The sequence below is a fragment of the Acidaminobacter sp. JC074 genome (genome assembly GCF_022496765.1).
In the GTDB taxonomy this organism is placed as follows: Bacteria; Bacillota; Clostridia; order Peptostreptococcales; family Acidaminobacteraceae; genus JABXKX01.
The window spans coordinates 1-57,671 of record NZ_VANV01000012.1; the positions used below are offsets into that span (position 1 = coordinate 1).

The 57,671-nt window shown below is 36.8% G+C and carries 63 protein-coding genes (1 of these 63 running past the window's edge); all 63 read left to right on the plus strand.

The annotated features are described in order from the left end of the window. The first annotated feature begins 167 nt into the window (after nucleotides 1-167). A complete protein-coding gene (iscB, locus tag EZV73_RS14105; protein ID WP_240840985.1) occupies nucleotides 168-1,556 on the plus strand; it encodes an RNA-guided endonuclease IscB in 1,389 nt (462 codons plus the stop codon). A 13-nt stretch (nucleotides 1,557-1,569) separates the two neighbouring features. Then, nucleotides 1,570-1,980 (plus strand): MATE family efflux transporter, encoded by a 411-nt coding sequence (locus EZV73_RS28675; RefSeq protein ID WP_330637137.1) that lies wholly within the window; start codon nucleotides 1,570-1,572, stop codon nucleotides 1,978-1,980. A gap of 65 nt (nucleotides 1,981-2,045) precedes the next feature. Then, the gene (locus EZV73_RS14115; protein WP_240840987.1) at nucleotides 2,046-3,761 is read left to right on the plus strand and encodes a hypothetical protein; all 1,716 of its coding nucleotides are present in this window, start codon (nucleotides 2,046-2,048) and stop codon (nucleotides 3,759-3,761) included. Nucleotides 3,762-3,804: 43 nt separating this feature from the next. Further along, complete coding sequence (locus tag EZV73_RS14120; RefSeq protein WP_240840988.1) at nucleotides 3,805-5,517, plus strand: HD-GYP domain-containing protein; 1,713 nt, start codon at nucleotides 3,805-3,807, stop codon at nucleotides 5,515-5,517. 14 nt (nucleotides 5,518-5,531) lie between these two features. Then, nucleotides 5,532-6,017 (plus strand): ribosome maturation factor RimM, encoded by a 486-nt coding sequence (gene rimM, locus EZV73_RS14125; RefSeq protein WP_240840989.1) that lies wholly within the window; start codon nucleotides 5,532-5,534, stop codon nucleotides 6,015-6,017. Further along, entirely contained in the window at nucleotides 6,017-6,736 is a 720-nt protein-coding gene (trmD, locus tag EZV73_RS14130; RefSeq protein ID WP_240840990.1) for a tRNA (guanosine(37)-N1)-methyltransferase TrmD, read from the plus strand. The genes rimM and trmD overlap by 1 nt, the downstream gene beginning before the upstream one ends. A 114-nt stretch (nucleotides 6,737-6,850) precedes the next feature. Continuing rightward, nucleotides 6,851-7,201 (plus strand): 50S ribosomal protein L19, encoded by a 351-nt coding sequence (gene rplS, locus EZV73_RS14135; RefSeq protein ID WP_240840991.1) that lies wholly within the window; start codon nucleotides 6,851-6,853, stop codon nucleotides 7,199-7,201. 90 nt (nucleotides 7,202-7,291) lie between these two features. Further along, on the plus strand, nucleotides 7,292-8,173 hold the full coding sequence (gene ylqF / locus EZV73_RS14140; protein ID WP_240840992.1) for a ribosome biogenesis GTPase YlqF: 882 nt from the start codon (nucleotides 7,292-7,294) through the stop codon (nucleotides 8,171-8,173). Further along, nucleotides 8,160-8,915 (plus strand): ribonuclease HII, encoded by a 756-nt coding sequence (locus EZV73_RS14145; RefSeq protein ID WP_255813414.1) that lies wholly within the window; start codon nucleotides 8,160-8,162, stop codon nucleotides 8,913-8,915. Before ylqF ends, EZV73_RS14145 begins: the two co-directional genes overlap by 14 nt. Next, nucleotides 8,912-10,327 carry a hypothetical protein gene (locus EZV73_RS14150; protein WP_240840994.1) on the plus strand — a complete coding sequence of 472 codons (1,416 nt, stop codon included), beginning with the start codon at nucleotides 8,912-8,914 and terminating at the stop codon, nucleotides 10,325-10,327. Before EZV73_RS14145 ends, EZV73_RS14150 begins: the two co-directional genes overlap by 4 nt. Nucleotides 10,328-10,329: 2 nt before the next feature. Next, nucleotides 10,330-10,602: an EscU/YscU/HrcU family type III secretion system export apparatus switch protein gene (locus tag EZV73_RS14155; protein WP_240840995.1), complete on the plus strand. Its 273-nt coding sequence runs from the start codon at nucleotides 10,330-10,332 to the stop codon at nucleotides 10,600-10,602. An 85-nt stretch (nucleotides 10,603-10,687) separates the two neighbouring features. After that, complete coding sequence (locus tag EZV73_RS14160; protein ID WP_240840996.1) at nucleotides 10,688-11,110, plus strand: hypothetical protein; 423 nt, start codon at nucleotides 10,688-10,690, stop codon at nucleotides 11,108-11,110. Between the two features lie 71 nt (nucleotides 11,111-11,181). Then, the gene (dprA, locus tag EZV73_RS14165; RefSeq protein WP_240840997.1) at nucleotides 11,182-11,949 is read left to right on the plus strand and encodes a DNA-processing protein DprA; all 768 of its coding nucleotides are present in this window, start codon (nucleotides 11,182-11,184) and stop codon (nucleotides 11,947-11,949) included. A gap of 216 nt (nucleotides 11,950-12,165) precedes the next feature. Further along, complete coding sequence (topA, locus tag EZV73_RS14170; RefSeq protein WP_240840998.1) at nucleotides 12,166-14,232, plus strand: type I DNA topoisomerase; 2,067 nt, start codon at nucleotides 12,166-12,168, stop codon at nucleotides 14,230-14,232. A gap of 9 nt (nucleotides 14,233-14,241) precedes the next feature. Then, the gene (gene codY, locus EZV73_RS14175; protein ID WP_240840999.1) at nucleotides 14,242-15,027 is read left to right on the plus strand and encodes a GTP-sensing pleiotropic transcriptional regulator CodY; all 786 of its coding nucleotides are present in this window, start codon (nucleotides 14,242-14,244) and stop codon (nucleotides 15,025-15,027) included. A 187-nt stretch (nucleotides 15,028-15,214) separates the two neighbouring features. Beyond that, nucleotides 15,215-15,607 carry a flagellar basal body rod protein FlgB gene (gene flgB / locus EZV73_RS14180; protein ID WP_240841000.1) on the plus strand — a complete coding sequence of 131 codons (393 nt, stop codon included), beginning with the start codon at nucleotides 15,215-15,217 and terminating at the stop codon, nucleotides 15,605-15,607. A 7-nt stretch (nucleotides 15,608-15,614) separates the two neighbouring features. Further along, a complete protein-coding gene (flgC, locus tag EZV73_RS14185) occupies nucleotides 15,615-16,058 on the plus strand; it encodes a flagellar basal body rod protein FlgC (RefSeq protein WP_240841001.1) in 444 nt (147 codons plus the stop codon). 11 nt (nucleotides 16,059-16,069) lie between these two features. Then, nucleotides 16,070-16,360 (plus strand): flagellar hook-basal body complex protein FliE, encoded by a 291-nt coding sequence (gene fliE, locus EZV73_RS14190; RefSeq protein WP_240841002.1) that lies wholly within the window; start codon nucleotides 16,070-16,072, stop codon nucleotides 16,358-16,360. Between the two features lie 18 nt (nucleotides 16,361-16,378). Then, nucleotides 16,379-17,935 carry a flagellar basal-body MS-ring/collar protein FliF gene (gene fliF / locus EZV73_RS14195; RefSeq protein WP_240841003.1) on the plus strand — a complete coding sequence of 519 codons (1,557 nt, stop codon included), beginning with the start codon at nucleotides 16,379-16,381 and terminating at the stop codon, nucleotides 17,933-17,935. Between the two features lie 7 nt (nucleotides 17,936-17,942). Next, entirely contained in the window at nucleotides 17,943-18,953 is a 1,011-nt protein-coding gene (gene fliG / locus EZV73_RS14200) for a flagellar motor switch protein FliG (protein WP_240841004.1), read from the plus strand. Next, nucleotides 18,946-19,722, plus strand: a complete 777-nt coding sequence (locus tag EZV73_RS14205; RefSeq protein WP_240841005.1) for a FliH/SctL family protein — start codon at nucleotides 18,946-18,948, stop codon at nucleotides 19,720-19,722. Before fliG ends, EZV73_RS14205 begins: the two co-directional genes overlap by 8 nt. 5 nt (nucleotides 19,723-19,727) lie before the next feature. Next, nucleotides 19,728-21,038 carry a flagellar protein export ATPase FliI gene (fliI, locus tag EZV73_RS14210; protein WP_240841006.1) on the plus strand — a complete coding sequence of 437 codons (1,311 nt, stop codon included), beginning with the start codon at nucleotides 19,728-19,730 and terminating at the stop codon, nucleotides 21,036-21,038. Between the two features lie 4 nt (nucleotides 21,039-21,042). Next, nucleotides 21,043-21,492 carry a flagellar export protein FliJ gene (gene fliJ, locus EZV73_RS14215; protein ID WP_240841007.1) on the plus strand — a complete coding sequence of 150 codons (450 nt, stop codon included), beginning with the start codon at nucleotides 21,043-21,045 and terminating at the stop codon, nucleotides 21,490-21,492. Nucleotides 21,493-21,494: 2 nt separating this feature from the next. After that, nucleotides 21,495-22,736, plus strand: coding sequence for a hypothetical protein (locus EZV73_RS14220; protein WP_240841008.1), 1,242 nt, complete (start codon nucleotides 21,495-21,497; stop codon nucleotides 22,734-22,736). An 11-nt stretch (nucleotides 22,737-22,747) separates the two neighbouring features. Continuing rightward, on the plus strand, nucleotides 22,748-24,169 hold the full coding sequence (locus tag EZV73_RS14225) for a flagellar hook-length control protein FliK (protein WP_240841009.1): 1,422 nt from the start codon (nucleotides 22,748-22,750) through the stop codon (nucleotides 24,167-24,169). A gap of 11 nt (nucleotides 24,170-24,180) precedes the next feature. Then, nucleotides 24,181-24,621, plus strand: coding sequence for a flagellar hook assembly protein FlgD (locus EZV73_RS14230; protein ID WP_240841010.1), 441 nt, complete (start codon nucleotides 24,181-24,183; stop codon nucleotides 24,619-24,621). Between the two features lie 9 nt (nucleotides 24,622-24,630). After that, nucleotides 24,631-25,017, plus strand: coding sequence for a TIGR02530 family flagellar biosynthesis protein (locus tag EZV73_RS14235; RefSeq protein ID WP_240841011.1), 387 nt, complete (start codon nucleotides 24,631-24,633; stop codon nucleotides 25,015-25,017). 76 nt (nucleotides 25,018-25,093) lie between these two features. Continuing rightward, nucleotides 25,094-26,482: a flagellar hook protein FlgE gene (locus EZV73_RS14240; protein ID WP_240841012.1), complete on the plus strand. Its 1,389-nt coding sequence runs from the start codon at nucleotides 25,094-25,096 to the stop codon at nucleotides 26,480-26,482. A 137-nt stretch (nucleotides 26,483-26,619) separates the two neighbouring features. Next, nucleotides 26,620-26,832, plus strand: a complete 213-nt coding sequence (locus tag EZV73_RS14245; RefSeq protein ID WP_240841013.1) for a flagellar FlbD family protein — start codon at nucleotides 26,620-26,622, stop codon at nucleotides 26,830-26,832. A gap of 2 nt (nucleotides 26,833-26,834) precedes the next feature. Further along, nucleotides 26,835-27,620 carry a motility protein A gene (locus EZV73_RS14250; protein ID WP_240841014.1) on the plus strand — a complete coding sequence of 262 codons (786 nt, stop codon included), beginning with the start codon at nucleotides 26,835-26,837 and terminating at the stop codon, nucleotides 27,618-27,620. After that, the gene (locus EZV73_RS14255; RefSeq protein WP_240841015.1) at nucleotides 27,620-28,408 is read left to right on the plus strand and encodes a flagellar motor protein MotB; all 789 of its coding nucleotides are present in this window, start codon (nucleotides 27,620-27,622) and stop codon (nucleotides 28,406-28,408) included. The genes EZV73_RS14250 and EZV73_RS14255 overlap by 1 nt, the downstream gene beginning before the upstream one ends. Nucleotides 28,409-28,410: 2 nt before the next feature. Continuing rightward, nucleotides 28,411-28,836, plus strand: a complete 426-nt coding sequence (fliL, locus tag EZV73_RS14260) for a flagellar basal body-associated protein FliL (RefSeq protein WP_240841016.1) — start codon at nucleotides 28,411-28,413, stop codon at nucleotides 28,834-28,836. 32 nt (nucleotides 28,837-28,868) lie between these two features. Then, nucleotides 28,869-29,870, plus strand: coding sequence for a flagellar motor switch protein FliM (gene fliM, locus EZV73_RS14265; RefSeq protein ID WP_240841017.1), 1,002 nt, complete (start codon nucleotides 28,869-28,871; stop codon nucleotides 29,868-29,870). Beyond that, nucleotides 29,863-31,062 (plus strand): flagellar motor switch phosphatase FliY, encoded by a 1,200-nt coding sequence (gene fliY / locus EZV73_RS14270; protein ID WP_240841018.1) that lies wholly within the window; start codon nucleotides 29,863-29,865, stop codon nucleotides 31,060-31,062. The genes fliM and fliY overlap by 8 nt, the downstream gene beginning before the upstream one ends. 18 nt (nucleotides 31,063-31,080) lie before the next feature. Then, the gene (locus EZV73_RS14275; RefSeq protein ID WP_240841019.1) at nucleotides 31,081-31,443 is read left to right on the plus strand and encodes a response regulator; all 363 of its coding nucleotides are present in this window, start codon (nucleotides 31,081-31,083) and stop codon (nucleotides 31,441-31,443) included. A gap of 8 nt (nucleotides 31,444-31,451) precedes the next feature. Beyond that, entirely contained in the window at nucleotides 31,452-31,805 is a 354-nt protein-coding gene (locus EZV73_RS14280; protein ID WP_240841020.1) for a flagellar biosynthetic protein FliO, read from the plus strand. Nucleotide 31,806: 1 nt separating this feature from the next. Continuing rightward, on the plus strand, nucleotides 31,807-32,577 hold the full coding sequence (gene fliP, locus EZV73_RS14285; protein ID WP_240841021.1) for a flagellar type III secretion system pore protein FliP: 771 nt from the start codon (nucleotides 31,807-31,809) through the stop codon (nucleotides 32,575-32,577). Between the two features lie 9 nt (nucleotides 32,578-32,586). Continuing rightward, a complete protein-coding gene (fliQ, locus tag EZV73_RS14290; RefSeq protein WP_240841022.1) occupies nucleotides 32,587-32,856 on the plus strand; it encodes a flagellar biosynthesis protein FliQ in 270 nt (89 codons plus the stop codon). Between the two features lie 7 nt (nucleotides 32,857-32,863). Next, a complete protein-coding gene (fliR, locus tag EZV73_RS14295) occupies nucleotides 32,864-33,628 on the plus strand; it encodes a flagellar biosynthetic protein FliR (protein WP_240841023.1) in 765 nt (254 codons plus the stop codon). After that, nucleotides 33,628-34,710 (plus strand): flagellar biosynthesis protein FlhB, encoded by a 1,083-nt coding sequence (flhB, locus tag EZV73_RS14300; protein WP_240841024.1) that lies wholly within the window; start codon nucleotides 33,628-33,630, stop codon nucleotides 34,708-34,710. The genes fliR and flhB overlap by 1 nt, the downstream gene beginning before the upstream one ends. Before the next feature lie 12 nt (nucleotides 34,711-34,722). Next, nucleotides 34,723-36,756, plus strand: coding sequence for a flagellar biosynthesis protein FlhA (gene flhA, locus EZV73_RS14305; RefSeq protein ID WP_240841025.1), 2,034 nt, complete (start codon nucleotides 34,723-34,725; stop codon nucleotides 36,754-36,756). Further along, a complete protein-coding gene (flhF, locus tag EZV73_RS14310; protein ID WP_240841026.1) occupies nucleotides 36,756-37,943 on the plus strand; it encodes a flagellar biosynthesis protein FlhF in 1,188 nt (395 codons plus the stop codon). Before flhA ends, flhF begins: the two co-directional genes overlap by 1 nt. Then, complete coding sequence (locus EZV73_RS14315) at nucleotides 37,943-38,803, plus strand: MinD/ParA family protein (protein WP_240841027.1); 861 nt, start codon at nucleotides 37,943-37,945, stop codon at nucleotides 38,801-38,803. Before flhF ends, EZV73_RS14315 begins: the two co-directional genes overlap by 1 nt. Before the next feature lie 15 nt (nucleotides 38,804-38,818). Then, a complete protein-coding gene (locus EZV73_RS14320; RefSeq protein WP_240841028.1) occupies nucleotides 38,819-39,532 on the plus strand; it encodes a flagellar brake protein in 714 nt (237 codons plus the stop codon). After that, a complete protein-coding gene (locus tag EZV73_RS14325; RefSeq protein WP_240841029.1) occupies nucleotides 39,532-40,584 on the plus strand; it encodes a chemotaxis response regulator protein-glutamate methylesterase in 1,053 nt (350 codons plus the stop codon). The genes EZV73_RS14320 and EZV73_RS14325 overlap by 1 nt, the downstream gene beginning before the upstream one ends. Nucleotides 40,585-40,587: 3 nt before the next feature. Then, nucleotides 40,588-42,636 (plus strand): chemotaxis protein CheA, encoded by a 2,049-nt coding sequence (locus tag EZV73_RS14330; protein ID WP_240841030.1) that lies wholly within the window; start codon nucleotides 40,588-40,590, stop codon nucleotides 42,634-42,636. 11 nt (nucleotides 42,637-42,647) lie between these two features. Then, nucleotides 42,648-43,085 carry a chemotaxis protein CheW gene (locus tag EZV73_RS14335; protein WP_240841031.1) on the plus strand — a complete coding sequence of 146 codons (438 nt, stop codon included), beginning with the start codon at nucleotides 42,648-42,650 and terminating at the stop codon, nucleotides 43,083-43,085. A gap of 9 nt (nucleotides 43,086-43,094) precedes the next feature. Continuing rightward, nucleotides 43,095-43,715 (plus strand): chemotaxis protein CheC, encoded by a 621-nt coding sequence (locus tag EZV73_RS14340; protein ID WP_240841032.1) that lies wholly within the window; start codon nucleotides 43,095-43,097, stop codon nucleotides 43,713-43,715. Beyond that, nucleotides 43,712-44,197 (plus strand): chemotaxis protein CheD, encoded by a 486-nt coding sequence (locus tag EZV73_RS14345; RefSeq protein WP_240841033.1) that lies wholly within the window; start codon nucleotides 43,712-43,714, stop codon nucleotides 44,195-44,197. The genes EZV73_RS14340 and EZV73_RS14345 overlap by 4 nt, the downstream gene beginning before the upstream one ends. Nucleotides 44,198-44,211: 14 nt before the next feature. Then, nucleotides 44,212-44,949, plus strand: coding sequence for a sigma-70 family RNA polymerase sigma factor (locus tag EZV73_RS14350; RefSeq protein ID WP_240841034.1), 738 nt, complete (start codon nucleotides 44,212-44,214; stop codon nucleotides 44,947-44,949). A gap of 4 nt (nucleotides 44,950-44,953) precedes the next feature. Then, complete coding sequence (locus EZV73_RS14355; RefSeq protein ID WP_240841035.1) at nucleotides 44,954-46,336, plus strand: DUF342 domain-containing protein; 1,383 nt, start codon at nucleotides 44,954-44,956, stop codon at nucleotides 46,334-46,336. A 15-nt stretch (nucleotides 46,337-46,351) separates the two neighbouring features. Further along, nucleotides 46,352-46,669 carry a hypothetical protein gene (locus EZV73_RS14360; RefSeq protein ID WP_240841036.1) on the plus strand — a complete coding sequence of 106 codons (318 nt, stop codon included), beginning with the start codon at nucleotides 46,352-46,354 and terminating at the stop codon, nucleotides 46,667-46,669. Between the two features lie 8 nt (nucleotides 46,670-46,677). Then, the gene (locus EZV73_RS14365; RefSeq protein WP_240841037.1) at nucleotides 46,678-47,229 is read left to right on the plus strand and encodes a hypothetical protein; all 552 of its coding nucleotides are present in this window, start codon (nucleotides 46,678-46,680) and stop codon (nucleotides 47,227-47,229) included. A 142-nt stretch (nucleotides 47,230-47,371) separates the two neighbouring features. After that, entirely contained in the window at nucleotides 47,372-48,091 is a 720-nt protein-coding gene (gene rpsB / locus EZV73_RS14370; RefSeq protein WP_240841038.1) for a 30S ribosomal protein S2, read from the plus strand. A 20-nt stretch (nucleotides 48,092-48,111) separates the two neighbouring features. Next, nucleotides 48,112-49,011, plus strand: a complete 900-nt coding sequence (gene tsf, locus EZV73_RS14375) for a translation elongation factor Ts (RefSeq protein ID WP_240841039.1) — start codon at nucleotides 48,112-48,114, stop codon at nucleotides 49,009-49,011. 115 nt (nucleotides 49,012-49,126) lie between these two features. Beyond that, nucleotides 49,127-49,837: a UMP kinase gene (gene pyrH, locus EZV73_RS14380; RefSeq protein WP_240841226.1), complete on the plus strand. Its 711-nt coding sequence runs from the start codon at nucleotides 49,127-49,129 to the stop codon at nucleotides 49,835-49,837. 9 nt (nucleotides 49,838-49,846) lie between these two features. After that, nucleotides 49,847-50,404: a ribosome recycling factor gene (gene frr / locus EZV73_RS14385; RefSeq protein WP_240841040.1), complete on the plus strand. Its 558-nt coding sequence runs from the start codon at nucleotides 49,847-49,849 to the stop codon at nucleotides 50,402-50,404. Nucleotides 50,405-50,459: 55 nt separating this feature from the next. Further along, on the plus strand, nucleotides 50,460-51,203 hold the full coding sequence (locus EZV73_RS14390; RefSeq protein ID WP_240841041.1) for an isoprenyl transferase: 744 nt from the start codon (nucleotides 50,460-50,462) through the stop codon (nucleotides 51,201-51,203). Between the two features lie 8 nt (nucleotides 51,204-51,211). Further along, nucleotides 51,212-51,994 (plus strand): phosphatidate cytidylyltransferase, encoded by a 783-nt coding sequence (locus EZV73_RS14395; RefSeq protein WP_240841042.1) that lies wholly within the window; start codon nucleotides 51,212-51,214, stop codon nucleotides 51,992-51,994. Nucleotides 51,995-52,084: 90 nt separating this feature from the next. Then, nucleotides 52,085-53,233, plus strand: a complete 1,149-nt coding sequence (locus EZV73_RS14400) for a 1-deoxy-D-xylulose-5-phosphate reductoisomerase (RefSeq protein ID WP_255813425.1) — start codon at nucleotides 52,085-52,087, stop codon at nucleotides 53,231-53,233. Then, on the plus strand, nucleotides 53,230-54,237 hold the full coding sequence (gene rseP, locus EZV73_RS14405) for an RIP metalloprotease RseP (RefSeq protein ID WP_240841043.1): 1,008 nt from the start codon (nucleotides 53,230-53,232) through the stop codon (nucleotides 54,235-54,237). The genes EZV73_RS14400 and rseP overlap by 4 nt, the downstream gene beginning before the upstream one ends. Then, complete coding sequence (ispG, locus tag EZV73_RS14410) at nucleotides 54,237-55,283, plus strand: flavodoxin-dependent (E)-4-hydroxy-3-methylbut-2-enyl-diphosphate synthase (RefSeq protein WP_240841044.1); 1,047 nt, start codon at nucleotides 54,237-54,239, stop codon at nucleotides 55,281-55,283. The genes rseP and ispG overlap by 1 nt, the downstream gene beginning before the upstream one ends. Before the next feature lie 12 nt (nucleotides 55,284-55,295). Continuing rightward, nucleotides 55,296-57,671: the 5' portion of a PolC-type DNA polymerase III gene (locus tag EZV73_RS14415; protein ID WP_240841045.1), read on the plus strand. 1,950 nt of this gene lie beyond the right edge of the window; only the first 2,376 of its 4,326 coding nucleotides appear in the window; its start codon is at nucleotides 55,296-55,298; its stop codon lies off the right edge, out of view.

The window sequence follows — 57,671 nt, forward strand, 5'->3', positions numbered from 1 at the left end:
GCTACCTGCAGGTGCTCTGCCAGCTTGCAGCTCTAGCGTTACATTTTAAACAGTTTGTAGGGGTGCGGACGGTGAGTGTAGCTTAACAAGTGTAGATAACATTGGCGAGGCAGGCGAGTTTACTCGCGATACCTTAGAGCTTGCTCTAAGAGAAAGGAAATTACTTTATGGTTTTTGTATTAAACAAGAACAAAACACCGCTTAACCCTTGTCATCCTGCAAAAGCAAGATGGTTATTGAATAAGGGTTATGCGGTAGTACACAAAAGAGAGCCTTTTACGATTAGGCTAAAACAATTAATCGTTGATCCTGAAACAAAGGATTATATCCTTAAGTTTGACCCAGGTGCAAAAACAACAGGTATTGCTATTGTTGAAGATACCAAAGCAGAAGCAAAAGTTGTTTTTCTTGGAGAACTCAATCATCGATCAGAAGTTATTAAATCAAACCTAGATGATCGTAGGAGTTTAAGAAGAAACAGAAGGAATCGTAAGACTCGGTATAGAAAACCGAGGTTCCTAAATAGGACTAGAAAAGAAGGTTGGTTACCACCTTCTGTACAATCCAATGTAGACAACATAGAAACCATGACAGATCGCTTACATAAGTTATGTCCTATTAAGGCTATTAGTATGGAGACAGTTCGTTTTGATACTCAGTTAATGGACAATCCTGATATTTCAGGAATAGAATATCAACAAGGAACCTTATTTGGGCATGAGGTCAGAGAATATTTACTTTATACTTCTAGTCATACTTGTCAGTATTGTAATGGTGCAAGTCAAGATCCCATCTTAGAAGTAGAACATATGGTATCAAGAAATAATGGTGGTACGAATAGAGTGTCTAATCTGACAATTGCTTGTAGGACGTGTAATCAAGAAAAAACTTCATGGAATCTAGAAGAGTGGTTTCAAAGGTTGAAAATCAGTCATAAGAAAATTGATCAAATCAGAGTTAAGCATATAGAAAAGATTCTATCAAAAGGAAGACAGGTATCCTATAGAGATGCTGCTAGAATGAATACATCTAGGAAAACGACCTATCAAATGCTTAGCAGAAAAACTGAGCACTTAGAAGTGTCAAGTGGTGGTAGAACCAAGTTTAACAGAAGTATGATGGGTCTTGAAAAGACACATTATAATGATGCTTTATGTGTTGGTGAGATACCTGAGTCTTTTGATATACCTAAGGATTTGAAGGTCCTAAAAATAAGTGCATGTGGTAGAGGTTCTCATTCTAGGACACTACTCGATAAGTATGGTTTTCCAAGAGCTTACAAACCGAGACAGAAATATCATCATGGATACAAGACTGGCGACTTAGTCAAAGCGAATGTACCAAAAGGTAAGAAAAAGGGCACTCATTATGGTACTGTGTCTTGTAGAACAAGTGGTTATTTCAATATCAAAACAAAACACGGAACAGTGCAAGGCATCAATCATAAGTATTGTGAGTTGGTCCAGAAGGCAGATGGCTATAATTACTCAAGTTTCTCACCAATAACCTCCTTTCCTCTCACGACTGAATGTCACGAGTATCCAGGAGGTTGCTGATGAAGCAAAAGGGATTGTAAAAGAAGGGATCATCTACTCCTTTATCAATTTACTTGTTTTTTCGATTTCCTACCTTGTTTTTACAGAAAATCTTTTCAATATCTTCAATCCAAATCCCTTGGTTCTTTCCTACGGTGTCAGCTACATAAGAATCGTCTTCATAGGCTTTATTGTACTTGGACATGTCTTTATTTATAGGGGAGCTTTTGCAGGAGCTGGAGATACTTATCCACCTATGGTGGCTGCTCTTGTGGCAAATGTCATTGTTAAATTGTCGGCTTCGTTGCTTTTAACATCTGTCTTTAAGATGGGTATTGTCGGTGTATGGATTGCTATCACCTTATCAATATTTGTAGAAAGTTTCATCATATCATTGTTCTACAGAACAGGCAGACTCTATACAAAAGTAATAGGAAATCATTAAATCAGAGTTTGTCTCTGATTTTTTCTTTTGTTTCTGGGTAAATGTAGATTAGGGAGACTATGTGTATGAATCAAATATTTTTAGAACAGATGGCAGAAGTAAATGAAAAAATCTTAAAAGGACATCTTGATGAGTCTTTAAGACTCTTGTTAAAGGCCCTTGATTATTATGAGGACAATGATTTAGTATGTGAAATTCCTAATGTGTTTTATAAGGCCTCAAATGTCATAGAAGGCTTTAGCAGAAGGATTCTACTTTTAGATACTATGAAAAGAATCATTTCTTTAAGTCGTGACCGTGAAAACAAACTGACTTACGTGAAGTACTATGCCTTGGCCCATGGCCTTTATGGTGCGCCTGAAAAGGCTTTAGAGATCATAGATAAATACAGTGATGATACTTTAGATGGTTTATATATAGAACTTCAAAACGTCAAAGGCATTGTTCTTTCTAAGTTAGATAGGCATGATGAAACATTGAAGATCTATTTGGACAATTACGAGCTTACCAAGTCTATTCATTATAAACCCGGTTTAAGACTTGTTCATAATATTGGTTCTGCTTATGCAAGGCTTCATGATTATGATAATGCCATTAAGTTTATCAAAGAAGGTATTGAGTTTGATTTTGAAAATACCTATATTACCAATGGTGTGATGGCCATGATTGAACTCGCTGATGTTTATGTTTCTACTTATCAGTTTGACCTGGCCAAAAGGACCTTAAAAAAGGTCATGAATTATGATGTGGTGACTGAAAATCAAAATATGTATTTGCAGTTTTGTATGACCATGTACAAGTACAACAAGGCCGTTGGTAAGTACGAGGATGCCCTCTTTTATCATGAAATCCTTAAAGACTTGGAAATACAGCAGAACATGGAATATTATTCAGGTCTCTTAACCAGTGAAATCAGAAGAGATGATGATGACATGGGCATGATTGACCATGAAATCATGGCAGATAAACTGAGAAACACCAATACATTTTTAAAAAAGACAATTGCTAAGTCTCATGAAGTCCAGCAGGAGTTGATGGCAAAAAACCAAGAGTTAGAAGCGACCATGGAATCTTTAAACTCAACACAGGAAAAGCTTTTGGTGGCTGAAAAGAGAAATGTCTTAGATTCTATGTTTATAAACATTGCCAATCATATGAACACACCTTTAGGTGTTATGAATACTTCAACCAGTCATTTGAAAAATGTCAATGACAAAACAAAGAAAAAGTTTGAAGAGGGCAAGCTGACCAAAAATGACTTTATCAATCATATGACTGAAATTAAGAAATCCTTGTCTCTTTATGAAGAAAGCATGAACAAGGTAATTGGCTTTGTAGATACTTTAAAACTTTATAGGACCAATGACAGTGAGGAAGTCAAGCATGTGGATGTCAAGACTTATCTAGAAGAAATCAAAGCATCTTATAAGCGTTATAAAGGCATTGAAGATATAGGCATCATCTGTCATGCAGAAACAACACTTTATATCAACACCTCTTTATTTGAAAAGTGCATTGATCTTGTCAGTAAGAAGCTTCTTATCAATGCAGAGAGAAATGGCTTTGACATGGAAGTGTCTACTGAATCCAATATTGTGACCATTGGTGTTGGAGACTTTAAAACAACAACGGAAACAGAATCTTCATCCGATAGTCTTGTAGACTCCTACGATCTTTATATCATACAGACCATTGTAGAAAACTTGCTAGGTGGTCGTTTTATAAAATTTAAGGATAGGGGAAGAGACTACTATCAATTTATTTTTAATCTTGAAAGCTAGAGGAATCTAGCTTTTTTTAGTATAATATCTCTTAGGGGGATGTATGTATAAAATCGAGTTTGTAATTTTGTTGAGTGTGATGACTTTTGCTTTAGGTCTTACAGGCCTACTGGGCTTTTATCTGAAAAAAGAGTATGTGATGAAGTTTAAGTATTCTATTCTTTCAGTCTTGATCTACAATATGGTCTTGTTAAGCCAGGGGTTTTTTAGTAGGGAAATGATTGTTATAGCCTTTGAAAATCTAGTGCCTGTTGTAGGTCTCTTTATTTGGAGAAATATTTTTGTTGAATTTCATCGTTCCATTAACAGAGATGAGAAAAATGCACCTATATCTATATTTGTACGAGTGGTGCCTTACATCTATTTGTTTATGATGGCTTTAAGTTTGCTTCAGCATCTAACAGGAGGCGGCTACGAGGATGAAATCATTGGCGCTTTTCATTATTCCGTTGTAATAGGTGTTTTGGTTTATCAGTTGGTCTTAGTTTTAGAAATGTTTATCATCAATCAGAAATTAAGGTTGTCATGCGACCAAAAGTACCAGCATGTTTTTAGAACCAATCTTCTAGCCTTGGTGGTCTATGTGATTGTTGTCTTTTCTAATGTGATTTTGGGCACCTTGATAGAGAATATGATTATGTCTGGTGTCATGTACACCATTATGGTTGGTTTTTTCTTTGTCAACTATGTACCAGATGACTTTTTATATGAAGCCAAGCTGTTTCAGAACAATGTTACTAAGTTGGTGGATAGTGAGGAAAAACCAAATCTGACCTTTGCATATGACGCCTTAACTGGTATGTATACCAGGGAATACTTTATCCGTCATATAAAGACATTTGATGAAGATGATGAAACCATGTCTGTTGTTGTTATGGTTATATCGGGTCTTAAACAGATCAACAATTCATTTGGTTATGAGTATGGAGATGAGATTTTACAGGAAGTGACTTTGATCATTGATGAAGTCTTTAAGAATTCTACAATCGCAAGAATGGATGGTAGTCAGTTTGCTGTCATGCAAGTCGGCCTGATTGAGTCTGAACTTAAAGACCGTATCAATACCGTCATGGACATCTGTAGAGAAAGAGATGGTTTTTTAGTAGACATCCACTTTGGTTATGCCTTAAGAGGTGATTCTAGATCTCTTTTATATGAAATTTATAAAAAGGCTGAGGAAGATTTATATGCCAAGCGTTTAAAATATAACTTAAGTTCTCAAGACGCCATCACCAATGTCTTGTATTCTAACTTCTGTATGCAGATGCCGGCAGTTGCCGAACATGGTTTAAGATGTGCAAAAATGGCTGAAGCTTATGCAAGGTTTATGGACTATCCTGAAAAAATGGTTAGAAATATTTACAATGCGGCACTTTTACACGATATAGCTTTGACGGCCATGCCGAATATGGAGGCTTATGAGCTTAGTTTTGATACAGACTTAGAAAAGCGCATGTATGAAAATCATACGGCCAAGGGTTACGAAATAGCCGTAGAACTTGGTGTGCATGTGGATACTGCCAAAGGTATCTTGTATCACCATGAAGCTTATGATGGTTCTGGATTTCCATATGGACTTAAACATGAAGAGATCCCTGAGATTGCCCAAATCGTGGCTATAGTAGATGAAATAGACTTACTTTCTTTATACCATTCTGACCAATCTCTAGATAAGTGGCTGAAATCTAAGATTCGTGTGGCTTTTCCTGAGAAATTGGTTTATAATATGATAGATTTTTTAAATGCAGGACAATGATGTAAGGAGTAAGAATGGACTTAATAAGAATTGGTAAAATAGTCAATACACAAGGCTTGAAGGGTGATGTTAGAATTTATCCAGACACAGATTATGTAGAACGTTTTGAAGAACTCGACTATGTTTATGTGGAAGGATTAGATGAAAAGTTCATCATTGAAAAGGTTAGATACAAGAAAAACTTAGCTATTGTGAAGTTTAAAGGCTATGACCATATTAATGATATAGAGAAATATAAAAATAGAATTGTCTATACAGAAAAGTTAGAACTTGAGGACAGAGTTTATGTTGAAGACATCATCGGCTTAAAGATCGTGGACCATAAAAAGGGTGAGATTGGTATACTAGAAGATGTTCTTCAAAATCCAGCTCATGACTTGTATTTGGTGAAGACAAATGAAGGCAAGGAAGTCTTGATTCCTGTTGTGGATGATTTTGTAGAAGAAATTGATCTAGAAGAGGGCATCATTCATGTGACTTTAATTGAGGGTCTTTTGTAATGAAATTTCATGTATTGACACTTTTTCCTGAAATGTTTGAAACTATGAATCACAGCATCATGAAACGTGCTCAAGACCAGTCTTTGATTTCACTTAACGTCATCAATATTAGAGATTTCTCAACCAATAAACACAAGAAAGTGGACGACTATCCTTATGGGGGCGGCGCTGGCATGGTTATGCAGGTTCAACCCATAGCAGATGCTTTAGAGACGACTTCAGGCAGGGTCATCTATATGACGCCTAAAGGCCGTGTTTTTGACCAAGTTTTTGCCAAAGAGTTGGCTTTAGAAGAAGAAATCGTATTTTTATGTGGTCACTATGAAGGCGTTGACCAACGTGTCATTGATAAGTATGTAACCGATGAGGTTTCTATTGGTGATTTTGTTTTAACAGGTGGTGAACTGCCAGCCATGGTTATGATGGATGCAGTAGCTAGATTAAAAGATGGTGTTCTAGGACAAAATGTATCTTATGAGGATGAAAGCCACTACAATGGTCTTTTAGAGTATCCTCATTATACAAGACCTGCTGACTATGAAGGTATGAAGGTGCCGGATGTTTTACTTTCTGGCAACCATCAGAAGATTGAAGACTTCAGGTTAGAGGAATCCATCAAGCTGACGGCTTCAAGAAGACCAGATATGATTAAAAAGTATGCAAAGAGAGATTTATCTAAAAAAGAGATGAAAATCTTAAAAAAATATCTAGACAAATGAATAAGATGATTGTATAATTATATGAGTGTGTCGCTAGATACACTTTTATAACGTGCGTTCCTCTGGGGGAAAAGGTTCCTTAAGAACGTAACGAGTATTAGGGAGGAAATTCCAATGAACAATATTATTAAGAGTATTGAGCAAGCTCAGCTTAATACAGAAAGACCACATTTCCAAGTTGGTGATACTGTAAAGGTTCACTTAAGAATCATCGAGGGTAAGAGAGAAAGAATTCAGATCTTCGAAGGTATCGTAATGAAGAGACAAGGTGGCGGTGCTAGAGAAACTTTCACAGTAAGAAAGATTTCTTCTGGTGTAGGTGTTGAAAAAACATTACCACTTCATTCTCCAAAAGTTGAGAAAATTGAAGTTGTTAGACTTGGTAAAGTTAGAAGAGCTAAGATCAACTACTTAAGAGACAGAGTTGGTAAAGCTGCTAAAGTTAAGCCAAGAAGAGCAAAATAATGATTTAAGGAGCGATGAGATTCATCGCTCTTTCATTTTATTAAGGATTTAATTATAATTGAAGTAGAATATATATAGAAGAGGTGTGAAATGCATATTAACTGGTATCCTGGTCATATGAAAAAGACCAAGGAATTGATACAGAAAAATTTAAAACTTGTGGATGTTGTTGTTGAGTTATTGGACGCAAGAATTCCAATTTCATCAAGAAATCCGCAAATTGATGAGTTGGTAGGTCATAAGCCTAGGGTTGTCCTATTAAATAAGTATGATTTATGTGATCAAAGAATTTTAAAGGACTGGATTGCTTACTATAAGGCCAAAGGTATTGTTGCCATTCCTATCAACTCAATCACAGGTGATGGGGTTAAGGATTTATTAAAGCAGATTAAAATCGAAACAAAGCCACTCGTAGACAAGATGAAAGCACAGGGTAGAGTTCCTAGAGCCATTAGAATGATGATTGTAGGTATTCCTAATGTAGGTAAGTCGTCTCTAATCAATAAGCTGGTTGGTAAAAAGGCGGCTAAAACGGGTAATAAGCCTGGCGTAACAAAAGGTAAGCAGTGGGTTAGAGTGCGTGATGATATAGAGTTGTTTGATACCCCAGGTATTTTATGGCCTAAAATTGACGACCAGGAATCTGGCCTTAATTTAGCCTTTACAGGTGCCATTAACGATGAGACTTTAATCATTGAGGATGTAGGTTACCATCTTGTAGGTCGAATGATGCTTAAGTATCCGGATACTATTAAGAAGAGATATCAACTAGACATGGACTTTGATCAAGTGGATACCATCGAAGTTGTAGATGCCATTGCTGATTTTAAGAACTTCTATGACCGATCTAAGGATGTAGACTACAACAGGGTTGCCAAGCTTGTGATCAATGACTTTAGAGCGGGTAGACTAGGGCATATCACACTTGAAACACCTGATGAATTAGAGGCACGTGGTTATGAAGAAAATTAGTGAATACAAAGAAGCCCTGAGCCTTCTGTCAATAGAAGACCAAGTGGCTTATGTTTCTGAGATAAAGGACGACAGAAAGGGTGTTTTAAAGCTTATTGAATCCGTTCATAAAAAAGCCTTAAAACACCAAAAAGAACTTGACCGTGTTAAGGGGATGATGGTTTATGAAGAGGAACTCTTATCAAGAGGACCTTGTATCATTGCAGGTCTAGATGAAGTTGGCAGGGGTCCACTAGCAGGTCCTGTGGTCACATGTGCGGTTGTACTGAATGACTTGTTTTATGAAGGCATCAACGACTCTAAGAAGGTCAGCCTAAAAAATCGAGAAAGGCTCTTTGATGAGATCACTGAGTCTGCTGTAGAAGTATCATACGGTATAGCTACAAATGAAGAAATAGATGAACTGAATATTTTAAACGCAACGAAGCTTGCTATGAAGCGTGCTATTGAAGGTCTTAAAAGAAAACCGGATCATTTACTAATTGATGCCGTTAAACTTGACGATATAGATATAGACCAGACTTCTATTATAAAGGGAGATGAAAAATCAGTCTCTATTGCCGCTGCTTCTATACTGGCAAAAGTGACAAGAGATAGGATGATGATAGGCTATGATAAAACCTATCCTCACTATGATTTTGCATCTAATAAAGGTTATGGTACAAGAGCCCATTATGATGGCTTAAATGCCGTTGGTATTTCGCCTATTCATAGAAAGACATTTGTAAAGGATTTTGTATGAGAATAACACCTCAACAATTGCAGATTCAGCTGAAAGACCTTGCGACAAGGGGCAAGGATCAGGTGAACTTAAAAGCAGGGACCAATGTACTTGGAAAGGTGCTGGCGGTCCAAACTGAAGCTATCTTGATTCAACTTCAAGACGGCTCTAGTTTGCGTGCAATTGTTGACCAGCCTGAAAGGTTTAATGAAGGAGACGTGCTTGATTTTAAGGTTTTAGATACACCTGAAGGGGAACTTCCTAAACTGGCTATTATGACAGGTGAGGAAGTGTCCAAGCAAATCAAAAGTGTCCTTTCTCAGGTAGATATTAGACCAAGTGAAGAATCTGTAAAGGCCTATGAAGTCTTGAAGGCACTTGACTTGAACATCACCAAGGATTCCATCAAAACATTGACGGACAATTTTAAGTTTCTATCGACCTTTAACAAGTCTGTTGACCACTTGGTTAAAGAACCTGTGAGGATGGAACAGATCATCCAGCCGGAGTTAAAGGAACAAGTATTAGAAAAGTTTTCTAAGACCCTTGGTTTTGAGTCTGTTAAAGAATTTAAGGAAGCTACTTTTAAAGAAGTGGTCATTAAGTCTTTGGACTTGCCTGGTCAACAAGAACTTCCTGAAAAAAATGTGCCTAAGGAGATTGTAAAAAATCTTTTCGGTCTGATACGTGATGATGTGGACCAGGTGGTAGTAGAGGACACCATGGAAAAATTGGGTCAGCTTATGAAACTTGACAAACCCCTTACTTTTAAGCAGATGACGAGTTTAGATAAGCTTAGCTTTGATGCGACCAAGATAGGTGAGCAGGTTAAAGAAGTGATTGAAGACCTGGTAAAAACATCAGATATAAAAGAACCTGAAAAACTCTTAGCCCTTCTCAAGGGATTTGATTTAAATAAACTGTCAGATAAGGCCCTTGTTAAAGAGTATTTTAACGAGTTGAATGCGGAACTTTCTAAATTGGTAGAAGAGATGCCAAAATCTAGATTAAAGGCCTCATCAGAAAACTTGCTTGAATCCATTCAATTTCTTGAATCGGACCAAGACAATCTTGCCTGGATTCAAATACCCATGCAGATGAATCAGAACCTTCAAAGTGTGGATATCTATTTTAAACAGGACAAGCAATCAGGTAAGGCCATGACAAAAGACAATGCCAAGATTTTAATAGCCTTAAATACTGATTATTTGGACTTGGTTCAGGCCCTTGTTGAAGTGAAGGGGAAAAACCTGGATATCGGATTTAAAGTTAGCCATGACTCTGTAAAAGACCTTATAGAGAGTCAAATGTCTCTTTTGGTGGACTACTTTGATATGTATCAGGTTCATGTTCATGTGGAAAATCGTGAAAAAATCTCTTTAACAGAGTTTGTGGGAGAAGAGAGCAGTCACTTTATTAATGTGAAGGTGTGATTATGGATAAGAAAAAAATTGCGACGGCTTTAAAGTATGACTCGGAAAAGCAAATTGCACCAGAACTTGTTGCAAAGGGGAAGGGTGTTGTTGCTGAAAACATCATTAAAGTTGCTGAAGAAGCGGGTGTTAAAACATATGAAGACGAGCTTCTGAGCCAGCAGCTCTATAATCTTTCGATAGGAGATACCATTCCAGAGGAACTTTACCATGTGGTGGCAAAGGTCTTAACTTTTATTGCCCAGATGGATCAAAAAGAGCATGCTTATAAATAAATTTAAAAAAACAATGATTTTTATTAAATAGAACTGTATTTTTATCTTCCTTTTCATTAGAATAGTCATAAGGGGGATTTTTTTTATGTACAAGTATTCAAAAAGAACAATTATCTTCAACTTCATATTTGCCGGTTTGCTCCTGATTCTTGGTTTTTATATCGCGACAGAAACTTGGTATATGATTGTTGTTGGTCTGATAGCGCTTTTAATTTTAAAGGATGCTGTATCAGAGTTGCGTGCAACATTTGAACTTGCTGGTGACCGTATGATTGTTCGTAATAAGGACAAGGTTGTTAAGGAAATCAAGTACAGAGACATCAAGTACATGACAATCACAAGAAGAAACAAGAAGTGGATTGTGCTAGCAGATGACAATGGCATCTTATTTACCATCAAGCCAAGAATTGAAAATTATGAGCAAATGGCAGCGGATTTGATTCGTTTAAATCAGTCTAACAAGAAACTTGAAGTTCATGATTATATCAAGAAAACTTATAAGAAATAGTTAATTAAGGCCTTTTATATTGAAAGGTCTTTTTATTTTGGTTATACTAATGGTAAAAATTAGGAGGTTGTATGACTGAAAAAGAAAAATTTATGCTTTTATCCAACTCCACTATGACGGGTATGACCACTTGCAAAATCATGGCAGGAGAAAGGCTCTTAACAGACAAGTTGAATAAATCTGATTTAAATGGCTATAAGGATATAATGAAGGAACATGGTTTAAGACTCATAGAACCGGGATTGGATATCTTTAGGTCACCTAAATATTTATGGGCGAGAGGTGATGGCACTTTATCTAATAATGCTGTTTCTATAATAGGTGCAAGAAAGTGTACACCATATGGCAGAAAAATCGCCTATGAGCTTGCCTACCATTTAGCCAAGAAAGATATTCAGATAATAAGTGGTTTGGCCTATGGGGTGGATATTGAAGCACACAGAGGTGCGCTTGACGCAGGAGGTTCTACTGTTGCTGTTCTTGGTTCGGGTATCTTAAACTGTTATCCCAAAGCTCATCAGCCTGAGTACGATCGTATTTTAGAAAAAGGTTTGATTCTGTCGGAATACGGTTTTTATCAGAAACCCTTAAAGCATCAGTTTCCATTTAGAAACAGATTGATCTCTGCTTTGTGTGACGTGCTTATTGTTGTAGAAGCTAAGAAGAAGAGTGGGACCATGATTACAGTTAATTATGGACTTGACCAAGGCAAGACCATAATGGCTGTCCCAGGACCGATAGATTCCAAACTTTCTGAAGGGACAAATATGTTAATTGGCCAGGGTGCAAGACTCCTTTCTTCTATAGAAGATGTCTTCGATGAACTTGGAATTGTCTAAATATTTAAAAATATTAATAAAAAAATCCTAAATTGTCTATAAAAGTTCTTGCAAAGAAAAGATTTGTCGCTATAATAGTAGAAGTGTGCTAATTATCATAATAAAAAACTTTTTTCTGATAATTCTGAAAAAACATTTGACATTTAGAGCATAATCAGATTTACTATAAAAGTAATGTTTTAATAATTACATTACAAATTTCAACGGAGGGTATTCATGTCAAAATACTTAGTGATTGTGGAATCGCCTGCTAAGGCTAAAACAATAGAAAAATTTTTAGGCAAGAATTATACGGTACTAGCTTCTGTCGGTCATGTTAGAGATTTACCGAAAAGTAAAATGGGTATTGATATAGAAAATGAGTTTGAACCTGCTTATATTAATATAAGAGGTAAAGGTCCTGTATTAAAAGAGTTAAGAAAATATGCAAAAAAAGCAGACAAAGTCTTTCTCGCAACGGACCCCGATAGAGAAGGTGAAGCCATTGCCTGGCATTTAGCGTTTATCTTAGGTATTGATTTAGATGAACCATGTAGAGTAACATTTAATGAAATTACAAAAGCGACAGTAAAGGAAGCCATTAAGCATCCTACTACTATAAAAACTGACTTAGTGGATGCACAACAAGCAAGACGTGTACTAGACAGATTGGTTGGTTATTCGATTTCTCCACTCTTATGGAGAAAAGTAAGAAAAGGTTTAAGTGCTGGTCGTGTTCAATCGGTTGCTACTAAGATGATTTGTGACCGTGAAAACCTGATCAATGCATTTGAAAAAGAAGAGTATTGGTCTTTAGATTTTAACTTTCAAAATCAAGATAAACTTTCTTTTAAGGCATCTTATATTGGACAAAAGGGTGAAAAGGCAGTTTTTAAGTCTGAATCTGATGTTCAAAAGGTGATGGATGACTTAGATAAGAGCGCTTATACTGTAAAGTCTATACAAACAAAAGAAAAGTCTAGAAAGCCACAGGCTTGTTTTACGACTTCAAGACTGCAACAGGAAGCATCTAACAAGTTAGGTTTCTCAACTAAAAAGACCATGATAGTAGCCCAGCAACTATATGAAGGTATTAAATTGCCTAGGGTTGGCAGTGTGGGTCTGATCACTTATATGAGAACAGACTCAACGCGTATCGCTGATACAGCTGTGGCTGCGGTACAAGACTTTGTTAAAGAGGAGTTTGGTGAAAACTATCTTGGACCTGAAGTGAAGGTGAAAAATAACAAGAATGCTCAAGATGCCCATGAGGCCATAAGAGCAACAGATGTTATGAGAACACCTGAGTCTATAGAAGGTTATTTAACAAAAGACCAAAACAAGTTATACAAGTTAATATGGGAACGTTTTGTCGCTTCATTAATGGCCCCTGCTAAATTTGAAGCCTTAACAGTAGACATAGAAAATGGTGACCATTTGATCAGATCAACTGGTTCAACGCAAGTATTTGATGGTTATTTAAAAGTTTATTCTTTTGGTACAAGTACTGATAAGATCCTGCCTAAATTATCTGAAGGCGAAGCATTATCTTTAGAGAAAATATTACCAGAGCAACATTTTACTCAACCACCAGCAAGATATACTGAAGCAACACTTGTTAGAGAAATGGAAGAAAAGGGTATTGGTAGACCATCTACTTATGCTCCGACAATAAGTACGGTTATCAGTAGAGGTTATGTTGGCAGAGAAAAGAAACATCTGTACCCAACAGAGCTAGGTAATATTATCAATGAGATAATGGAAAACTACTTTGAAAGAATCATTGAAGTCAACTTCACTGCTGATATGGAAATGCAGTTTGACCAGGTAGAAGATGGTGAAATGCCATGGAAATCAGTTATTAAAACATTCTACGGTCCTTTTGAATCTCTAATTGAAAAGGCTGAAGAGGATATTGAGAAAGTTGATTTAACTGAGCCAACAGATATTCCATGTGAGCTTTGTGGCAACATGATGAATATCAAGCATGGTAGATTCGGCAAGTTCTTGGCTTGTTCAAACTATCCAGACTGTAAAAACACAAAGCCTATTTTAAAGAAAATCGGTGTAACGTGTCCGGAATGTGGTGTTGGTGATATTGTAGAAAGAAAGACTAAGAAGTTCAAAACATTCTATGGATGTTCTGAATTCCCTAACTGTAATTTCATGTCATGGCATAAGCCAGTGGACAAGAAATGTCCAAAATGTTCTAAGACTATGATTGAGTATAAGACAAAAAAGAAACACGAATATAAATGTACTGATAAAGAATGTGGGTACAGCGAAGAAATATCTGAAAATTAGGAGGTAAAAATGTTAAAAAATTTACTAGAAAAATCAAGAAAGTTAAATCAAATTTTACAAGATAGAGGTGATGAAAAAGTATCATTCAATGAGTTATGTGATACAATTGCTGATATTTTAGAGGTAAATGTTTATGTGATCAACGCAAAAGGTAAGATCTTAGGTTCTAAGATGGTTGACACAAACACATCTTCTATCTTAGCAGATCCTGAATCTGGTGAAATGTTCTTCTCAGTTGAGCACAATGAAAACATGTTAAAGATTACAGATACAGTACCTAATTTAACAGCTGATCAAATCGCTGATACATTTAAAGGTGATACTGAGTCTTACCACAAGCATATTTCGATTGTACCTATTAAGTCTAAAGGTCAAAGAATTGGTACATTTGTATTAGCTAGAGTTGGTGAAGAATTTGATGATGCTGATATGATCCTAGCTGAAAATGCTGCAACAGTAATTTCTATGGAGATTACAAGAGCTAGAAAGTTACAAAAAGAAGCATTAGACAGAAAAAAATCTATCGTTAAGATGGCAATTGAATCGTTATCTTTCTCTGAGTTAGAGGCTATTGAGCATATCTTTAATGAATTAGAAGGTGACGAAGGTTTATTGGTTGCTTCAAAGGTAGCTGATAGAGTGGGTATCACAAGATCTGTTATTGTAAATGCATTAAGAAAGTTTGAGTCTGCTGGTGTTATCGAATCAAGATCTCTTGGTATGAAGGGTACACACATCCGAATCCTAAATGAAGAGTTAATGCCTGAATTAGATGCAATGAAGAAAAAATTCTAAAACTATTTAAGTTCTGTGACTATTCGCAGGACTTTTTTTATTTTTGTTAAAACACTATATCTTGTAGAAAATCTAAAAAAAACATCATATATATGGTATAATATAAGTTGATTAAATAGAAAAGGTTTTTTATAAAAATACTTAACAAAACATGAAGTTTTGCCGACTATATTAGTAGGAGGGAATTATGTTAAAGAATTCGTTTAATAATATAAACTTATATAATAAGGCGCTAGATGCATCATGGTTAAAAAACGATGCAATAGCCAACAATATAGCCAATGCAGAAACACCTGGTTATAAAAGAGAGACAGTAGAGTTTGAAGAGGTTCTTAAAAAGGCCATGGGTTCATCTACCATGCCTATTGCAAGAACTCATGAAAAGCATATGCCGCTTGTTACAGATGTGACACCTCGAATTGTAAAAGACGACCAGGTGAGTTTTAGAAGAGATGGCAACAGTGTGAATATAGATACTGAAATGGCTGAAATGGCTGAAAATCAGATAAAATATGAAACAATTACAAGACAACTTAACTCAACTCTGAAAAGATTGAGAATGTCAATTAGTCAAGGGTAGGTGAATCATGTCAATATTTAAATCATTAAATGTAAGTGCGACCGGTTTAACTGCAGAACGTTTGAGAATGGATGTTATCTCTAAGAACATCGCAAATGCAAACACGACTAGAACACTAGCAGGTACACCTTACAGAAGACAGATGGCAGTTTTTAAAGAACAAGGTCCTGAGAATAACTTTGCTAGCATCCTTGCCAAGGCAAAAGGAGAGAAGTTGATAGGAAACGGTGTGGAAGTATCTGAAATTGTAGAAGATCAATCCGATTTTAAGCGTGTCTACAATCCAGGTCATCCAGATGCGGATGATGAAGGTTATGTATTGATGCCTAATGTAGATGTTGTAACAGAAATGATCAATATGATGTCGGCATCTAGGTCTTACGAAGCCAATGTAACAGCTTTAAACACTTCTAAAAGTATGGCCATGAAGGCACTGGAAATAGGAAGATAATGGGGGCTTAAATGGATTTAATTAGTAAGGTTCAATCTGGCAACATCATCAAAGCAGATAATACAACTAAGAATGTATCAAATGTAGATTTTAAAGAGCTTTTAGTCAATGCCTTAGAGGAGGTCAACAAGGACCAACTTTATGCAGAAGAAATGGATCAAAAGTTTATGTTAGGAGAGGTCAGCAATATCCATGATGTTATGATTGCATCACAAAAGGCTGAGTTGTCCCTAAGTTTTGCCGTTGAAGTTCGTAATAAGGTTCTCGAAGCTTATAAAGAGATTATGAGAATTCAGATGTAGTTAGAAAGAGGTGTATAAATGGCGGAACTTATCCAAAGGATTAGAACCCAAATAACGACCTTCTTCCAGTCCCTAGATAGGAGAAGAAGAATTTGGCTTGCGGCAGGAGGCCTTTTTGTCGTTGCTATAGTAGCATTAATTTTATTCTTGACCAGACCGACTTATGTCGTCCTTGCATCTGGTTTAGAATTTGATGAAATGAGTAGAATAACAACCATGCTTACTGAAAAATCTATCACCTATAGAGATGATGGCGGTAATACACTCATGGTTGATAAAAATGATTATACCAAGGCAAGAATGGCCATGGCAGTAGATGTTGGTATTTCGCAGCCAAATTATACTTGGACGGATATGTTTAATGCATCAAGCTTGACGACCAATTCCACCATTCAGGAATCGCAGAAAACCCTGATTATGGCCAATCAGTTGGGTGATGCACTTTCATCGCTAGAAGGTGTTTCTACAGCGACCGTTCAATTGCATATTGCTCAAAAGAGTTCTTTTGTTTTGTCTGATCCACAAGAATCAAGAGCCAGTGTTATCTTAACTTTAACTAATGAAGATGGTCTATCTAGAGACCAGATTAGTGGTATTGTCAGTTTTATTAAGGATTCCATCGAGAACCTACCTAAGGAAAATATCTCAATTATCGATCAAACTGGTATGCCTTTAAATAAATTCAGTGAGGATTCAGATGCTTTTATGGCTTCAACCATGCAGGAACAGAAGGTTTCTATTGAAATGCAGCTAGAGGACAAACTTGTCAAGTTCCTAGGTGCTGTTTATGGACAACCCAATGTTCGAGTGATGGTAGATGCAACTTTATTCTTTGATGATGATACAACAACCTCAAGAACCTTTGTTCCACCTGTAGAAGGTGAAACAACAGGGATCATAAGGTCTGCATCCAAAGTTTCTGAGTCGGTTACTGCAACGGGTGCTGAAGGTGTACCGGGAACGGATTCGAATACCGATGATACGACTTATCCAACAGGCACATCGTCAGGTAGTGACATTGAAAGTGCATCAGAGACTATTAATTACGAAATCAATGAAATCAACAGAATGTTGACAAGAGCCAAGGGAACTATTACTGATATTCAGGTAGCCCTATTGGTCAATACAGATGTTTTAGAAAACAACAATATGACAGAAGAGCAGGAACAGGATTTAATTGAACTTGTGACGACTGCTGCTGGTATTGAAACCAGAAAAGTTAATGTCATGGCAACTAAGTTCACAGACAATGAGATGGGTTATGTCACTTATGAATCAGGTGATGAACTTATTTCACCTGGCATTCCACTATGGTTGGTGGGTCTGATTGTTGGTGTTATTGCCCTTGTTGTTATTATATTCTTTGTACTTGGACGTAGAAGAAATGCTAGAGAACGTGAAGAAGAGATTGCACGTGTACAAGCTGAAGAAGAAGCGAAACGTCAAGAAGAACTTGAAGAAATTCAAACCAATGTTGAAGATAAATCAAGTCCTAAATATCAGATTGAGAAGTTTATCGATGCCAAACCAGAAGCGGTTGCTGCATTGTTAAGATCATGGATGATGGAAATGTAGGTGTAAAATGGCTAAGAAAAGTGAACGTACAGGAAAACAAAAAGCGGCTATTTTGCTGATTGCCTTAGGGTCTGAAAAATCCGCTAAGATATTTTCACATCTACAGGATGATGAAATAGAAGAACTGACTCTTGAAATTGCCAATATGCAAAGAGTTACAACTGAAGAAAAGGAAGAGATACTAGAAGAATTTTATGAGATATGTCTGGCTCAAGACTTTATCTCAGAAGGTGGTATTTCTTATGCTAAGGATGTACTTGAAAAAGCAATGGGCTCACAGAAAGCTCTTGAGATCATCAACAAGCTTACAGCGTCATTACAGGTTCGTCCATTTGACTTTGTAAGAAGAACAGATGCTTCTCAGCTTTTAAACTTTATACAAAATGAACATCCGCAAACATTGGCTTTGATACTATCTTATCTAAATCCAAACCAGGCAGCGTCTATATTATCGGCCCTGCCTCAGGAAAAGCAGGCTGATGTTGCCCAAAGGATTGCCATTATGGATAGAACCTCACCTGAAGTAATCAAAGAGGTTGAACAGGTACTAGAAAGAAAGTTATCTTCTATGATGACTCAGGACTACGCTTCGACAGGTGGTATCCAGGCTATTGTTGAGATCTTATTATCCGTTGACCGTGGTACTGAGAAGTTTATTATGGAAACACTTGAAATTCAGAAGGCTGATCTTGCAGAAGAAATCAGAAAGAGAATGTTCGTATTTGAAGACATTGTTAATCTGGATTCAGTATCTATTCAGCGTTTCATTAGAGAAATTGACAACAGTGACTTATCTGTTGCTCTTAAGGCCTCTACAGATGAAGTTAAGGAAGTTATTTATGCCAATATGTCTAAACGTATGGCAGAAATGCTTGCAGAAGATATGGAGTTCATGGGCCCTGTCCGTCTACGTGATGTAGAGGAAGCTCAACAGAAGATTGTTAATGTAATCAGAAAGCTTGAAGAAGCTGGCGAGATTATCATTGCACGTGGTGGAGGAGATGAGTTAATTGTCTAAACTGGTGAAATCTTCACAGATCATAATTGATAAAAAGAAGTACATCTTGAACAATGAGCTCTTTGTACCAAAAGAGGTTGAAGAAGAGCCTGTTCAAGAAGAGACTGCAGATGAGTCGGTAGATATTGATGAATATGCGGATGAGCTTAGGCGTATGAAAGAGGATATGCTTGAAGCTGTCAAGGTTGAAAAGGACCTTATGCTCAGTCAAGCCTTAGAAGAAAAAGATGCAATCATGAGAGATGCTTATGAACAGGCTGATAATATCAGAAGCACAACACGTCAAGAAGCATATGAAGAAGGTTTTCAAGAAGGTGTTACAAATGGTTATGGTGAAGCAACGGGCTTTATAGAAGAAGCTCTTGCTTTAAAAGACCAGTACTTCAGAAAGTATGAATCGGTAAAAGAGGATTATGAATCTGATATTACTGAAGTTATCATATCTACTGTAGAGTCGATTTTAAACAAGCATATTGCTGAGGACTACGATCTGATCAAAGGGATTGTTGAAAAAGCCCTTGAAAAGTGTGCCTTTACAACCAACTTAGCACTTAGAGTTGCCCCTGAAGACTATGATTCAGCAGTTTCAATGAAAAAGTACATTCTGTCTCTTACAGAAAACATTGAAGACATTGAGATCAAACAGGACAGTGCTTTGCCAAAAGGCTCTTGTATCATTGATACAGATGCTGGAAGTGTGGACTCTTCTATTCATACACAGTTTGAAAATGTAAAGAATAAATTTATAGAGTTGTTGCAAAGTGAGTGATAAGGATGAAAGACTTATTAAATAAATACAAACATTTGGTGGACAACACCGAAATGATAAAATTCTCAGGCAGGGTTTCAAAGCTCATCGGTTTAACGATCGAGGCGAATGGCCCTGCCGTTGAAATAGGTGAAGTATGTCAGATTTATCCTTTAAAGGGTAAGAATTTCATTACGGCTGAAGTGATTGGCTTTAGAGACAATGTCGTTGTACTTATGCCTTTTGGTGAAATGACCGGTATCGGTCCGGGTTCAAAAGTAGTAGCGACTGGATCTTATCTATCAGTAGAAGTAGGAGAAGATCTTTTAGGACGTGTTTTAGATGGCCTGGGAAAGACCATTGATGCCTACAAGGCGCCTATATTACATGCCAAATATGAAGTGGACAATGCACCGCCTAATCCTTTAACAAGGCAAAAGATTGAAGATGTTTTACCACTAGGGATTACAGCAATTGATTCCCTATTGACCACTGGTCGAGGCCAGAGGGTTGGTATCTTTGCGGGTTCTGGTGTCGGTAAATCTACTTTATTAGGGATGATTGCCAAGAACTCAACAGCTGATATCAATGTAATCGCCCTTATAGGTGAGCGTGGTCGTGAGGTAAGAGAGTTTATAGAAAATGAACTGGGCGAAGATGGTTTGAAAAAGTCTGTTGTTATTGTCGCGACTTCCGACCAACCTGCCCTTGTTAGGGTTAAAGGCGCTATGCTGGCAACTGCTGTTGCTGAGTACTTTAGAGATCACGGTAAAAATGTAGTGCTTATGATGGACTCCTTAACACGTTTTTCAATGGCTCAACGTGAAATTGGCTTAGCTGTTGGTGAACCACCTGTAACAAAGGGTTATACACCTTCTGTATTTGCCATTCTGCCTAGACTACTAGAACGTTCTGGTAACTCGGACAAAGGTTCTATTACCGGCCTCTACACTGTATTGGTGGATGGTGATGATATGAATGAACCCATTGCAGATGCTGTGCGTGGTATCTTAGATGGCCATATTGTCTTGTCAAGAAAGCTTGCAGCAAAAGGGTATTACCCTGCCATAGATGTCTTAGAAAGTGTATCCAGAGTTATGCCTGCGGTAGTAGATAACGATCATGTGGTTTTAGCGAGAAAAATAAAAGAGCTTCTAGCAGTTTACAATGAAGCGGAAGACTTAATTGTCATAGGGGCTTACATTCCTGGGACGGATGCTAGAATTGATGAGGCCATTGAGAAGGTGGATGCTATAAAAGACTTCTTAACACAGACGACCAAAGAACATTTTTCTTATGATGAAACCATCGCCAAGATGAATGCTTTGCTAGGATAAATAAATGAAAAAATTTGTGTTCAGATTTGAAAAAATTCTTCAAGTGAGAATTGACAAGGAAAATGAAGTAAGAAATTTATTGGGTAAGGTTAATAAGCGCATCCTTGAAAAGGAGGAGGAGTTTAAGGGGGTTCACCTTCAATATGAAACTTTCCTGAATCAACTCAACTCCAATATGAAGGCCGGCGTAAGAGCTGGGGATATGAGGGCTGTTGCAGCCAATAAGTCTTTCTTGATTGACAAGATGGACCAGCTTAAAAGAGAGCTGAATATCCTAATGGATGAACGAAAACGCATTCAAGGGGATTTGATTGAAGCCAATAAACAGAGAAAAATCATGGAAAAGCTTAAAGAAAAAGAAATAGAAAAGTACAAGGCACATGAAGCGATGGAAGAAGCAAAGACTGTCGACCAAATTGTCACGTATCAAAGTACAAAAACGAAAGGTGAGTAAGTATGGCTGAAGAAAAAAAAGAAAAGAAAGGTGGCGGCCTAGTAAAGGGTATCGTAATTTTATTAATCTTTATGATTATTATACCTGCCCTTGGAATTGCTGGTTTTTATTTTATGAATGAAACCTTCCAATATAGGATGAATGCTGCATTAACAGATTTTCCATTAGTAGGTTCATACTTTGACTCTTTGCCAACAAGGGCTGAAAAGAATGAGCAAATTAAGTCTATTGCAGAGCATTTTTTAGATATTTCTGCAGATTCTGCCGTGGACAAATTGATTATTATTAGTACAGATGACAAAACCATGTATGATGATATCGTTAAGGTCATGTATCAGATTGATCCAAACTCAACCAAGATCATTCTAGAAGATATTCGTTCTAAGCAGCTAAAGGGTGATGCGGTTTCAGCTGTCTTAGATGAAATCACTGAAGAAAGAAACCAGGAACTCGCTGCTATAGCAACTGAACTTCAGTCTATGCCTTTTTCTTCTTTAAGAGGAGAGCTTTATAAGATTCTTAATGATGGTCTGAACGGTTATAGTCGTTTGGCTAGAATTTTTGAGCAAATGGATGTTGTTAAGGCATATGAAATGTTATCTCTTTTAGACGATGTAGATGAAACAGCTGTATTAGATGCTATGGCTATGGCTTCAAGAAGTGAAATTTTGCTTGAGAAGAACAAGGATATGGCTAATACACAAAAGATTATTTCTTTATCAGAAATCTACGCTTCTAAGGACGCAGACGAGCTTGTAGAGCTTTTAGGAAACACCTCTACTTATTCTGTAGAAGAGCTTGCCATTATCTATAAAGAGATTGGGGTTGTTAAGACTGGAGAGATCCTAGCCATCTCTAACGACGATGCTTTAGTGAGTGATGTGATCACACAAATGAAGAATAATGAGGTCTTAAGTGTAGGGGAAGATTTAATTACAAAAGATATTCTAAAAACACTAAAGATATATAAAGATTTTGACGATAATATTAAAGAGTTAACCAATGTATATAAAACCATGCAACCAACGCAAGTTTCGCAGGTACTCAGTAAGATGTTAACAGATGGTGCACTACCTACAGTACATGTACTTGACGGTGGGGATGTCATCACTATTTCAGAAGAAGATCTTGCTTATAAGATACTTGCTCAATTTGATGATAAGGTAAAGGCAGAAATCATTGGTAACTTTAATAATACCTTAGCGACTGAAGTTGCAAAGAAGCTAACGGTACCAGGATATTAGGAGGTGAATGAATGAACGTAGGGGAATTGAAATTAACACCTAAGTTCTTCAATTCTCAAGGACAACTGAATAATGATTGGTTTTTAAACGAGAATAAAAGTGAATTTGAAAATATTCTTAAAGAAAAAACTGTAAAGTGTTCAGATGTTCAGGACACCAAGTTGATGGATGTAAAAGAAAAAACATCTGAGAAGTCTCATGAAGTCGTTAAAAAGGCTATGCAGAAGACAGAACAGAAGTTAGGTGACAAAGACCTAAAAGAAGTTACATCTAAGATCAACGAAGCCATTAAGAAAAACAAGTTTGAAAAAGAAAATGGCGATGGTGATCTGAGTCTTAAAGAATTGGAAGAGAAGATCGAGGCACTTGAAGAGCAGATTATGGCTGAGATGGGAATAGTTGAAGAACAACCTATTCTAGAAGAAATTGCTCAGCTGATGGGCATCAGTGTAGAAGCACTGGTCGAGCAGCTAACAAGTGAAGGTGACAAAGAAGCGGTAATAGCTGAATTGGTTTCTTTAGTAGAAAACGAAGAGATTGACAGCAAACAATTGGTACAGGCTTTAAGACAAGTATTTAACAAATTAGATGCTAGTGAAAAAATTGAGTTTGAAAAAGTTGTTGAAGACTTAATTGAAAAACTACCTCAAGGGGATGTTAAAGAAGCTGTTCAGAAATTTGATGATGTTTTAGAAAATGTAATCAAACGATCTGGAGAGGGACAAGAAGTAGAGGCTCAAGTAGCTGCTGAACCAGCCAAGGAAGTTACCACTCAAACGCAAACACAAACAACACCACAGGTCAATGAAACAGAAACAGTAGAAAAACCAGTGGAAGTGCAAACTGATAGTCAGCAAACAGACCAAGATGCATCTAAAAGCAATGCTGAACCTATGATGAATGCCGAAATCAAAGTTTCATCACAAGAAGTAGAACAAAAGTTTAACGTTGAAGAACAAATCAATATGATGAAGGCTGAATCGTCGGTAATCTCTGGTGGAAAAGAAACACCAAAAGCCATGTTATCTAGATCAGTTATGAATCAAGTGGTTCAAGGCACGAAGATGAGTATCAACATGTCTGACCAGGGTTCAGAGATTCTTATCAAGTTAAATCCTAAAAATTTAGGTAATGTTGCACTTAAGATGGCATTTGAAAAAGGCACACTCTTAGCACAGATTCAAGTAGAAAACCAAACTGTAAAAGGGATTATCGAATCGAACTTAGATGATTTAAAATCTGCTTTACAACAGGAAGGTTACGAAATTGGCGACTTAGATGTTTCTGTGAACAAAGAAAATACGGGTGAAGGCCAACAAGGCTTTACAGGACAAAACAAAAAACAATTTGTAAAGTTCGAAAGTTTTGAAGAAGTAGAAGAAAAAATCTTACAACAAAAAGCTAGTCAGGAAGGTATAGATTATCTCGCTTAGGAGGTGAAAATATGGCAGCAGCTGTAACGGGTATGCTAACCGAAGCTAACATGGAAATGTTAGAAAAATATAAGAATGATGCTCAAAACAAGGCCATGCTAGAAAATCAGCAACTTGGTAAAGATGCATTCTTAAAGCTTATGATGACACAACTGGCCCATCAAGATCCATTAGAACCGCTTAACAATGAACAGATGATTTCTCAAATGGCAGAATTTACATCAGTTGAGCAGATGGGTATGATGACTGAAGCGTCAGCAAGGCAAGTTGAGCAAAATACGCAAATCATTGCAAGTTTACAATCTCTCATTGAAAAATCAGATTCTGGTAACTCAAAGTCAGAAATTGAATCACTGATTACTAAAACTGATAGAACAATTGAGCTAAACGAACAAATACTAGAAGAGCTAAAGAAGTTGAATGCTTCTAAAGCACAGGAAGCTTATGAATAGGTGATGACGATGACTAAAGTTGATATGAATCAAATGATTCAGAAAACCAAACTGAATCCAAATCAGCAAAATAAAATAAAGCAGAATCGTCCTCAAGGACAATCTTTCCAAGATGTTTTATCTAAAGTTAAATCTTCTAGCGATGAAGTGAAACTTTCAAAACATGCAAAGGCAAGACTAGAGCAAAGAAATATCTCTTTAACTGAAGCTGATATGAAGAAAATCGATGAAGCTATTGATAAAGCAGACAAAAAAGGGATTAAAGATGCATTAATCTTAATGGACAACAAGGCATTTGTTGCTAACATTAAAAACAAGACAATCATTACTGCATCTACAAATGAACAACTAAAGGAAAATGTTTTTACAAATATTGATGGCGCTGTGATAGTATAGGCTGGACCTTATGGAAGCCTAGTGAATCATCCGAATGATGATACACAACACAGTATAATTTTCAGGAGGTCAAATTATGATGAGATCAATGTACTCTGGTGTTTCAGGTTTACAAGTACACCAGGTAAAAATGGATATTATAGGTAACAACATTGCGAATGTTAACACGGTTGGATTTAAAGGTTCAAAAGTAACATTCCAAGAAGTCTTTTCTCAAACGATTAAAGGTGCTGGTGCACCTCAAGAAGGTCGTGGTGGTACTAACCCTCAACAAGTTGGTTTAGGTGTTGGTTTATCAGCGATCAACGTTCAACACACAAAGGGATCTACTCAAATCACATCAAATCCTACAGATATTATGATTGATGGTAATGGTTTCTTTGTCGTTTCTAGTGATGATGAAGGTACGAATAAGTTTTATACAAGAGCGGGTAATTTCTCTTTAGATAAGTTGGGTTACTTGGTTAATCCATCAGGGTTAAAAGTATTAGATTCTGACTTTAAACCAATTCGTATCAACAAGTCTGACACAATCGAAGCAACTGCTACTTCAGAGATAGAGTTGACTTCAAATATCAATTTCAATTACGATTCTGACGATGTTCAGGACGACTATTCAATTTATACAACAACAACAGATGTATATGACTCTGTTGGTAATAAGACAACTCTAAGCATTCAGTTTGGTCAAAAGTTCTCAACCGCGCCTGGTACGGCAGCAGCAGATACAAGAACTTATCGACAAGTGAAGATTAACGCACCAGGTGCATCTGGTGGTGGTTATGGTGGCTTATCAGAACCAGGTAATGACACTGCTTATGATGCAACAACAAACCCAGGTGGTCTACAAGACAATATGAAGTATGCCGAGTTTGATAAAGATGGTAACTTTGTGCGTTTGATTGAATTAGATGTTGCTGATATTAATGTTACAACAGGTATTGTGACACCTCCTGCAGCACCTACAACAGGTGTGGCAAATCTAATTATCCAACAAGCGGGTGTTGAAGAAATTAACATTGCAATCGACAATGATACATTTAAAAATGTGACGCATTATTCTCAAACAACTGATATGAAAGCGACGCCTGTAAATGGTAACTCGGCAGGTGCTTTAGATTCATTTGCAATTTCATCAGCAGGTGAAATCTTCGGAACATACACAAATGGTGAAAGAGCGACTTTATCAACTGTTGGTTTGGCTGACTTTGACAATGCACCTGGTTTAATGAAAATCGGTGGTAACTTATTTACGGATACACCTAACTCAGGTTCACCTAAATTTGGTGTACCAGGTACAGGATCATTTGGTCAATTGGCACCTGGTGCTTTAGAAATGTCAAATGTTGACTTATCACAAGAGTTTACTGATATGATCACAACTCAAAGAGGTTTCCAAGCTAATTCTAGAGTTATTACAACAACTGATGAAATGTTACAGGAACTTGTAAACCTTAAGAGATAATAATGTTTTCTCGTAGTTTAAATGGGATATAAGTTAAATAATAGTTTTCTATGAAATTAACTAGGTGGGTAGTTGTCAATTTGTTGACAACTACTATCCTAGATACACGTTGTATAGTATAATGAAATGAGATGAATATGATTCGAGTAACAAGGCTTAACGGCAGCAATTTTTACATAAATGAAGATCACATAGAGTTTATTGAGGAGACCCCGGATACGGTCATTACCTTGAATAACGAAAAGAAATTGGTTGTCAAAGAAAGCATCGAAGAATTGATTGAAGAAATAACTGCATTTAGAAGGAAAGTTTTCCTTGGAGATACTAGTCATTTAATTAAGGGAGAATAGTAATGGATATAGGTTTAATAGCCGGTATAATAGCTGGTATGGGACTGGTTATATTCGGTATCATAACAGGTGGTACACCGTTTAGCGCATTTATTGATACAGGATCTATCCTAATCGTAATCGGTGGTGGTATAGCTGCGACATTTGTTCAGTATCCACTGGCTGATATGTTAGGTATATCGAAGATTTTTATGAAGGCTTTGAAGAATCCTGAGTTCAATACTGGTCAGATTATTGACAAAGTAATTGAACTGGCTAACGTTGCAAGACGTGAAGGTTTATTGGCGCTTGAGGAGGCTGTTGACGAAGTAAACGATGAATTCCTTAAGAAGGGCGTAATGTTAATCGTTGATGGTACAGATCCTGAAATGGTTAAAAACATCTTAGAAACTGAGTTAACCAACATGGTTGATAGACATGCTAAGGGTAGAGGCATATTTGAAGCGCTTGGTTCATTGATGCCAGCCTTCGGTATGATCGGTACCTTAGTAGGTCTGGTAGGTATGCTTCAGTCCTTATCTGACCCATCTGCAATCGGTCCTAAGATGGCCGTAGCCTTACTGACAACATTCTATGGTTCTTTATTTGCCAACCTAATTTGGATTCCTATTGCAGGTAAATTACAGATTAAGTCTGATGAAGAAGCATTGGTTAAAGAAGTTATGATTGAAGGTCTTTTATCAATACAAGCTGGTGAGAATCCTAGAATTATTGAAGAAAAATTGAAGGCATTCTTATCACCATCTGTTAGAAAGACAATAGGAACTCAAGAAGAGGGTGAAGAATAATGGATAAAAAGTGTCCTGAATGTAAAGGCGGCGCGCCCGAGTGGATGGTTACCTATGGTGACCTTGTAACACTTTTGATGTGTTTCTTCGTACTACTATTTGCATTCTCAGAGATTGACGCTCAAAAGTTTGAAGCGGTTATGCAATCCTTTCAAGGTTCTGCTGGTGTTTTAGAAGGTGGTAAATCTATTTCAGAAGATCCGCTTGTGTTTGATGCTTCGCCAGAAAACGACACAACACCCGAAACGACAGAAGCCGAAAAATTGGAAGTCATCAATGAAATTTTGAATCAACTCAAGGGAGAAATTGAAGAGGAATTTGAAAAGAAAGGAATGGTTGGTGAACTTCAATTTGAATTAGAAGCAGATACCTTAAAGATCATTTTAGATGACAGTGTTTTATATGATCCTGCTAGTGCTGAACTAAAAGAAGAATCATATGAAGTTTTAACAATTCTTGGTGAAACCTTTAAAAATGAACTCTTTGAACTTGGTAACTTTAGAATTGATGGTCATACAGACAATGTACCGATAAATACACTCAGATATCCATCTAACTGGGAATTGTCAACAGCACGTGCAACAAGCGTCTTAAGATTTTTCAGAGATGAGTTATCCTTTGCAGAAAATAGGTTTGTCATTGCGGGTTATTCAGACACAAGACCTAGAGCTACAAATGATACACCTGAAGGCAGAGCTCAAAACAGACGTGTAGAATTCATAATAGAGAATATAGATTTAGGGAGCACAACGGATGGTGCTGAAACCCCTGTAACAGAAGGAGAGTAAATATGAATAAGATCATCATAATTGCAATAGTTGCTGTGGTACTTATTGGTGGCGGTATTGGTGCATACTTTATGTTTTTCGCCAACTCTGAACCATCGGTTGAAGAATTGCCTGAGATCATCCATGATGTAGGTGAGCAGTATACCAATATTCCAGTAGGTGATGAAGCTGGAAATTATAAGATCTTAAAGATACAGTTGCAGATCGTTTATACTGATGAAACCTTTACAGAAACTTTCACTAAGAGCAATGCTCAGATTCAAGATTTTGTAAATGGTTACTTTAGAGATACAACGCTAGCAACTGTTAACAGAAAAAATGGTAAAGAAAGAATAAAAGAAGAAATAACTGAGCAATTAATAGAGATGTTTGAAACAAATGCTGACAACATCAAAGGTGTATTGATGCCTCAGTTTATCATACAATAATCATTAGGTAATGAAGAAAGGTGGTGAGGTAAATGTCAGATGTAATGAGTCAAAGTGAAATAGATGATCTATTGTCCGCTTTGAATTCTGGTGATGTAGACGTCGCCGAGATACAAGAAGAAAAACAGGAAAAACGTGTTAGAAAATACGACTTCTTAAGACCTGACAAATTTGCCAAAGAACATCTGAGAACGCTTGAAGTTATTCATGAAAATTTCTCGAGACTTCTTAACAACTTCCTCTCAGGTTACCTTAGAACTTTTATTGAAATAGAAGTATTAAATGCAGAGTCTTTGATTTATAGTGAGTTTGCAAATGCGATTTCTAATCCTGCTATACTTGGGATCGTAGATTTTTCACCACTAGAAGGTCAAGTCATCATAGATGTTTCATCAGACGTTGCATTTACAATGATTGAAAGGGTTCTTGGTGGCGCTGCAGCCTCGACAATGGCTGAAAAAAGGACATTAACAGAAATAGAAATGACCTTAATCAGAACCATCATTATGAAATTTATCAATCTACTCAAGGAACCTTGGAGTAATATCATTGAACTTAGACCAAAACTGGATACGATAGAAACCAACTCACAGTTTGCACAAGTTATATCACCTTCAGAATCAGTAGCCCTGATTACCTTAAGCTTAAAAATAGGTGAAACTGAAGGTATGATCAACTTATGTTATCCGCATCATGTGTTGGAACCAATCTTATCAAATCTTAGTTCGAAGTTGTGGTTTACAACCACAGGCAAAAAAGATTTAACAGATGAAGAAAAAGAAAATTTAGAAAAGCAAGTACAGAAGACGCGCATCGATATGAAAGTTGAACTTGGTAACAGTATGATTACTGTTGGTGAGATGTTACAACTTTCTAGAGGTGATGTGATTGTGTTAGATAAAAAGGTGTCGGATAGTCTAACTGTTAAGGTAGGTGACAGGCCTAAGTTTACTGGTGTACCTGGTAAGAAGAACAACAACATTGCAGTTAGAATAACAGAAGTATTTGAGGAAGGAGAGGACTTAGATGGTTGATATGCTTTCGCAAGAAGAAATAGATGCACTATTGAGCGGTGGCGACGACGATGGTGGCGGTATTGATGAATCGCTTTCTCCAGAAGAAATAGATGCACTCGGTGAAGTCGGTAATATCAGTATGGGGACAGCGGCAACAACTTTGTTTACGCTCCTAAATCAAAAGGTTACCATCACAACACCAAAAGTTTCAGTAATCACATATGATGAATTGGTAGATTCGTATGTTGATCCATGTGTTATAATTAATGTTAGGTATAAAGAAGGTATTGAGGGCGTTAATATCTTGATACTACAAGAATCTGATGTTAAAATAATTACAGACCTGATGATGGGGGGAGATGGTACAAATGTATCTGATGAATTAACAGATCTACATTTAAGTGCCATTGGTGAAGCCATGAATCAAATGATTGGTTCATCTTCTACTTCTTTATCAGAAATGTTAGGAGAAAAAGTAGATATTTCTCCACCTGAACCACAATTTAATAGTTTGAGAGATTTAAACTTTGAAGATGTGGGTATTAATTCAGAGAACAATGTTGTTCGAATAGCATTTAGGATGACTGTAGGTGATTTGATTGATTCTCAAATCAACCAAGTTATGCCTATAGACGTTGCTAAACAATTGGTACAAAACTTGATGAACGTTGGAGAAGAAGAAGTAGAAACTCAGCCTGAACCACAGCCTGAACCTACTCCGCAGCCTGAACCGCAACCTGTACAAGAACCAGTACAGCAACCGGTACAGCAAGCGCCTCCACAACAACCGGTACAACAAGCACCAATGTACCAACAACCACAGTATCAGCAACCACAATATCAACAACCGCAATATCAGCAGCCGCAGTATCAGCAACCGCCGATGCAGAATGTTAATGCTCAGCCGGTCCAATTTGAATCTTTTGATGAAAATAATATGATTTCGGGGTATAATAATAATATAAATATTATTAAAGATGTCCCATTAGAAATTACAGTGGAACTAGGCCGAACAACAAAACGCATCAGTGAGATTCTAGACTTTGCTCCTGGCTCAGTAATAGAGTTGGATAAGTTGGTAGGTGAAGCTTTAGATATTTTAGCAAATGGAAAGAAAATTGCTACAGGTGAGGTTGTTGTTGTTGATGAAAACTATGGTATCAAAATAACAGATATAATTGTACCTGAACAAAGATTAAGCAACATATAGTTTAAAGGAGGAAATATTATGGCTAATGGTATATTAGTTGTTGATGACGCAGCTTTTATGAGAATGATGATTAAGGATGTTTTATCTAAAAACGGTTATGAAATTCTTGGTGAAGCTGAAAATGGACAAAAGGCTATAGAAAAATACAAAGAATTAAATCCAGACTTAGTCATCATGGACATTACTATGCCTGAGGTTGACGGTATTCAAGCCGTTAAGGAGATTAAGAAGATAGATGGTAATGCTAAGATTATCATGTGTTCTGCAATGGGTCAGCAGGCAATGGTTATTGAATCTATTCAAGCCGGTGCAAGAGACTTTATTGTTAAGCCTTTCCAAGCGGATCGTGTTGTAGAAGCTGTCAAAAAGGTTATCGGGTAGTACTTATAATGAGTTTTCTAACTCTGAGTATGATCTCAACACCAAATATAGGATCAAGTTATTATCTTGTCATTTTATCATTGGCTATGTTTATTGCCCTTGCTTATATAACGACTGTGCTTTTAAAGCGCTCACGTTATGTTGGCAGGGGTAGAAATATTCATGTTATAGAACGTTTCTATTTGGCTTCTGATAAGATACTTCTTATTGTACAGGTTGGAAGCGAGTACTATTTTATGTCTTATGATAAGAATGGTATGAAGATGATGGATAAACTTGAAAATTTTACACCAACAATACAAGAACAGACACAAACAAAGTTTTCAGATTTACTCTCTAGCAAGATGAACAAGGATAAGTAATATGGTGTTATTTAAGGGAAAAAGAAAATACGCATTGTCATTTATTTTGATTCTAATGTTGTTATTTACTGCGTCTACTGCTTATGCAACGGATACGGATACAGTAATACCAAGCATTGAAGTGAACTTTGGTCAGGACGGTGACAATGTAGCATCAAGTATCCAAATACTTGTGCTGATAACAATTCTGTCTTTGGCGCCATCAATTCTTATAATGATGACGTCTTTTACTAGGTTTATAATTGTTTTTTCGTTTTTAAGAAGGGCAATTTCATTACAGTCGACACCACCTAATCAGGTACTCATTGCGTTATCACTATTTATGACGTTCTTTGTAATGACACCTGTTTTTTCTGATGTCATCGATAATGCATATGAACCCTATGTAAACCAAGAAATCTCGCAAGAAGAAGCTATAGACAATGCTGTTGCACCTATGAAGGAGTTCATGCTTAGACAAACGCGTGAAGAGGATTTGGCTTTGTTTGTAGATATGTCTGAAGGTCCTCAGTATGAAACACTAGAGGAGATTCCTATTACCACAGTTATTCCTGCTTTTTTGATCAGTGAAATTAAAACTGGATTTGAAATTGGCTTTATCTTATTCATTCCATTCATAGTGATTGATATGGTTGTCGCCTCAACCCTGATGTCTCTGGGGATGATGATGTTGCCACCGGTAATGATTTCATTACCATTCAAAGTATTGTTATTCATAATGGTCGATGGTTGGAACCTGTTGGTAGAACAAATGTTGATGTCGATAAAATAAGGTGATGGTATGACGGAAAGTTATGTAGCAGATATATTTTCAAATGCAATATATCATATATTAATAACAGCGGCACCCATGCTTTTGGCTGCCCTTATAGTAGGTTTGGTCATATCAATCTTTCAAGCGACGACACAAATTCAAGAGCAAACGCTATCCTTTGTACCTAAAGTACTGGCTATTTTCTTGGTACTTATGATTGCTGGGCCTTGGCTTTTAAGAACCTTGATGGATTTCACCTTAAACTTATTCAACGACATCCCTAACATAATTAAGTAGGTTTCTGATGTTTTTCTATGAATATGTTGTTGTCATTGTATTAGTCTTTACACGAATCGCTGCTATGTTCAGCATTATTCCTATTTTCGGCGCTAGAAATACACCCATGACCACAAAAGTTGGGTTAGTGTTTTTTATCAGTCTTATTTTTGTACCTTTGCAAATAGGCAATCTCGACATTCAAGCAGATACTTTTTTAGAGTATGGCGCTTTGATAGTCAATGAGTCTATCATCGGTTTTTCCATAGGCCTGATAACGCTGATAATTTTGAATGTCTTTTACTTGGCGGGTTCTTTAGTGGATAGAAACATTGGTTTTGCCATGGTATCTGTTGTTTCTGCTCAGGATGAATCACAATTACCGGTATCAGCCAATTTGTATTACATATTTGCATTAATGATTTTTATTGTAACAAATGTCCATCATGAACTCATTAGGGCTATAGCCATGAGCTATGAGACCATGCCAATTGGTTCTTCGCCCATATTGAGACTGATCACATTTGATTACGTTGACCTGCTTCATTATACCTTTGAAATGGGTTTTAAAATGGCGGCACCATTTATTTTGACGGTTCTTATAGCCAACTTACTGCTTGGTTTACTGTCAAAAGCTATGCCAGGTATGAACGTGTTCATGATAGGTATGCCTCTGAAAATTTTAGTTGGTTTATTCCTATTTACACTTTTGATGCCACTATATCCAGACTTCATCATGGAGATATTTAATGAAATGATGAGACATATTTATCGACTGATAGGGATTGGTTAATGCTTAAGTTTAATCTGCAATACTTTGCTGAAGAAAAAACTGAAGAAGCGACGCCCAAGAAGAAAAGGGATGCGAGAAAAAAAGGTCAGGTTGCCCAGTCAAAGGATGTTGGCAGTGCCTTGATTTTGATTCTAGTCATGTTGACTATCCAGTTGACAAGTGGCTGGTTTACAGATCAAATGATTGCCATTTATCGTCTGAGCAACAACTTAATTGCCAATACAAGAGACCTGTATAACTTTGCAAATCTACAAGAACTCTTAACGGAGATTGTTTTTAGATCTTTTTTGATCATCATGCCTATCTTGGCAGTGGCTTTGGTAGCGGGTGTATTATCTTCTTATCTACAGGTGGGTTTTCTATTCAGTTTGGAAGTTATTAAACCTAAGTTTTCTAAACTCAGTCCTATATCAGGATTTAAAAGACTCTTTTCTGTTAAGTCATTGGTAGAAATGGCCAAGGCAATTGCCAAAGGTCTTGTTTTGGTTTACATCATATATGATTACTTATTTGATCGTATTGCCTTAATCATTGAGTCCTTTAAGCTGGATATCACTCAATTTGTCGTCTTAATGTGGGATTTTGTAATCAATATCACCATAAGATGTTCCATCTTCTTATTGATTGTTGCCTTTGCTGATTTAGCCTTTAAACGCTGGCAGCACAACAAAGATTTAAGAATGACCAAAAAAGAAATAAAGGATGAGTATAAACAAACAGAGGGTGACCCTATGTTGAAGGGAAAAATCCGTGAAAAGCAGCGTTCTATGGCTATGTCAAGAATGATGCAGGATGTACCGGATGCCGATGTTGTTATTACCAATCCAACCCATTATGCAGTTGCAATAGTCTATAACATGAACGAGGGTGGTTCACCCAAGGTTTTAGCCAAGGGCCAAAACTTAATTGCTCAGAATATTAAGCGTATTGCAACAGAAAATAATGTTATAATAGTAGAGAATAAACCTCTTGCAAGAGCTCTTTTTGCAAGTGCTGAAGTAGGAGACTTTATTCCAGTTGATTTATACCAAGCGGTCGCAGAAGTGCTTGCTTACGTATACAGTATCAAAGAAAAACAGTAATTGGAGTAGATGATGAAATTCTCTGACATATACATTGCAGTCTTCATAATAGGGGTCATATTATTGATCATCATACCAGTGCCACTCTTCTTTGTGGACCTGTTTTTATCATTGAACATTGCTTTTTCGCTATTGATTCTATTGATAGCTATTTTCGTACAGGAAACGTTGGATTTCGCAGTGTTTCCCACCATACTACTCATATCCACCATGTTCCGACTGGCCCTAAATATTTCGACAACGCGTCAAATCTTAGGACAAGGTTATGCAGGTAATGTAATTGATGCCTTTGCCCAGTGGGTTATCGGAGGAGATCCAGTTGTCGGTTTTATCATATTCATCATTATTGTCATCATTCAGTTCTTGGTAATCACTAGGGGTGCTGAGAGAGTCTCAGAAGTTGCTGCAAGATTTACATTAGACGCAATGCCTGGTAAGCAGATGGCCATTGATGCAGACTTAAACTCAGGTTTAATTGATGAAACACAAGCCAAGGAAAGACGTTTAAAAATCCAAAATGAAGCAGATTTCTATGGTTCTATGGATAGTGCCAGTAAGTTCGTAAAAGGTGATGCCATTGCAGGTATTTTGATTACGGTCATCAATATCGCAGCAGGTTTCTTTATTGGTATGACAAGACTTGAACTTTCTATGGGAGAATCCCTCGAAAGGTTTACACTTTTAACAATTGGTGATGGTCTTGTGAGTCAGATTCCTGCCCTCATGATTTCTACGGCGACAGGTATCATTGTAACAAGACGTGCCAGTGAAGGTAACTTAGGTTCAGACATTTTAAACCAGATGTTCAAGCAACAGAAGGTTTTATACATATTAGGTGGTACTTTGGCCGTTCTGGGTCTAGCAACACCACTTCCGGCTTTACCACTGGTTTCACTGGCCCTTATCTTTGGATTTTTAGGCTTTCAGATGCGTGTTAGAAAAGTTGAACCTGGGGAGGCTGAAACTGCAGAAGCAGAAGGGGAAGACAAGATGGAAGAAATCAGAAAGCCTGAGTCTATTATCCCACTCCTACAAGTAGACCCTATTGAGCTTGAGTTTGGTTATGGTATTATTCCACTTGCCGATCCAAATCAAGGTGGCGACCTCTTTGACAGACTTGTTATGATCAGGCGCCAGATCGCATTAGAGCTTGGTGTGGTCATACCCATGATCAGACTTCGTGACTTTATACAGTTAGATGCCAATGAGTATATTGTAAAAATTAAGGGTTCAAAGGTTGCAGGTGGTTCCATTATGTTTGACCACTATCTGGCTATGAATCCGGGGAATGTAGAAGGTGAAATCAAAGGTATAGAAACTGTAGAACCTGCATTTGGTCTACCAGCGCTTTGGATCAATGAAACAGAACGTGAAAAGGCTGAAATATATGGTTACACAGTTGTTGATCCTTCATCGATTATTTCTACTCACTTAACCGAAATACTTAAGAAGCATGTGCATGAACTTCTGGGTAGAGATGAAGTTAAGTCATTAATAGATAACTTAAGAGAGACCAATCCAACCGTTGTGGATGAACTGATTCCAAATATCATGTCCATAGGGGATGTTCAGAAGGTCTTAGGCAACCTTTTAAAAGAGGGTGTGTCTATTAGGAATCTTTTAACAATTATTGAAACACTGGCAGATAATGCAGTGAACAACAGAGATGTAAATATTCTTACAGAGTATGTTAGACAGTCTTTAAGTCGTTTTATTACAAGTACATATATAACAGACAACTATGCACGTGTAGTAACTTTAGATCAAAATCTAGAAGCGACTTTAATGGAGTCTATTCAGCAGACCGATGGTGGTTCTTATATGTCTTTACCACCAGATGTCAGCCAAGCACTCCTTAATAATTTAGCAGTTCAGATTCAGAATCTACTCTCACTTGGTGAACAACCAATTGTGGTGACAGCACCAATTGTCAGATTCTATTTCAAACGCTTGACAGAACAAATGATTCCGGATTTAATTGTACTTTCGTACAATGAAATTGAACCGGATGTACAAGTACAATCAGTAGGGATGGTGACCATTTAATGGACGTAAAACGTTATATTGCTTCTAATATGCAGGAAGCTATGATAATGATAAAGAATGAATTAGGTAGAGATGCAATCATACTACATACCCGTAAAATCAAGCAAAAGGGTATCAAGGGCTGGTTTAAAAAGCCTGTAGTGGAAGTTGTAGCTGCACTCCCTGAAGAAAAGACGATAGTTAAGGAGCCTGTTAAAGAGCCGGTTAAGGAACCGGTAATTGAAAAAAAGGTTGAACCGGTTATTGTTAAACCGCCTGTCGTACCAGTAGATGCTTACCATCAAGATCCTCAAATTGAGAGTTTGAAATCTGAAATGGATGAGATTAAGCAGTTATTAAAGACATATGTAGAAAAGAAACCAGGTCCTCAAGAAGTTGTTATTCAAGAGGAAGTAGTAGATGAAAATACTATAGAAAAGGACACAAGAGAATTTTTAAAGGCCCTTGAAATTAAAGAGCCTATCATTGAAAAAATCATCACTGTCGTTAAACGTCAGGTGTCTTTTACAGAACAAAATGAACTTATGGTGAAATCAGCAGTGCGTCAGGCTATTAAAGACTACATTGGTGAACCATTTGTGATAGACGAGTTTACAGGTGAGCAAAGAGTTTTCTTATTTGTTGGACCAACAGGTGTTGGTAAAACAACCACACTTGCCAAACTCGCTGCAAAATTGTCATTGATTGACAATAAAAAAGTTGGTTTAATCACGGCCGATACTTATAGAATTGCAGCAGTTGATCAGTTGAAAACTTACAGTGAGATATTGGGCATTCCTTTATCTGTTGTTTATGAAGCTTCTGAGTTGTCAGATGTCATGTATAAATACAAGGAAAAGGACGTTATACTGCTTGATACAGCTGGAAGAAGCCATAAATCTGATGAACTTTCTCGTGATTTGCAAGATTTAATGAATAATTTAGAAAATCCGGAGATTTTCTTAGTAATTAGCCTCACAACTGGGTATAAGGATATTGTTAGTATCTTGGATGCATATCAGTTCATCGATGAGTACAAAATAATTTTTACCAAGTTAGATGAAGCAAGCACATACAGTAATATGTTAAATGTTAAGTTTGATTCAGGAAAGCAGTTGTCATACGTTACAACGGGACAATCGGTACCTGATGATATTGAAGTTGCAGAATCGGAGAAATTAGTTAATTATATTGTGGGTGAAGCGTAATGACAGATCAAGCATTCAAGCTAAGAGAACTAATAAATGAGAATAGCCCTGAAAAAGTTCAGATAGGGGATGCAAGGATCATTGCCATTTCAAGTGGCAAGGGCGGTGTAGGTAAAACAAACTTCACCGTCAATCTAGGTATCGCACTTTCCAAACTGGGTAAAAAAGTCACCATTATTGATGCTGATTTAGGACTGGCTAATATTGATATTTTATTGGGGCTAGTCCCTAGATACACATTGACTCATGTCCTGAAAATGGAGAAAAAACTGTCAGAGATTGTTGTTGAAGGACCTAATGGTGTTTCAATTGTATCTGGTGGTTCCGGTGTGATGGATATGGTTAACTTATCACAAGCGGAGTTGAGTCGTTTGATAGAAAGTTTGGAGTATCTAAACAGTGAGTCAGATTATATCCTGATTGATACAGGAGCAGGTCTGAATCATTCTGTTCTTTCTTTCATTCAGGCAGCGACTGAGTTGATCGTTGTAGTTACTTCAGACCCGACTTCCATAACAGATGCTTATGCACTTATCAAGAACATCGGCGAATTGGATGTGTCGGTAAAAGTGGTTGTTAACAGGGTGGAGTCTAATAGAGAAGGTCAAGATGTTTTCTCTAAACTCAACACAGCATCATCGAAGTTCTTGGATTTAGAACTAGAAAACATAGGTTACATATATGAGGACTATAATGTTAAGAAATCTGTTAAAAAACAAGTGCCATTCTTAATTGGTTTTCCTAACTCTTTGGCATCTAGAGGTGTTGAGTTGGTTGCAGAAAACCTAGATAGAAATTCTAAATATGTAGCACCAAATGGTGGGTTCTCGTCATTCATTAAAAAGATATTCAAAAAGTAAGAACTAGAGGGAACTATGGATTTAACTGTAATAAATGTGATGCGACCAGGGGATAATTTGGAAATGCATTATATTAACTCTCTGAATCAAGACTTGATTTTAGAAACTCTGATTTATGATGTGGTTTCAGATGATGAAATTTTGATTCATAATCCTCTTCACAGTGGTAAGTTGTATATGATACCTATGAACATTGAGGTAACAACTTTTGCTAAAAGAGCAGAATTTGGCGTTGTTTATTTTAAGATGCAACTCCTTAAAAGAGAGAAAATTGGTAATGTATTCACTATTAGATGTCGTATTACATCAAAATTAGAAAAACAACAAAGAAGACATTTCTTCAGGGTACGCATGTTTAAAGACATGAGTGTTTACTGTATGGTAGATACCTTCGGTCATCCTGTAGATTACTATATATTTGACCCGGATGCTGTAGAAGAGCAGCAAGTTAACTTTAAGGTGGATATTCTAGATTTAAGTGGCGGTGGCGTTGGACTGAGATCGCGGTTCGAAGTCCCTGTAGGCACTTATATCTATGGTGAACTTCCAATCTTAAATAACCCAATCCGAGTAACTGGCATTGTAGTAAGGTGCCAAGAATCAAGCAAAAATATTGGCGAGTTTGATTTAGGTGTCAAGTTTGTCGATTTAGAAAGTGAACATGTAAGGGCAATCACCTCTTATGTGTTCAAATCGCAGCAACAAGCAAGAAGAAGGGAGTTGGATTGATGCCAAAAGTAAAGGTACTCATCGTTGATGACTCTGCATTCATGCGAAAAATTCTAACAGACATACTATCTGATAATACGCGAATAGAAGTTGTTGGAACTGCCAAAAATGGCAAGGATGCACTGGATCAGATTAAAGTTTTAAAACCTGACATTGTTACATTAGACGTAGAAATGCCAGTGATGGACGGTATTACAGCTCTTAAACATATTGTTAAGGAACACAAGATACCTGTGGTTATGCTTTCGAGTTTGACACAAGCAGGGGCAGATTTGACCATTGAAGCCTTAGAGATCGGTGCCGTTGATTTTATCACCAAGCCGACCAGTATTTTTAAAATCAACACAGATGAAATAAAAAATTCACTGGTCGACAAGATTTTAGAAGCTTCAAAGGTATCTGTAACAAAAGTATCTAGATTGACTTCAAGTCGAGTTATTAAACGTGAAAAGCATGTCTTTGAACGATCTAATAAAATAAAGAACATAGTTGCAATTGGAACATCTACAGGTGGACCGAGAGCTTTACAGTCAGTCGTTACTGAAATTCCAGGTGATATCTCAGCTGCAGTCCTGATTGTACAGCATATGCCGGTTGGCTTTACAAAATCTCTGGCTGACAGGTTAAATACCATGTCAGACATTGATATCAAAGAAGCTGAACATGGTGATATCTTAAAACCAGGTTGTGGTTATCTTGCACCTGGTGGTTATCAGATGGAAATCAAAAAAAGAGGGTCCGATTATGTGATACAGCTGGATGATTCAAGAGTTGTATCTGGTCATAGACCTTCTGTAGATGCCATGCTCTATTCAATTGTTAAAGAGAACATAAAAAATACTATCGGTGTTATTATGACTGGAATGGGTTCAGATGGTGCTGATGGCTTGTTAAAACTAAAAAGCAATGGCAAGGTTAAGATTATTGCTCAAGATGAAGACTCATGTGTTGTCTACGGCATGCCGGGGTCTGCGGTGAAGAATAATTCAGTCGATGTGGTCGTGCCACTGAACAACATTACTAAGGAAATCATGAAAGCGATGGGGGTGTAGATTATGGATATGAACCAATATATGGAGATATTTATTGATGAGTCTAAAGAGCATTTACAAACAATGAATGAAGTGCTTTTGGAACTTGAAAATAATATGTCGGATGTGCAACATGTAGCTGAAATCTTTAGAGTAGCTCATACCATTAAGGGTATGTCAGGTACAATGGGTTTTACTAAAGTTGCTGATTTAACACATGAAATGGAAAATGTGCTGCATCTGGTAAGAAGTCAGGAAATCGCAGTAAACTCTTATATCATTGACATTTTATTTGAATGTTTTGACTCATTAGAGAGTCAAATCACTCATATCGAAGAAAATAGTATAGAAAGTGATGAGGAAAATGTATCACTTGTTAATAAATTAAAAGAGATTGTAAGAACTAAATCTAATCAACCGGGAGATGGTCCAGTTGAGGAAAAAGTGACAGAAGAAGTGAAGGTTGTTGAAACATCAGGCGAGTTCCATGTAGATGTTTTCCAAACATCTGTTGCTGCACTTAGAAAATCAGTAGAAGATGGTTATGCCATTATGAAGATTCGTGTAACACTAGCTGAATCGTGTATGCTAAAAGCAGCAAGAGCTTTTATCATCTTTAATGCTTTGGAGAACATGGGTGAAGTATTGCTTTCACATCCAAATGCCGAAGATATTGAAGATGAAAATTTCGATCAAGCATTCGAAGTATTGTACATCACTAAGTCTTCAGAAGTAGAAGTTAGAAACATGTTTGATTCAATTTCTGAAATTGACCGTATTGATATCGAAGCAGTTAATGAACTGCCAGAAGAAATTGGTGAAGAAAAGGTTGAAGAAGTTGTAGAAGAAATTCTTGAAGAAAAAGTTGAAGAAGTTAAGACCGACTTAGGTGCACAGGCAAAACCTTCTGCTAAGTCTAAAACTTCTAAGACCGTTCGTGTAGACATCGATAGACTAGACAACCTGATGAACTTGGTATCAGAGCTTATCATTGTTAAGACGACTATGGAAGACCATGACTCTACTGCAGGTAAATCTTCAATGGACGATGCGGTTGAGTATTTAGAAAGAATCACGACAAGTCTTCATAATGCGGTTATGAAAGTTCGAATGGTACCAGTTGAAAGAGTCTTTAACAGATTCCCAAGAATGGTAAGAGACTTGGCAAAAGATTTAGACAAGAAGATCAAACTTATTATGTCAGGTCAGGAAACAGAAGTGGATAGAACGGTAGTTGATGAAATTGCAGATCCGCTTATTCACTTGATTAGAAATTCAATTGACCATGGTATTGAAGCACCTGCTGAAAGAGAAAAACGTGGTAAGAGTGCTCATGGTACAGTAAATCTTAAAGCTTATCCAGAAGGCAACAACGTTGTTATCGAAGTTGTTGATGATGGTAATGGTATAGATCCTAAGAAAATTGCAGCTAAAGCAGTATCTAAAGGTCTTCTAACAGAAAAAGAAGTTGAAAGTATGACTGAAAAGGAAATGTTGAACTTACTCTTTATGCCTGGCTTCTCAACAGCTGAGGTTGTAACTGATTTATCAGGTAGAGGTGTTGGACTAGATGTTGTTAAGAGCAAGATTGCTTCATTAGGCGGTTCTGTAGATATTCTATCAGAAGTTGGTGAAGGTTCTAAGTTTGTTATCAGATTACCATTAACACTCGCAATCATTCAAGCTTTAATGGTATACTTAGATGATGAGAAGTATGCTTTACCTTTAAACAATATTTCTGAAATAACAACAATCAAATCTGAGGATATTTCAATGCTTCAGAACCAAGAGGTTGTTTTATACAGAAACAAGACTTTACCAATTATTAGAATGAAAGAAGTACTTGAGTTAAGAGATCCTTCTGAACGAGAAGATGTAAAAGAATTGACGGTTGTTATTGTACGTAAGGGTACAGAAGAGGCTGGTTTAGTGGTTGACTCATTAATTGGCCAACAAGAAATCGTTATTAAGTCTTTAGGTTCATACTTAAAAGGCATTCCAGCAATTGCTGGTGCAACTATTCTTGGTAATGGTGGTGTAGCACTTATTGTGGATCCTAATCAATTGTTCTAAAGGAGGCAAATATGGATACAAAAGAATTGGTAATTTTTAGACTTGCAGATGAGTCATATGGTATAGACATTGATTTTGTTGAAAATATTGAGAAACACACCAACATAACACGTGTTCCATATACAAAGAAGTATATTCAAGGCATCATCAACTTACGTGGTAACATCATTCCTGTTATCAATGTAAGACGTCGATTTAACTTAGAGACCAAAGCTGCCGATAAAGATTCTAGAATTATGATTGTTAACTACAACGAACTTAAGGTTGGTTTATTGGTAGATGCATCATCTGAAGTTTTACAGATCGAACCAGATGAAATAGAGCCTGCTCCTAAGGTAACAGGAGCAGATGATGAATATGTAAGTGAAATCGGAAAAGTGGATGGCCGTATTATTATGATCATCGATTTGGAAAGATTATTAGAGTTAGAGGAAATTGAAGAGTTATAGGAGTATATGATGAGTAAAGTTCTTGAAAACTTTGATACAATTGTATTAGATGTCCTGAAGGAAGTCGGTAATATAGGTGCTGGTAATGCAGCGACTGCACTGGCAAAAATGATCAGTAAAAAAGTAGATATGAAAGTCCCGCTTGTTAATGTAATGGACTTCTCTGAAGTGCCTGAAATATTAGGTGGTCCTGAGAAGGAAGTTGTAGGGATCTTCTTCAAGTTAGAAGGTGAGTTAGAGGGGAGTATCATGTTTGTACTTGATACCCATTCAGCAGGGCAATTGATTGAACTTTTAATGCCGGGTATTTCTACAGATGGCTTTAACGAATTCTGTTTTTCTGCTTTACAGGAAATTGGAAATATCTTAGCAGGCTCATATATTTCATCATTATCTTCTCTGGCTAATCTAGACATTAAAATATCAGTGCCTTCTCTGGCTCTAGATATGGCTGGTGCAATATTAAGTGTCCCTGCAATCCATTTTGGATTAATTGGTGACAAAATATTAATCATAGAAAATGAATTTATTGAATTGGTTGAGATGGATAGTGTGAATGGCTACTTCATTTTAATACCTGAAGTGGATTCATACGATGTTTTATTAAGAAATCTAGGAGTACAAATATGAATGGAATGATCAAAGTAGGGATGGCTGACTTAAAAGTCGCTAAGCATCCTGGTTCCTTAACCACATTAGGTTTGGGTTCTTGTATCGGTATCTGTTTGTATGATCCTAGTACAAAGGTTATTGGAATGGCACACATCATGTTGCCTTCTAGTAAAACAATCAAGAACAATCAGAATGTTGCGAAATTTGCAGATACCGCTATTATAAAATTGATTGATGATATGAAAAAACAAGGCGCCAATAAAAGTAGATTGGTTGGTAAAATTGCAGGTGGTTCTCAGATGTTCAAATTCAGCTCAGGCAATGATATGATGAAGATCGGTCTTAGAAATGCTGAAGCTGTTAGAGAAATACTAAAAGAGAATAGAATTCCAATTAAAGCTGATGATACCGGAGGGAACTTTGGTAGAACCATTGAGTTTTATTCGGATACTGGTAGATTACTAATCAAGACTATTGGGCATGGTGTAAAAGAAGTATAATTAGGAGCCTGCATATGACCAATATAGAGTTATGGAAACGTTATAAAGATTCAGGCGATTTAAAGGCTAAAGAAGAGTTGATTGTATCATATGTCTCTTTAGTTAAAACCATATCTGGTAGATTGTACAATACATACAATGCACATGTGGAGTATGATGATTTAGTTGGGTATGGCGTACTTGGTTTATTAGATGCCATTGAAAAGTTTGATTATAAGTTGGGTAATAAGTTTGAAACTTATGCCAACATTAGAATCAGAGGGGCTATCGTTGACCAGTTGAGATCCATGGATTGGATACCGCGTTCTTTACGACAGAAATACAAACAGCTTGAAAAGGCCGTTAACAAATTACAAAACATATATGGACTTGATATTAGAGATGAAGACTTGGCCAAAGAAATGAACATGACACCTAAGCAATTAAGTGAGTTGATGCATGAGGTATCGACGTTTTCAATCATTTCTTTGGATGAGAAAATTACTGAAAATAGCAATGTAAACATTCAAGAAGATACAAAAGCTGAAACACCTGAGGGTGAGCTGATGAATGTTGAAACCAAACGCTTATTGAAAGAAATGATAGAAAAGCTCCCTGAGAAAGAGCAAAGAATAATAGAGCTTTACTATTATTCCGAGTTAACCTATAAGGAAATTTCAAAGATCATGAATATTTCTGAATCTAGAATTTCTCAACTACATACAAAGGCTATCACTAAAATGCAAGCAAAAATAGAAGATCTAATGGAGTAGAATTATGTCTGAATCAAATAAACCATATAAGCTATACGTAAAATTATCAAGTGATTATTACCATGCATATTTAACTGTAGATGCAGATCACTTTGATTTTAGATTGACCAAAGAAGAAATCATAAAGGCACTTGCTGCTAAAAAGGTTACATTTGGTTTAAATCCTAATGCCATTGAATACATCATCAACAATCCTGATAAGGCTGATAACATAGAAGTTGCAACAGGTATTGAACATGAACATGGTGTAGACTCTAAAATTATCTACGAAATTGATACATCTCAGGATTTTAAAGCTGCTGAAAAAGAAGATGGAACGGTAGATTTTAAGGCCACAAACTTTGTGCAAACTGTAAAAAAAGGACAGGTCTTGGCTTATAAAACTGAAGCTACGCCAGGTAAGACAGGAACAACTGTTACAGGTATGGCGATCAAAGCTAAAGATGGAAAGCTTGGTAACTTTAAGTTTGGAAAAAATGTTGAACTTTCAGAAGTTGGCATGCAGATACTGGCCGCGTGTGATGGTACCATTAAGATGAATGGTGTAAAAGTTTCTGTTATAGAAGTTTTAGAGATTTTCTCAGATGTCGGTGTTAAAACCGGGAATATATCCTTCTCTGGCAGAATCATTATTCGTGGTAATGTGACCAATGGTTATAAGGTGGAAACAGCAGATTCCATTGAAATTTATGGTGTTGTAGAAGCTGCAGAGATTCTAGCTGGTGGTGATATCATCATCTCTGGTGGTGTACAGGGAAATGACGATTGTATCATAAAAGCTGGTGGCGATATTAGAAGTAATTACTTTAACAACTGTGAAGTGGTTGCAGGTGGCAATATTATTACCGATTCTTTGATGCACTGTAAAGTAGTCTGTGATGAGTCGATTACAGCAAAAGGCAGAAAAGGTTTGATCTTAGGTGGCGAGTATACTGCTAGACATCATGTCATTGCCAAGACCATCGGTACTGAAATTGGTACAATCACCAAACTTCAGCTTGGCATTACAAATGATATTATGCTTGAGTTCCAAGAACTTGCAGCTAACTTAAAGGATTACAAGGCCAATGTAACAAAGCTTAAAAAGGCTTATGACATCTTATCTAAACAAAAGAAAGTGAAGCCAGATGATCCAAAAATCAACCAAATGTATGAAACGACTAAGGCATCACTTGATGATTACAATGTAAAGCTGAAAACGACCATGGTAGACTTTAAGAACATCAACGAACTTATTGAAAACTTAAAGGGTGTATATGTTAAAGCAGATACAGTTTATCCAGGTGTTAGAGTGAAAATAGGAAATTCTCATTATAGTGTAAAATCAGAGACGGCAATGGCAAAAATCATAAAGGATCATGGTGAGATTATTTTAACGACTTATTAGATAGGAGTGAGTGCTATGCCTATTAAACCTATGGATATGCAGGTACTTCTTCCAAATGTTCAAAAAGCTGCTAAACCTCAGAATGTTAAAAACGTCAGAGAAGATGTTGCTGTACATCAGCAGCAGGAGAAAGATGAAAAAACTCTGCAGAACAATCAGAAGAAAGTCAGCAACCTAGAACAAAAGGAAAAAAGTGAAATCAAAAATGATCAAAAAGAGAATCGAGGACATGAAAAATCACCTTCCAAATCCAAGAAAAAAAAGGAAGAGGAAGAGGAAGAAAAGAAGATTCAGATGAAGGTCCATGGTTCAACTTTTGATATGAAAGTTTAGGAGTTAAAATGGTTGTATTTTATAGTATATCCATCGGTCTTTGTATTGTCGTTTTTTCATTAATAATGATTAGAAGAGAAGTCATGAAGGCTTCTTTCTTTAAGCACATCAAACCCTCTGATAATATTTCGGAGGATTTGGTTCGTCAAGTACAGCTTTTAGAAGAAAAAGTCGATGAGATGAATCAGTCCTTTTATGACATTGCTAGTGATCTAGAGGGCAAATACAGTGTTCATGAAAAGGAAATGTCCATGATGGATGATAAACTAAGTGATATCACTGCACTGACAAAAGACTTATCTACCATGCTTTCTTATCAGGGCAAAGAAATTGCTTCTATTAAAGAAGTATCTGATCCTCAAGAAGAGGTTAAACCTGTGAGTCCTGTAAGAAATCAGAGAACCCTTACTTCAAGAGAAAGTGTTAAAACGGATGCATCAAATGATGTCAAAGAAGAGATTAAAAGGCTTCTTGCACTCGGTTATGATGAGCAGCAAATTGCCAGAAAACTCAACAAGGGTATAAGAGAAATAAAAATGTTAATGAATTTCATAAAATAGTCATTATGATGTTGTTTATTTTAATAAATCATGATATACTATGTGAGGTTAAAAAAACACACGTAAGTGGACTGAGAACTTTAGTGCTTGAAAAAGTGAGTTTAAGGATGATGCTTACGGAGGAAAAACTAAGGAGGACAATATGTCAGTAATTTCAATGAAACAATTATTAGAAGCTGGTGTTCACTTCGGACACCAAACTAGAAGATGGGATCCAAAAATGGCACCATACATCTTCACAGAAAGAAATGGTATCTACATCATCGATTTACAACAAACTGTTGGTTTAATCGACAACGCTTATGCAGCTGTTAAAGAGACTGTAGAAGCTGGTGGTCACGTATTATTCGTAGGTACTAAGAAGCAAGCTCAAGAAGCTGTTAAAGCTGAAGCATCAAGAGCTGGTATGTACTACGTTAACCAAAGATGGTTAGGTGGTATGTTAACTAACTTCAAGACTATCAAGAAGAGAATCAACTTATTATTTGAACTTGAGAAGATGGAAGAGAACGGTACTTTCGAAGTACTTCCAAAGAAAGAAGTTATCCAACTTAAGCTTAAGAAAGAAAGATTAGAGAAGTTCTTAGGTGGTATCAAGAACATGCCTGGTTTACCAAACATCGTATTTGTAGTAGACCCTAAGAAAGAAAAGAATGCTATCGCAGAAGCTAAGTTATTAAATATTCCTGTAGTAGGTATCGTTGATACAAACTGTAACCCAGATGATATCGATTACGTAATTCCTGGTAACGATGATGCAATTAGAGCTGTAAAATTAATTACAGGTAAAATGGCAGACGCTGTTATCGAAGGTAGACAAGGTGAAGAGTTAGAAGAAGTTTCAGCTGAAACTGAAGCATAAGAATATAAGGAGTGATTACTATGGCAATTACAGCTTCAATGGTAAAAGAATTAAGACAAAGAACTGGCGCAGGCATGATGGACTGTAAGAAGGTTCTTGTTGAAACTGATGGTGACATGGATGCTGCTATCAAGTTAATGAGAGAAAAAGGTATGGCTAAAGCTGCTAAGAAGGCTGGCAGAGTTGCTGCAGAGGGTCTTGTTAGAACTATCGTTGCTGACGGTAAAGCTGCTATCGTAGAAGTAAACTCAGAGACTGACTTCGTTGCTAAGAACGACGGTTTCGTAGCGTTTGTTGAGAACGTAGCTAAGCAAGCTATCAATACTAATGCTGATACAATCGAAGCATTCATGGACGAAGCATGGCACTTAGACGCTTCTAAAGACGTTAAGACTATCCAAACTGAGCAAATTGCTACAATTGGTGAGAACTTAAACATTAGAAGATTCAAAGTATTAAACGTTGGTGAAAATGCAGTTGCTACTTACATGCACGGCGCTGGTAAAATTGGTGTTGTTGTAGAAGTAGAAGGTGCTCAAGGTGATGCTGTAGTTGAAGCTGCAAGAAACATCGCTATGCAAATCGCTGCTACTAACCCTAAGTATGTTTCTAGAGACGATGTTGATGCTGAATACATCGAAGCTGAGACTGAAGTACTTACTAACCAAGCATTAAACGAAGGTAAGCCTGCTAACATCGTTGAGAAGATGGTTAAAGGTAGAATTCAAAAGATGTTAAAAGAGATCTGCTTATTAGACCAACCATACGTTAAAGATGACGATATGACTGTTGCTGCTTACTTAAAGTCTGTTGATGCTAACGCTAAGATTGCTAACGTAGTTAGATTCGAAACTGGTGAAGGTATCGAGAAAAAAGAAGAAAACTTTGCTGAAGAAGTAGCTAAGCAAATCAAAGGTTAAGAATTTAATAAAAGAACACTTTTTGAAGTGTTCTTTTTTTTTAGGAAATTCTTATTAAAAAACTTATTTTATGTTAAAATAATAGAGAGTCTATGACGGAATACAACAAGGAGGAATCGTTTTGAAACCGGAATTTAAGAGAGTCATTTTAAAATTGAGTGGTGAAGCGCTTGGGGGACCAAAGGGCACAGGTATAGATGAAGCCATCGTATCAGTGGTTACAGATCAGATTAAAGAGTTAAGTGACAACGGTGTAGAGGTTGCGGTTGTTATCGGTGGCGGTAACTTCTGGAGAGGTCGTACCAGTGAAAAAATGGACCGATCAACAGCTGACTACATGGGCATGATGGCAACAGTTATCAATGCTTTAGCTCTACAAGACTCATGTGAGCAAAAAGGATTAAATACGCGTGTCATGTCTGCTATTGAAATGAGACAAATTGCAGAGCCTTATATCAAAAGGAGAGCAGTTAGACATTTAGAAAAAGGTCGTGTGGTTATCTTTGCTGCTGGTATTGGTAATCCATTCTTCTCAACAGATACAACTGCAGCTTTAAGAGCAGCGGAAATCGAAGCAGAGGTTATCTTATTGGCTAAAAAAGTTGATGGGGTATACGACAGCGATCCAAACGAAAACCCTAATGCTAAGAAGTATACAACAATGACTCATGATGATGTTATTAACAATAAGCTTGGTGTTATGGATACAACTGCAGCAACATTATGTTTTGAAAACTCAATTCCGATTCTAGTGTTTGGTTTAGACGATCCAAAAAATATAATTAAAGCCTGTGAAGGTGAAAATATTGGTACCTTAATTAAGTAGGAGGATAAGATGGTAAAAACAATTTTAAACGAATTAAATGAAAAAATGGATAAAACAATCAGTGTTTTAAAAGATGAGTTTATGACAATCAGAGCAGGTAAAGCTAACCCGTCTGTTTTAAACAAGGTATCAGTAGAATACTATGGTGCTGACACACCTTTAAATCAAATGGCTAGTATTTCTGCTCCAGAGCCTAGAATGATTGTTGTTCAACCTTACGATGCTACAATGATTACTGATATCGAAAAAGCAATCATGATGGCTGATTTAGGTATGAATCCGTCTAACGATGGTAAGTTGATTAGAATTGCCATTCCTATGCTAACTGAAGAGCGTAGAAAAGAGTTAACAAAAGTTGTTAAGAAAACTGGTGAAAATGCTAAGGTTGCATTAAGAAACGAAAGACGTCAAGCTATGGATGCCCTTAAGAAAATGCACAAGGCTAACGAGCTTACAGATGATGATATTCGTTCTGCTGAAAAAGACGTTCAAGATGCTATGGATAAACACACTAAAGTTATAGATGAGTTAATCGCAGAAAAAGAACAAGATATTATGGCAGTATAGATAGACTCGACCTCGGGTTATACCGAGGTCTTTTTTTCTTAGTAATGGAGGAAGCATGATTAAATCATTTTTTAAAGACAAAACAAAAGAAGAGGATGTATTAAATGTGCCTGAACACATTGCAATCATCATGGATGGTAATGGAAGATGGGCTAAAAAAAGAAATATGCCTAGAAATATGGGTCATAAGGCCGGTGGAGAAAATGTAAAAACCATCACCAAAGCTTGTGACAAACTGGGCGTAAAATACCTGACTCTATATGCTTTTTCGACTGAAAACTGGAAACGTCCAGAAGAAGAAGTATCAGGTTTGATGGACTTACTTGTTTTCTTTTTAAAGAGTGAATTAAAAGAACTCCATGAGAATCATGTTAGAATTCGCACCATAGGTGATATTTCACATTTGCCTAAAAAGACAAAGCAGGTTCTGGATGATTCTATAGAAGTGACAAAAAACAACACGGGTCTTAACTTGGTGCTTGCCCTAAACTACGGTTCAAGAAATGAAATTACCTTGGCTGTAAAGGCAATTGGAAGTAAGCTAAAGGATGGTTCACTTGATCTAGATGATATCAACGAAGACTTAATAGCAGAACATCTTGATACAGCTGATATGCCAGATCCTGATCTTATGATACGTACCAGTGGTGAGTTAAGACTGAGTAATTATATGCTGTGGCAATTGGCATATTCTGAATTTTATTTTACAGATGTTTACTGGCCAGACTTTGGCGAGGAAGCTTTAATGGAAGCTGTTAAAGTATACTCAAACCGCCAAAGACGTTTTGGAGCAGTATAGGAGGTATAATGCTTGTTAGAATCATAAGTTCCATTGTAGCACTGCCGCTTTTGTTTTTCTTTGTACTTAAGGGTGGTCTCTATTTAGAAGCTGGCGTACTGGTTATATCCATGATTGCGCTTTACGAAATATTTAATGCACTAAAGGTAAATTACAAACCTGTAGCCATGCCATCTTATTTGATGCTGATTGTGTTTTCTTATGCCTACCACTTTAACTACTTTACCTTGTTAAGTGGTGCCATTACAGTTTATATAGCACTTTTATGTTTTATCTTCGTATTTGATGAAGAAAGACATTTTTCCGATATAGGGGTCACTTTTTTAGGGGCTGCTTATATCATATTCTTCTTATACCATGTCGTATTACTGTCACATATACAACCTGCTTATATGATTTGGTTTATATTTATTGCATCTTGGGGTGCAGATACTGGTGCTTACTTTACAGGAAGATTTTTTGGCAAGAGAAAGCTTGCACCGACCATCAGTCCTAAAAAGACTGTAGAGGGGGCTGTAGGCGGTGTCATCACAGCAGCTCTACTGTGTGCTTTATTATCGGTTTACTTTGAACCAAGCCTGATTTATCATTCTATAGCCATAGGTGTGGTAGGTAGTTTGATTTCAATAGTAGGTGACTTGACAGCATCTAAGATTAAAAGAGAAATGGGTATCAAAGACTTTGGCCATATTATGCCAGGCCATGGTGGCGTTTTAGATAGATTTGACAGTGTTATCCTTGTAACACCATTTATCTATTATGCAATTAAGTTAATAGTGATTATTAAATAAGTGCTGTTTTATAACAGTACTTTTTTATCTTTTTTAAATATCATTCTCTTTCTAAATTTGCTATAATAAAAGGTGATGAAAGAAGGTATTATGAAAAAAATTGCAATACTAGGATCGACAGGTTCTATTGGCACACAAGCCATTAATATACTGTCAAAGTATCCTGAAGACTTTAAGATTGTTGCCATTACTGGTAACACAAACATGGATTTACTCTTAAAACAGGCCACAGAAATCAGACCTGACTATGTGGTTATTTTTAATGAAATGACATATAAAAAAGAAAAACATCGCTTTGACGGATTAAACTTAAAAGTTTTATCTGGCTTAGAAGGTTTAAAGGAAGTGGCTTCTTTAGATTCTGTTGATGTTGTTTTAAATTCTGTTGTTGGAAACATAGGTCTTTTACCAACGCTATCTGCCATAAGAGCTAAGAAAAATGTTGCTATAGCCAATAAGGAGTGTTTGGTAACGGCAGGTGATATTTTGATGAAAGAAGCTGACCTGCATGGTGTAAAAATTCTACCTATAGACAGTGAACATTCGGCTTTATTTCAAGCATTACAAGGAAATGAATACAAGTGGATTAGACGAGTTATCTTAACGGCTTCAGGTGGACCTTTTAGGCATACTGAAAGCAAGCTTATTGGCGGTATGAAGGCAAAAGATGCCTTGAAACACCCCAATTGGGCCATGGGAAGAAAGATTTCCATTGATTCCGCTACCTTGATGAACAAGGGACTTGAAGTCATTGAAGCCAAGTGGCTTTATGACCTAGACCCAGACCAGATTGATGTTGTGGTTCATCCTCAATCTATTATTCACTCTATGGTAGAATACAGAGACCATTCGATTATGGCTCAGATGAGTCTTCCGACCATGGAATTACCCATACTTTATGCGCTTTCATATCCGGAAAGAAAGCCGGTTGACTTTGAAACCGTTGATTTTGTTAAGATGGGAGCCTTGACCTTTGAAGAACCTAGAAGGGCTGATTTTCCATGTCTGGATTTGGCTTATGAAGCCTTAAAGAGAGGTGGCTTGTCACCAACTGTTTTAAATGCTTCTAACGAGGAATTGGTCTATAAGTACTTAAAGGATGAAATCTCTTTCTACGACATACCTAAGTGTGTAGAAAAAGCCATGAACCACTTTGATAAGACACAGTTAACCAGCATAGATGATGTTCTGTCATACGACGAAATGACGAGAAATTACATTAAGGAGATAGTGTTATGATAGAAATAATAAGAAATGTAGTGACCTTTATATTCGTAATAGGTCTCTTGGTATTCATACATGAACTGGGACACTTTGTAGTCGCAAAACTCAATGGCATGTATGTCTATCAGTTTGTACTTGGATTCGGTCCAAAAATCTTGAAATATGAGGGCAAGGAAACAACCTATGCCATTTCTCTTTTTCCATTAGGTGGCTTTGTAGACTTAAGAGAAGACGAAAACGACACCACAAACGAAAGATCTTTTGCCAGTAAAAAACCTTACCAAAGACTAATGGTTATCGTTGCAGGCGTTATCATGAACTTCATTCTTGCTTATGTTTTAATAGTTGGTATTTTTATGACAGAAGAAATCCAAACCAACATTATCGGTGACTTACCTCTAGATATGCCAGCTTATGAAGCAGGCCTTCAAGTAGACGATGAAATCATTGAAATCAATGGTGAAAAGGTTAAGTACTGGAACGATGTACTGAATAATATCGCATTTAGCGACCAGTCTACATTTGACGTGGTTGTTTTAAGAGATGGTGAATCACTTTCATATACCATTAATGGTGTTATGAGTGACGGCTATATGAAAATCGGTATTGGTTCTAAATATGTAAAAAGTCCATCACTTGCCTTTAAATATGGTTGGAATGACTTTTTAGACAAGTCTACCATGATATTTGATGGCTTTGTAAAATTGATTACCAGACAAATTGATCCAGACCAAGTGTCGGGCCCAGTTGGTATTTACCAGCAAGTGTCACAGGTTGCTGAGACCAACAACTTTAAAAATGTACTTTATTTTACTGCACTATTATCGATAAACTTAGGTATTTTTAACTTATTACCATTTCCTGCACTTGATGGTGGTAGAGCAGTCTTCATCATCTATGAGATGGTATTTAGAAAGCCTGTAGCCAAGGAGAAGGAAGCCTTTGTTCATTTTGTTGGCATGGTATTCCTGTTTGGCTTAATGGGCGTATTGATTGTGAAAGATTTAGGATTATTTTAATGAATAGAAGAAAAACAAGACAAATTAAAGTAGGCGACCTTACCATCGGTTCAGAACATCCGATTGTTATTCAGTCTATGACCAATACAAGGACTGGAGATGTTGAGGCGACTGTAGATCAGATCTTAAAGTTAGAAGCACTCGGTTGTGAAGTGGTAAGGGTAACTGTCAATGATACTCAGGCGGCAGAAGCCATATCAGAAATCAAGTCTAGAATTCACATACCTCTGGTTGCTGATATACACTTTGATTACAGACTTGCCTTAAAGGCCATAGAAAACGGCATTGATAAGTTAAGAATCAATCCAGGTAATATCGGTGATGAAAGTCGCATCAAAGCCGTTGTAGATGCCTGTAAGGAGAAACAAATTCCTATTCGTATAGGTGTTAATGGTGGTTCTTTGGATCCAGATATTGCAGGCTTGTTTGGTGTGTCTGCTAAAGGTCTTTATGAAAGTGCGATGAAACATATAAGAATCTTAGAATCCTTTGATTTTTATGATATCATCATATCCATTAAGGCCAGCGACATTGAGATGACTTTAGAAGCCTTTAAAATGCTTTCTGACAAGGTTGATTATCCATTCCATATTGGGATTACAGAAGCAGGTACAGCTTTTAAGGGTACCATTAAATCATCCATTGGTTTAGGGGCTTTACTCTTAAACGGTCTAGGAGATACCATCAGGGTTTCTTTAACAGCAGATCCACTTGAAGAGATTCCAGTATGTAAGGAAATCTTAAATACACTGGGTCTTAGACAATTTGGCATTAAGTTTATTTCTTGTCCGACTTGCGGTCGTACCCAGACGCAAATGATTGAAATAGCAAAGTCTGTAGAAAAAGCGGTCGCACATATCAACAAAGATGTTTCAGTTGCAATTATGGGTTGTGCGGTTAATGGTCCTGGTGAAGCCAGAGAGGCTGATCTTGGTGTTGCCTGCGGTAAAGGCAGTGGCCTTATTTTTGAAAAAGGTGAAATTATAAAAAAAGTGTCGGAAGAAGAAATTGTGCCAACACTTGTTAAGATGATAGAAGAATTTTAGAAAGGTATTTAAATGAATTTAGACCAACTATTAGACAAGCATTTTAATGGCTTAAAGATTGAACTTCTAAGTTTAAAGTTGTTAAAAGGCAACAATAAGTTATTGATTTTGCTTGCTTCTGAATCAGTTGTAAAAGATGAACTTGTTGCTAACTTTGAAGAAGATGTAATGACCAATCTAAAAATGGTATCTGGTGTGAACTCCATTTTTAGATACGATGCGTCTTATATTAGACCAGAAGCTTTTCTAAAAGAAATCTGGCCTAATACCTTGGCTTTGATTGGTAGAAAAAACATCAATACACAGACCATGTTAAAGAAGGCTCAAATAGGCTTTGAAGAACATAAACTCAGTTTTTCATTCCCGGATGAGTTTACACAGTCAAAGCTTCTAAAAAATAATACAGATAAATACCTAGGTGATTATTACTCTAGGATGTTTGATATGCCTGTTCAGGTTGTTTTTGAAGTAGACAAAAGCCGTGTTGATGATATGCTGGTTGAGTACGAACGTATTCATAAAGAAGAGACGGCTAAAAGAGCCATGGAAATCAGCAAGAACTACACGCCTAGTGATGGCAATCAATCTAGACCTAATAAAGAAAGTAATGATCAACCTAAATACAAGTCTAATGGTGGTTCCAAATCCTTTGAGAAGGCACCAAAGGAACTTCCTGAAAATGTTGTTTATAGAAGAACCATCAAGAGTCAGCCCATACCTGTTAAAGATGCTAATGAAGAGGAGAGTTTGGTTACTCTAGCTGGCGAAGTCTTTATGTTAGAAGACAGGGTTTTAAGAGGTGGTAAAACCTTATTAACTTTTGCTATATCTGATGGTATAGAATCCATCGGCGTTAAGATGTTCTTAAAACCAAAAGAAGCAGCTGCTGTTCAAGAAAAACTTAAAAATGGCAAACGTTACATTGTAGAAGGTGTTGTTAGAAATGATACTTTTGAAAAAGAACTTGTTATTTTTGCCAATGCTATAAATACACTTCCAGATATTCCAGGTAGAATGGATAAATCAGAAGAAAAGCGTGTGGAATTACATTGTCATACATCAATGTCTGATATGGATGCGGTTACAGGTGTTAAAGCCCTTGTTAAGCGTGCTATTGAGTGGGGCCATCCTGCTATTGCCATTACAGACCATGGTGTTGTACAGGCCTTTCCTGATGCCATGCATGCTGCTGGGGACAAGATAAAGGTTCTATACGGTGTAGAGGCCTATTTAGTAGATGATACTGAGCCTCTAATATTTAATGCTACTGACGAAGATTTTAATAGAGAATTCGTTGTATTCGATATAGAGACAACTGGTCTGTCAGCAAAGCATGATATGATCACAGAAATTGGTGCTGTTAAAGTAAGAAACGGGTCCATTGTTGACCATTATTCATCGCTGGTTAATCCTCAAATGGACATTCCATTTAAGATTGTGGAGTTAACAGGTATCACAAACGATATGGTTGCAAATGAAAGAACCATAGATCAAGTTTTACCGGAGTTTTTAAAGTTCTGTGAAGGATCTGCCATGGTCGCTCATAATGCCAAGTTTGACATTGGTTTTATTAAGGAGCAGTCAATGCGCCAGCAGTTGGACTTCAACCCTATTGTCTTAGATACCTTAACTTTAGCTAAGCTTCTTTTAACGGAGATTAAGCGTTTCAACTTAAAAAGAATTTCAAAGTATTTGAATGTTTCTTTGGTTAACCACCATAGAGCGGTTGATGATGCAGGTGCGACTGCCCAGATCTTTATAAAGATGATTCAGATGATAGAAGATTTGGAGATAAAGACCTTAAGTGGTTTAAATGAGTATGCCAAAGAGCATATGATGATTGGTAGAAGAAACTCAAATCATGTGATTTTATTTGCTAAAAACTTAGTAGGCTTAAAGACCATGTATCAAATGATTTCTAAGTCTAATATAGACTATTATCATTCGAAGCCTTTGATGCCTAAATCATTGATTCAAGAAAATCGCGAAAACTTACTGATTGGATCAGCCTGTGAGGCTGGAGAGCTTTACCAGGCTGTTCTTAATAACCGTCCTGTGGATGAGCTTTTAAAAGTAGCCTCATTTTATGACTACTTTGAGGTACAACCAATCGGTAACAATCAGTTCTTAATAGACAAGGGTTATGTTAGATCTAAAGAAGAACTAAGAGACATCAACAGAAAGATTGTTAACTTAGGGGAGCAATTAGGTGTACCCGTTGTTGCAGCTGGTGATGTTCACTTTATGGATCCAGAAGATGAAGTTTACAGACGTATCCTTCAGGCTGGTAAAGGTTTCTCTGATGCTGATAATCAACCGCCTTTATACTTTAGAACAACTCAGGAAATGTTGAATGAGTTTCAGTATTTAGGAGAGAAAAAGGCAAGA

Excerpts from the sequence above, each read along its gene's own strand:
- EZV73_RS14225 (WP_240841009.1), top strand. The coding sequence starts at position 22,748 with ATGAACGTAGGGGAATTGAAATTAACACCTAAGTTCTTCAATTCTCAA.
- flhA (WP_240841025.1), top strand. The coding sequence starts at position 34,723 with ATGAAATTCTCTGACATATACATTGCAGTCTTCATAATAGGGGTCATA.
- fliI (WP_240841006.1), top strand. The coding sequence starts at position 19,728 with ATGAAAGACTTATTAAATAAATACAAACATTTGGTGGACAACACCGAA.
- EZV73_RS14400 (WP_255813425.1), top strand. The coding sequence starts at position 52,085 with ATGAAAAAAATTGCAATACTAGGATCGACAGGTTCTATTGGCACACAA.
- frr (WP_240841040.1), top strand. The coding sequence starts at position 49,847 with ATGGTAAAAACAATTTTAAACGAATTAAATGAAAAAATGGATAAAACA.
- dprA (WP_240840997.1), top strand. The coding sequence starts at position 11,182 with ATGACTGAAAAAGAAAAATTTATGCTTTTATCCAACTCCACTATGACG.
- EZV73_RS14350 (WP_240841034.1), top strand. The coding sequence starts at position 44,212 with ATGACCAATATAGAGTTATGGAAACGTTATAAAGATTCAGGCGATTTA.
- flgB (WP_240841000.1), top strand. The coding sequence starts at position 15,215 with ATGTTAAAGAATTCGTTTAATAATATAAACTTATATAATAAGGCGCTA.
- EZV73_RS14275 (WP_240841019.1), top strand. The coding sequence starts at position 31,081 with ATGGCTAATGGTATATTAGTTGTTGATGACGCAGCTTTTATGAGAATG.
- trmD (WP_240840990.1), top strand. The coding sequence starts at position 6,017 with ATGAAATTTCATGTATTGACACTTTTTCCTGAAATGTTTGAAACTATG.
- fliE (WP_240841002.1), top strand. The coding sequence starts at position 16,070 with ATGGATTTAATTAGTAAGGTTCAATCTGGCAACATCATCAAAGCAGAT.
- topA (WP_240840998.1), top strand. The coding sequence starts at position 12,166 with ATGTCAAAATACTTAGTGATTGTGGAATCGCCTGCTAAGGCTAAAACA.
- flgC (WP_240841001.1), top strand. The coding sequence starts at position 15,615 with ATGTCAATATTTAAATCATTAAATGTAAGTGCGACCGGTTTAACTGCA.
- fliG (WP_240841004.1), top strand. The coding sequence starts at position 17,943 with ATGGCTAAGAAAAGTGAACGTACAGGAAAACAAAAAGCGGCTATTTTG.
- codY (WP_240840999.1), top strand. The coding sequence starts at position 14,242 with ATGTTAAAAAATTTACTAGAAAAATCAAGAAAGTTAAATCAAATTTTA.
- EZV73_RS14390 (WP_240841041.1), top strand. The coding sequence starts at position 50,460 with ATGATTAAATCATTTTTTAAAGACAAAACAAAAGAAGAGGATGTATTA.
- EZV73_RS14365 (WP_240841037.1), top strand. The coding sequence starts at position 46,678 with ATGGTTGTATTTTATAGTATATCCATCGGTCTTTGTATTGTCGTTTTT.
- tsf (WP_240841039.1), top strand. The coding sequence starts at position 48,112 with ATGGCAATTACAGCTTCAATGGTAAAAGAATTAAGACAAAGAACTGGC.
- EZV73_RS14240 (WP_240841012.1), top strand. The coding sequence starts at position 25,094 with ATGATGAGATCAATGTACTCTGGTGTTTCAGGTTTACAAGTACACCAG.
- EZV73_RS14230 (WP_240841010.1), top strand. The coding sequence starts at position 24,181 with ATGGCAGCAGCTGTAACGGGTATGCTAACCGAAGCTAACATGGAAATG.
- fliQ (WP_240841022.1), top strand. The coding sequence starts at position 32,587 with ATGACGGAAAGTTATGTAGCAGATATATTTTCAAATGCAATATATCAT.
- iscB (WP_240840985.1), top strand. The coding sequence starts at position 168 with ATGGTTTTTGTATTAAACAAGAACAAAACACCGCTTAACCCTTGTCAT.
- EZV73_RS14360 (WP_240841036.1), top strand. The coding sequence starts at position 46,352 with ATGCCTATTAAACCTATGGATATGCAGGTACTTCTTCCAAATGTTCAA.
- EZV73_RS14250 (WP_240841014.1), top strand. The coding sequence starts at position 26,835 with ATGGATATAGGTTTAATAGCCGGTATAATAGCTGGTATGGGACTGGTT.
- EZV73_RS14330 (WP_240841030.1), top strand. The coding sequence starts at position 40,588 with ATGGATATGAACCAATATATGGAGATATTTATTGATGAGTCTAAAGAG.
- rplS (WP_240840991.1), top strand. The coding sequence starts at position 6,851 with ATGAACAATATTATTAAGAGTATTGAGCAAGCTCAGCTTAATACAGAA.
- fliM (WP_240841017.1), top strand. The coding sequence starts at position 28,869 with ATGTCAGATGTAATGAGTCAAAGTGAAATAGATGATCTATTGTCCGCT.
- EZV73_RS14150 (WP_240840994.1), top strand. The coding sequence starts at position 8,912 with ATGAGAATAACACCTCAACAATTGCAGATTCAGCTGAAAGACCTTGCG.
- EZV73_RS14160 (WP_240840996.1), top strand. The coding sequence starts at position 10,688 with ATGTACAAGTATTCAAAAAGAACAATTATCTTCAACTTCATATTTGCC.
- flhF (WP_240841026.1), top strand. The coding sequence starts at position 36,756 with ATGGACGTAAAACGTTATATTGCTTCTAATATGCAGGAAGCTATGATA.
- flhB (WP_240841024.1), top strand. The coding sequence starts at position 33,628 with ATGCTTAAGTTTAATCTGCAATACTTTGCTGAAGAAAAAACTGAAGAA.
- EZV73_RS14235 (WP_240841011.1), top strand. The coding sequence starts at position 24,631 with ATGACTAAAGTTGATATGAATCAAATGATTCAGAAAACCAAACTGAAT.
- EZV73_RS14325 (WP_240841029.1), top strand. The coding sequence starts at position 39,532 with ATGCCAAAAGTAAAGGTACTCATCGTTGATGACTCTGCATTCATGCGA.
- EZV73_RS14120 (WP_240840988.1), top strand. The coding sequence starts at position 3,805 with ATGTATAAAATCGAGTTTGTAATTTTGTTGAGTGTGATGACTTTTGCT.
- rseP (WP_240841043.1), top strand. The coding sequence starts at position 53,230 with ATGATAGAAATAATAAGAAATGTAGTGACCTTTATATTCGTAATAGGT.
- fliR (WP_240841023.1), top strand. The coding sequence starts at position 32,864 with ATGTTTTTCTATGAATATGTTGTTGTCATTGTATTAGTCTTTACACGA.
- EZV73_RS14355 (WP_240841035.1), top strand. The coding sequence starts at position 44,954 with ATGTCTGAATCAAATAAACCATATAAGCTATACGTAAAATTATCAAGT.
- fliY (WP_240841018.1), top strand. The coding sequence starts at position 29,863 with ATGGTTGATATGCTTTCGCAAGAAGAAATAGATGCACTATTGAGCGGT.
- fliJ (WP_240841007.1), top strand. The coding sequence starts at position 21,043 with ATGAAAAAATTTGTGTTCAGATTTGAAAAAATTCTTCAAGTGAGAATT.
- rpsB (WP_240841038.1), top strand. The coding sequence starts at position 47,372 with ATGTCAGTAATTTCAATGAAACAATTATTAGAAGCTGGTGTTCACTTC.
- EZV73_RS14255 (WP_240841015.1), top strand. The coding sequence starts at position 27,620 with ATGGATAAAAAGTGTCCTGAATGTAAAGGCGGCGCGCCCGAGTGGATG.
- EZV73_RS14320 (WP_240841028.1), top strand. The coding sequence starts at position 38,819 with ATGGATTTAACTGTAATAAATGTGATGCGACCAGGGGATAATTTGGAA.
- ispG (WP_240841044.1), top strand. The coding sequence starts at position 54,237 with ATGAATAGAAGAAAAACAAGACAAATTAAAGTAGGCGACCTTACCATC.
- EZV73_RS14145 (WP_255813414.1), top strand. The coding sequence starts at position 8,160 with ATGAAGAAAATTAGTGAATACAAAGAAGCCCTGAGCCTTCTGTCAATA.
- EZV73_RS14245 (WP_240841013.1), top strand. The coding sequence starts at position 26,620 with ATGATTCGAGTAACAAGGCTTAACGGCAGCAATTTTTACATAAATGAA.
- rimM (WP_240840989.1), top strand. The coding sequence starts at position 5,532 with ATGGACTTAATAAGAATTGGTAAAATAGTCAATACACAAGGCTTGAAG.
- EZV73_RS14340 (WP_240841032.1), top strand. The coding sequence starts at position 43,095 with ATGAGTAAAGTTCTTGAAAACTTTGATACAATTGTATTAGATGTCCTG.
- EZV73_RS14220 (WP_240841008.1), top strand. The coding sequence starts at position 21,495 with ATGGCTGAAGAAAAAAAAGAAAAGAAAGGTGGCGGCCTAGTAAAGGGT.
- EZV73_RS14155 (WP_240840995.1), top strand. The coding sequence starts at position 10,330 with ATGGATAAGAAAAAAATTGCGACGGCTTTAAAGTATGACTCGGAAAAG.
- EZV73_RS14335 (WP_240841031.1), top strand. The coding sequence starts at position 42,648 with ATGGATACAAAAGAATTGGTAATTTTTAGACTTGCAGATGAGTCATAT.
- ylqF (WP_240840992.1), top strand. The coding sequence starts at position 7,292 with ATGCATATTAACTGGTATCCTGGTCATATGAAAAAGACCAAGGAATTG.
- fliP (WP_240841021.1), top strand. The coding sequence starts at position 31,807 with ATGGTGTTATTTAAGGGAAAAAGAAAATACGCATTGTCATTTATTTTG.
- EZV73_RS14315 (WP_240841027.1), top strand. The coding sequence starts at position 37,943 with ATGACAGATCAAGCATTCAAGCTAAGAGAACTAATAAATGAGAATAGC.
- fliF (WP_240841003.1), top strand. The coding sequence starts at position 16,379 with ATGGCGGAACTTATCCAAAGGATTAGAACCCAAATAACGACCTTCTTC.
- EZV73_RS14345 (WP_240841033.1), top strand. The coding sequence starts at position 43,712 with ATGAATGGAATGATCAAAGTAGGGATGGCTGACTTAAAAGTCGCTAAG.
- EZV73_RS14280 (WP_240841020.1), top strand. The coding sequence starts at position 31,452 with ATGAGTTTTCTAACTCTGAGTATGATCTCAACACCAAATATAGGATCA.
- EZV73_RS14115 (WP_240840987.1), top strand. The coding sequence starts at position 2,046 with ATGAATCAAATATTTTTAGAACAGATGGCAGAAGTAAATGAAAAAATC.
- EZV73_RS14395 (WP_240841042.1), top strand. The coding sequence starts at position 51,212 with ATGCTTGTTAGAATCATAAGTTCCATTGTAGCACTGCCGCTTTTGTTT.
- fliL (WP_240841016.1), top strand. The coding sequence starts at position 28,411 with ATGAATAAGATCATCATAATTGCAATAGTTGCTGTGGTACTTATTGGT.